The sequence below is a fragment of the Pinisolibacter sp. genome (assembly GCF_036782435.1).
Lineage (GTDB): Bacteria > Pseudomonadota > Alphaproteobacteria > Rhizobiales > Ancalomicrobiaceae > CALBKH01.
Genome location: NZ_DAIPZB010000027.1, coordinates 1 through 52016 on the forward strand (window position 1 = coordinate 1; position 52016 = coordinate 52016).

The window sequence follows — 52016 nt, forward strand, 5'->3', positions numbered from 1 at the left end:
CACATTCGGACGCCGACGGGAATCGCCGGGCGCGAATTTCAAAACGGCCTCTGAGAGGTTCTCGTGTACTTCATCGGGATCGGCGACCCGGTCGAAAACGTCGCCCGCGTCAAGATCCGTGCCCTCCAGGGAGGACACGATCTTCCCGGTCACGTCGTCATCGATCGCTGGCGGCGAAGCATGGACCTCCTGGCCGAGGTGGCGCGGATCGCCGACCAAACACTGATCTTCGACAACGGGGCTCGCGATCTCGACGCGGCCATTCGTCCGATGGCCGCCGTCGATACGAGAGGCGGAACGCTCCGCCTCGACGTGTTCCCCGGCGCCCCGACCTGGGTTTCGACCCACTTGGTGGCACCACTCACCACCGGACATATCAGGGATGGGTAGAGCTCATCCCGTTGACGCCCCCGCCCCCGCCGTGCTCTGACTGGCATGTCGACGAGGAATCCCATGTCCGCACTGAGCCTGCCCAACATCCTCACCTACGGCCGCATCCTGGCGGTTCCGGTGGTCGTCGCCTGTTTCACGCTGCCGGACATGCCGACCTTCACTTCGCGCTGGATCGCCTTCGGCTTCTATGCGGCGGCGGCCGTCACCGATTTCTTCGACGGCTACCTCGCTCGAATATGGAAACAGCAGTCGAAACTCGGGCGCATGCTCGATCCGATCGCCGACAAGCTGCTGGTGGCGTCGTGCCTTCTGGTGCTGGTCGCCGACGGCTCGATCGAGGGCGTCTCGGTGATCGCCGCGGTGATCATCCTGTGCCGCGAGATCCTGGTCTCGGGCCTGCGCGAGTTCCTCGCCGAGCTGCGCGTCTCGGTGCCGGTGACCTGGCTCGCCAAGTGGAAGACGACGGTGCAGCTCCTCGCCCTCGGCTTCTTCATCACCGGTCCCGCCGGTGTGCCGGTCTATCGCTGGACGATCGAGACCGGCTACATCCTGTTGTGGATTTCCGCCCTCCTCACCCTCTATACGGGATGGGACTATTTCCGGTCGGGCATCGGCCACGTGATGGACGAGTGAGCATGAAGATCCGCTATTTCGCCTGGGTGCGCGAGCGCATCGGCAAAGCCGAGGAGGTCGTCGACCTGCCCGCCGAGGTGGCGACCACCAGCGATCTGCTGATGTGGCTGAAGTCCCGCGGCGAAGAATACGATTGGGCGCTCGAGCGCCCCGAAGTCATCCGCGTCGCCTGCGATCAGGTCCACGCCCCGCCCGGCACCCCACTCGCCGGCGTCCAGGAAGTCGCCCTCTTCCCCCCGATGACCGGCGGGTGAGAGTGAGGAGCGGTTCCGGCCTCCGGGCCGGAACGAGAAGCTCCGGTGGACCTCTTCGAACGACGAACGCCCCGTAGCGTGAGCGCAGGGCCGGACGAGGGGCGGTTGCCGCCTTCGGCCGGAACGGGACACTCCGCGCCCCGATTCGATCCGCGAACGGTGCGCGCCATGAGTGCGAACCGTACGCCCGGATCGCATCCCGCCGATGGTCGCGCCGCATCGTTCGACGCCGGCGACCTCGCCGCCTCCCGTATCGGATCTCGAACCAAGCGGCGCGGCGGAAAGCCCTCAAAACTGGTATTTTTGACGATATCGAGGGGACGGGTCCTCCGATTTAACGCTTCGTTCAGCATCCCCGGCCAGTGATTCCGTTCAGAGACCAACGGTTCTGAATCGGATGCGCGACCTTCTGGTGACCACCGCCGTGATCCTCGCCTTCTCGCTGCCGCCACTCGCCGTGGTGCTGTGGCCGAAGGAGGATGCGGCGGTTTTCGTCGCCGCGACGCCGGATGTCGCCGCGGTCGTCGGACGCGCCGGTGGCGCCGTGCTCGCACTCTCCGATGATCGGACCTCGGCGATCACCCGCGCCGTCGACGACGCATCCGGCTTCCGGGCCCGTCTGAAGGCCGCCGGCGCCCGTGTCGTGCTCGCCGCCCCGGACGATCTCGCCTGCCTCACTTCGCCCTCCACCCCCGTCGCCTCGCTGACCAGTCGGGAACAACAACGATGAACGAACTCGGCCTCCCCGAATTGCGCGTCACCTTCGCGCGGGCATTCGCAGTGGTTCTCCCCGTCCTGGCGCTCGCGGCGGTCGCCGCCGCCCTGACGAGCGGTCACAACCTGTTGCCGACCGCGATCCTCGGTGTCGTCTTCGCCGGCGCCGGTCTCGCTGCGATCCTCGCTTTCGGCCCGACCATGATCACCCGTCAGGTGACCTCGGCCGCCCTCATGGGTCTCGTCGCGCTGCTGGTGCTCGCCACCGCCGGCACCGCGTGGCAGATCGACATGCACATGGCCTTCTTCGCCGCCCTCGCGGTGGTGGCCGGTTGGTGCTGCTGGCAGTCGATCGTCGTCGGCGCAGGTGTCGTCGCCGTGCACCATCTGGTGCTGAACTTCGCCTATCCCTATGCCGTCTTCCCCGGCGGCGCCGACTTCTCCCGCGTCGTCCTCCACGCCGTCATCCTGATCTGGCAGGCGAGCGTCCTGATGTGGCTGACCAACCGCCTCGCCTCGTCGCTCGAGGCCTCCGCCGAAGCGACCCGCACCGCCGTCGCCGCCCACGAGGAGGCGACCCTCGCCGGCGACCGCGAGCGCGCCGCCGCCGGTGATCGCGAACAGCGCCGCGTCGCCGTCGATCGTGCCATCGCCGGGTTCGAGAGCCGCATCGCCCGGGTCATCGAAGATCTCGACCGCCGCGCCGGCGAGATGGACGGCACCGCCTCGCGCCTCGTCGCCCGTTCCAGCGCCGCCGAGCAGGAGAGCCGTCAGGCCGACGGCCTGTCCCGCGATGCCGCCTCCAACGTCGAGACCGTCGCCGCCGCCGCCGAAGAGCTGTCCGCCTCGATCACCGAGATCGCCCGTCAGATCGACCAGACCACCGAGGTCGTCGCCGCCGCCAACCGCGAGGCGGAAGCCGCCGATCGCGAGGTCGGCAGCCTGTCGACCGCCGTCGACAAGATCGGCGACGTGGTCAAGCTGATCCAGGACATCGCCGAACAGACCAACCTGCTCGCCCTCAACGCCACCATCGAGGCGGCGCGCGCCGGCGAACTCGGCAAGGGCTTCGCCGTCGTCGCCGCCGAAGTGAAGGGCCTCGCCACCCAGACCGGCAAGGCGACCGAGGAGATCGCCGGCCAGATCGCCGCGGTCCAGGCCTCGACCTCCACCGCCGTCGGCGCGATCGGCAAGATCGCCGGCCGCATGCGCGAGATCGACCAGTTCACCGGTGCGGTCGGCCGCGCCATCGACCAGCAGAACGGCGCCACCCGCGACATCGCCACCAACGTCGATCTCGCCGCCTCGGGTGTCCGTCGCGTGGTCGAAACCCTCGGATCCGTGGCCCAGGCGTCGACCGACACCGTCGCGGCGTCGGGCTCGGTTTCGGCCGGCTCCACCGCGCTCGGGAGCGCCACGGCCTCGATCCGCAAGGAGATCGAAGGCTTCCTGCGCGAGGTCCGCGCCGCCTGATCGCCACCGTCGGGGATTGGAAGACGTTCTTCCGCCGCCTATGCTCGCCGCCGCGCCCTCGGGTGCGGCGGTTCCGTTTTCGGGTCCGCGACACGAAACGAGCGATCCTCTATCGACGGGGATCCCGCCCGGAGACCTGCCGCATGAGCGACGGCGCACGCCCCTCGCCCCCCCTCACCGTCCGCGTCCAGCGCGAGCCCTTCGACGTCGCCGCCGAGACCGAACGGCTGACCGCCGGCCGCACCGACGTCGGCGCCGTCGTCACCTTCACCGGGCTCTGCCGGTCGGAGGGCGGCGAACTCGCCGCGCTGGAGCTCGAGCACTATCCCGGCATGGCCGAGGCCGAGATCTCCCGCACCGCCGAGGCCGCTCTCGCCCGTTGGCCGCTGCTCGGCGTCACCGCCATCCACCGCCACGGCCGCATCGAGCCGGGTGAACCGATCGTCCTGGTGATCACCACCTCGTCGCATCGCGTCGCCGCTTTCGAGGCGGCCGAATACCTGATGGACTTCCTCAAGACCCGCGCCCCCTTCTGGAAGAAGGAGGAGAAGATCGACGGCACCACCGGCGGCTGGGTCGACGCCCGCGATCACGACGACGCGGCGGCGGCGCGCTGGCAGAAGTGAGCGCCCGGAGACCTCGCGGCATGGCCATATCGCCCGCACTCCGCGCCGTCGCCTGCGGCGCCGTCGCCCTCCTCGCCTCGGCCGGCGCCGCCGCGGCGCTCGACACCGTGGCGGTGAGCGACGGCGTCTGGGCCCTGGTCGGCGACACCGGCCAGCGCTCGCCGGAGAACCTCGGCAACAACGCCACCTTCGGGGTGATCGTCACGCCGGAGGGTGTCGTCCTGATCGACCCCGGCGGCAGCCGGGAGGGTGCGGCCGCCCTCGACGCGGCGATCGGCCGGATCACCGAAAAGCCGGTGAAGATCGTCGTCGACACCGGCGGCCAGGACCACCGTTGGCTCGGCAACGGCTATTGGAAGGCCAAGGGCGCGCGGATCGTCGCCTCCACCGCCGCCGTCGCCGACCAGCACGCCCGCGGCGGCATGCAGATCGACGCCCTGAGAGACTTCCTCGGCGACCACCTCGCCGGCACCGAACCGGTCTTCGCCGACACCACCTTCGGGACCGAGACCACGCTGCGGCTCGGCGGCGTCGATCTCGTGCTCGGCGCGGTCGCACCGGCGCACACCCCCGGCGACCTCTTCGTCTGGCTTCCCGACCGCAAGGTGGTCTTCGCCGGCGACATCGTCTTCGTCGACCGCCTGCTCGGCGTCGGCCCGCAATCGAACTCCGCCGGTTGGGTCTCCGCCTTCGAGGCGATGGCGGCGCTCGCGCCCCTCCATGTCGTGCCGGGCCACGGCCGACCGACGACGCTGGCCGGCGCGAAGGCGGCGACGCTCGACTACCTCGTCGCCCTGCGCGGGCGCATCCGCGCCCTCCTCGACCGCGGCGGCGGCCTCGCCGAGGCACCGAAGGTCGATCAATCGGCCTTCGCCGGCTTGGCGCAGTTCGACGCCCTCGCCGCCCGCAACGCCTCGCAGGTCTACACCGAGATGGAAATGGAATGACCGTGCGTCAGCAGAAGATCAACCCAGCGCCTTAGCAATTGCCAAATGGATCTTCACGCACCCTTCTTTTGTTGGCGTCCTATTCCCCCTATGATATTGTTGATATATAATATTTCCATTACTGTCTTCATATTCAAAGTAGTACAATCCGATCTTATAAAGCCAATCCATCAGCTGAATATGCGTAATGCTTGGATTTTTCTTTGAAACTATCTTTGATATAGAATTAAATTTTTTAGAAAATTCTTCATAATTTAATTTTAATGAGCCGTCGAATTGCCTCGGAACAATTGACTTTACAATTTTTTCAAATTCAAGCATAGAATTACTCGGAATAAATGCACTAATTGCCGAGCGCACTTCATCCCATGCCTTCATGCTATACTGTCTTATTACGGCTCCATACTCTCGCGAGCTGAGCGTTATTTGATTTGGATACATTGCCTTGCAATGCTTAAAATACCTTACGATATCTCTTGGTTTACACCATGTATACTTCAGAAATTCTACCGCATCAACACCGTTTAAATAGGCTGAAAATAGTTGATCTTTTGTAATTATATTTCCAGACGTATCTTGGAAGCGTAGCCTAGCAAGTTCGAAAATCGGATGCTTGCTATCTACAGGATAGGTCTCCCAATTTATCTGTTCGCCGTATGACTCCACCGTTTGAACAATATCAGCGTAGCCAATTTCTGGTTGCTCAAGAAATTCACTGCGAACGCCAATATACATTGTAATATCAACCCCCTCTCTGATAAATCTCTCATTCAGATTCAGACAAGAGACAATTGTATCCCTGACCAGCGCAGCATCAGACGATACATGATCAGAATCTCTATAAGAAAAATGCAGCTCATCTATAAATATTCTAATTTTCACAGGATCTGCCTTGCACTTTCTAACTATTTCCGCAAGCAACTGGTCGTTACTCTTCTTCACATACAGCGCCGGATCAAAAGTAACACGCCCTTTCGACAGCTTCTTAATATCTACACCAGCCGAATTTACAATACTTGCAATCGAATCATAAGCTGCCCGAATTGAATCCGCCGCATTGCCACTTAGTATTTTAGACACTAGACTCTTATTTTCATCATCAGAAACATCAGCCTCGGATATTGCCCCCTTTACTGCAGATATTATAACAGACAGCAAAATTCTCTTGATTGTATGTAGGTAATATTTTGTTGTAAAAATCTTTTCTTCATCTATAAGTGGATTCGCAATACCAAAATCGTTTACGGAGAAAAGCTCCGCCTCGCGCAGAATGGTGTTCTTGAAAATTATGAACTCCGTAGCATACCCCTGCTTTATAGACCTATTTTCAAGATAACGTAGTACAGCTGTTTTTCCGGTTCCTTTTTGTCCAATAATTATAAACTTAGTCCCACTCTCAAACTGCTCAAAATTTGGCAGATCTAAATTAAAATACGATCTAATAAATACTGGATCTTGCTTACTCTTAAGAGCTTGCATATATTCGGCGTTGGCATCGGGTTCGCCAATGTCTATCTGGCCGTATGGCAGAAGTCCCATCGGACACCTCATCTGGCGCGTCGATTGAATGCGATTCGCAAAGCTAATCTAGGATAGCAAAGCACCCTGTTCCCGTGAAGGCCCCAAACAAACTCAACGAATGAGCGCAGGATTAATTGTTTTAACTCCTCAAAATAGCATCGCTCCCTGCAGCGTATAAGAAATATATATGTAATAAAAATTATAATACTTCTTATTAATTCAGTATATAAATAATGACTTAAGTAATTACTGAATATAGACGAACGAAAAGATCTGATTTTCATTCGCCGGCGTCGCCGACGCGGCTCACCGCGGCGTCAGCTTCTCCGCACCGATCGAGGTGCCGCCGGAATAGGTCCACACCCCGAGCCAGCCGTCGCCGTCCTTGCCGTAGACGGCGACGCCGGTGGAGTTGCCCGAGCGATAGGAGACGGCGAAGAAGTCGTCGTTGCCGACGGCGGTGCCGACGAACTTCTGTTTGCCGATCAGCCAGACGACCCGATAGGTCTCGCCGGTCGCCTCGATCGACGCCGTGCCGCGATAGCTGTTGCCGTCCGGCCCCTTGCCCTCGACGGAGTAGTCGCCGACCGGATCGGCGAGCGCCGCCGATGCGAGGAACGCCACGGCCGCGAGCGAACCGAGAATGGTCGAACCGATGAACTTCATGTCGCCCCCTCCGCCAAGAATGTGCGCCGGGGCGAGCGATCACCGGTTCGGCGATCCGATCCTCACTTCGGCTGCACGGCCTTCATGTAGTCCTCGAGCAGAGTGAGCGAAATCGTGCCCGGCGTGAAGCGCCAATCGGCGATTTCGGAGACCGGGGTGACTTCCGCCGCGGTGCCGGTGAGGAAGCATTCGGTGAAGTGATGCAGTTCCTCCGGGCGGATGCGCCGCTCGATCACTTCGTAGCCGCGCTTCTTGGCCAGCTCGATCACCGTCTGCCGGGTGATGCCCGAGAGGAAGCGATCGGCCAGCGGCGTGACGATCTTGCCCTCGTGGACGAAGAACACGTTGGCGCCGGTGGCCTCGGCGACGTAGCCCTCCCAGTCGAGCATCATCGCGTCGGCGTAGCCCTTCTTCTCCGCCGCGTGCTTGGAGATGGTGCAGATCATGTAGAGGCCGGCAGCCTTCGACTTCGACGGCGCGGTGCGCGGATCGGGGCGGCGATACTCGGCGAGGTCGAGGCGGATGCCCTTCATCCGCTCTTCCGGCTTGAAGTAGCTCGGCCACTCCCAGGCGGCGATGGCGACGTGAATGGTGTTCTGCTGCGCCGAGACGCCCATCATCTCCGAGCCGCGCCAGGCGACGGGACGCACGTAGGCGTCGACGAAGTTCATCTTCTTCAGCAGTTCCTCGCAGGCCGCGTCGAGCTCATCGACCGTCCACGGGATGTCGAAGCCGAGGATGCGGGCGCTCTCGTGCAGCCGCTCGTGATGGCGGCGCTGCTCGAAGACGACGCCGCCGTAGGCGCGCTGGCCCTCGAACACGCAGGAGCCGTAGTGCAGGCCGTGGGTCAGCACGTGCACCTTGGCGTCGCGCCAGTCGACGAATTCGCCGTCGAACCAGATCACGCCGTCGCGGTCGTCGAAGGTCAGGGCCATGGGGTCGCTCCACTCGTTCGCTGATCGTCACGTCGGGGATCTCGTCGCGCGGTCCCCGTTTCGCTTCCGTCTTCCCCGAAACCGGCGCCGGACGCAAGCGGGGAAGCGTCGGACCTTCCGGACCGATCCCCTTCGCGTCGCAAGAGCCCGAGCGGCGCCGTTCCTCCCGGATCTTTGTCCCACCGACTCCCTCTCCCCCTGCGGGAGAAGATGGCCGAAGGCAGGATGAGGGGTCAGGACCTCTCCATGAAGACCTGTGCCGGTGGTTCTCGCTCGACGGCCGCTTCGCGGCACCCCCTCATCCGCCCCTTCGGGGCGCCTTCTCCCGCGAGGGGAGAAGGGGAGACCGAGGCACTCCCGAAATGACGCGCGACGTGAAGTGGTGTTCAACCCCCCGCATCGCGGATCCTTTTTGCGTTGCGGCGTGTCCCTCGGTATTCTCGCGCCACTCGACGCGTCGGAGAGCCGACGGAAAGGACGAGGGACCCGCGAGCCGTCATGGCCGACCCGACCGTACGCGACAGATCCGCGATCACCGCCCGACGCACCCCGACGACACCCGCCGCGCCCGCCGCCGGTCCGGCGGCGCCGGAGACGCCGCAGGCCGCCTTTCTCGAGATGCTCGAGCTGTTCTTCTTCGCCTATCGCGACTTCGTCTCCGATCCCGACGTGATCCTGGCGAAATACGGCTTCGGCCGCGCCCATCACCGGGTGCTGCACTTCGTCGACCGCAATCCCGGCCTGTCGGTCGCCGAACTGCTCGACATCCTCAAGATCACCAAGCAGAGCCTCGCCCGCGTCCTCAAGGACCTGGTCGAGAGCGGCCACATCGAGAGCCGGCCCGGCTCGGTCGATCGCCGCCAGCGCCTGCTCTACGCCACCCCCACCGGCCGGGCCCTCGCCCGCTCCTTGGCGCTGCCGCAGATCGGTCGCATCGCCGCCGCCTTCCAGGCGCTCGGTCCCGACGGCGCCCGCCGCGCCCGCGACTTCCTGCGCCTGATGATCGACGCCGACGAGCGGCCGCGCGTCTCCCGCTACACCAATCGACCCGAAACGAGAGGAGGCGACGCGTGACCGACATCCCCACCCCCGTCCCCTCCGACGAGGCGCCGCATCTCCTCGTCGTCGACGACGACAACCGCATCCGCACCCTGATCTCCCGCTTCCTCGCCGAGAACGGCTTCCGTGTCACCATCGCGGCGTCCGCGGCGGAGGCGCGCAAGAAACTCGCCATCATCGATTTCGATCTCCTGGTGCTCGACGTCATGATGCCGGGCGAGAGCGGCATGGACTTCGCCGCCGACCTGCGCCGCACTTCGGCGGTGCCGATCCTCATGCTCACCGCCCGCTCCGAGACCGAGAGCCGCATCCGCGGCCTCGAGATCGGCGCCGACGACTACCTCTCCAAGCCCTTCGACCCGCGCGAACTGCTGCTGCGCATCGCCAACATCCTGAAGCGCGGCGGCCCGGCGCAACCCAAGGCCAAGACCGCCGAGATCCGCTTCGGCCCCTACGTCTGGCACGTCGATCGCGACGAACTCCGCCGCGACGACGAGGTCGTGCGCCTCACCGACAGCGAACTGCGCCTCATGCGCATGTTCGCCGAACGGCCGGGCGAGACCATCCCCCGCCACGAGATCGTCCAGGGCGAGAGCGCGCTCGGCGACCGCACCGCCGATGTCCAGATCAACCGGCTGCGCCGCAAGATCGAGACCGATCCCGCCAATCCCCTTCATCTGGTCACCGTGCGCGGCCAGGGCTACCGGTTGAAGACCGATCAGGCGGTGGGATGAGCGACCCCGGCGAGCGCCCCACGCCCCCTCAACGCGCCTTGCGCGACACGCCGATCATCCGCGTGCGTCTCGCCTGGCGCCGCTTCGCCCGCGCCATCGCCGAGCGCATGCCCAAGGGCCTCTACGGCCGCTCGCTGCTGATCGTCGTCCTGCCGATGCTGATCCTGCAGTCGGTGGTCGCCTACGTCTTCATGGAGCGCCACTGGGACCTCGTCACTCGCCGTCTGTCGGAGGCGCTGACCCGCGACATCGCCACGATCATCGCCGTGGTCGAGACCTATCCGCAGGACCCCGACTGGGACATCGTCACGCGCATCGCCCGGCGCGATCTCGGCATCCAGGTGTCGCTCCTGAAGGGCGAAGAACTGCCGCCGCCCGGGCCGAAACCGTTCTTCTCGCTGCTCGACACCGCGCTTTCCGACGAGATCGTCGCCCGCATCCATCGTCCCTTCTGGATCGACACCGTCGGCAATTCCGATCTCGTCGAGATCCGCATCGACATGGGGCAGGACGTGCTGCGCGTCATGGCCCGCCGCTCGCAGGCCTACGCCTCGAACTCGCACATCTTCCTCGTCTGGATGGTGACCACCTCGCTGGTGCTGCTGACCATCGCCATCCTCTTCCTGCGCAATCAGATCCGCCCGATCCAGCGGCTCGCCGACGCCGCCGAGGGCTTCGGCAAGGGTCACGCCGTCGGCGACTTCAAGCCGACCGGCGCCCGCGAGGTCCGCCGCGCCGGCGAGGCCTTCGCCGTCATGCGCCGCCGTATCGAGCGCCAGATCGACCAGCGCACCACCATGCTCGCCGGCGTCAGCCACGACCTCAGGACCGTGCTCACCCGCTTCCGCCTGCAGCTGGCGCTGCTGCCGCCGGGCGCCGAGATCGAGGCGCTCGAGGCCGACGTCGACGAGATGCAGGCGATGCTCGAGGCCTATCTCGCCTTCGCCCGCGGCGAGGGCGACGAGGAGGCGGTGGCGACCGACGTCGCCGAGACGCTGCGCTCGATCCAGGCCGAGGCCGACCGCGCCGGCTTCGAGGTGGCGCTGACCTTCGAGGGAGATTCCGTACTGACGGTGCGCCCCAACGCCTTCAAGCGCATGGTCGGCAATCTCGTCGGCAACGCCTGCCGCCACGGCGAACACGTGATGCTCTCCGGCCGCCACGCCGAGGGCTATCTCTTCGTCACCGTCGACGACGACGGCCCCGGCGTGCCGGAAGACGAACGCGACAACGTCTTTCGCCCGTTCTATCGCCTCGACGAGGCGCGCAACCAGGACGAGGGCGGCACCGGTCTGGGATTGGCCATCGCCCGCGACATCGCCCGCGGCCACGGCGGCGACATCACCCTCGACACCGCGCCCGCGGGCGGCCTCAGAGCGGTGGTGCGGATTCCGGGGTGATCGGCGTCAACGGCGTCGGCGTTCGGCGATGCGGCCGAGGGCGAAACCGCCGGCGACGATCTCGAGCCCGCCGATGGTGAGCCGCATACGGTGGACGATGGCTCCGTCGTCGCGGCGATCGATCTCGTCACGAAGGATCTCCACCCCGGGGCCGGTCAGGTCGACGAGATCGAAACCCTCGCATCTCGCCGCGACGGGACCGCGGTAGACGAGATCGACGTCGCGATAGCCGATGCCGAGATGGCCGGTGGTCACCCGCAGGACGAGGTCGCGGCGGGTGCGCGTGAGCCGGCGGACGATGCCGTCGTGGAGGCCGATCTCGGTGGCGAGGCGAAGCGGATCGCTCGGCTCGCCGAAGGTCGCGCCGAGATGGGCGAGGAGGCGCGCCGGAGCATCCTCGTCGCGGCCGCGTTCCCAAGCCGGCGTCAGGAACCGCATCCGGATCATGCCGGCGTTTCCGCCACCGGCCGGGTCGGCATGAACACGTGGCCGTTGAAGTGGAACACCCGGGTCCCCGCCTCGTCGAAACCTTCGTTGAGCGAGTTCACCACGCCCCACCCGGGACGGCTGGCGAAGGCCCGCGTCGACATGAAGGTGGTGCGATAGCGGATCGTCCGACCGGCGAGCACCGGCTTCGACCAGCGCATGGCGTCGAAGCCCGGCGACGGCCCGGCCACCGGCAGGTCTTCACCGCGCGCCTTCGCCTCGGCCATGACGCGGTTCTGATGGTCGATCCACAGCCGCATCCAGGCGCAGGCGACGTGCCACCCCGAGGCGGCGAGCCCGCCGAACAGCGAGGCCTTGCCGGCCTCCTCGTCGAGATGGAACGGCTGCGGGTCGAAATCGCGGGCGAAGTCGACGATCTCCTCGGCCGTGAAGGTCCAGGTGCCGAGCTCGATGATCTCGCCGGGGGTGAAGGCATCGAGATATCTCATGCCGCCTCTCGCCGTCCGATCATCAGGGTCGATTCCATCGTCATCACCAATTCGTCACGCTGATTGGTCACCTCGAAATGCCCCCGCACGAAGCCGAGCCTTGCGCGGCTCGCCGAGGTGCGCAATTCGGCGACGGTGAGCGCCGCGGTGATCGTGTCGCCGGGATGGACCGGCTTCTTCCACTTCAGGCTCTCGATGCCGGGAGACCCCAGCGACGCCGAGCCGAGGAGCAGGTTGTCGCAGAACAGCCGCATCACCAGCGAGCCGGTGTGCCACCCGGACGCCGACAGCCCGTGCAGCAGCGAGGCGTCGCCCGCCCCGTCCTCGAGATGCATCGGCTGCGGGTCCCATTTCGCCGCGAAAGCGACGATCTCCTCGCGCGTCACGGTGCGCGAGCCGAGGACGATGCTCTGCCCGACGTGAAAATCCTCGAACCACCGCGGGGTCGGGCCGCGGGGCGGTGTCTCGATATCGGTCATGGTAGGCTCGGCGTCTCCAGCGTTCCGACGGGATTCGACCCCATGTTCGATCAACTCCTCGCCCTCGACGCCTTCCTCGCCCCGAGGCTCATCCGCCCCTTCTATCTGATCGGCGCGGCGCTGGCTCTGCTCTGGGGGCTGAGCGGCTTTCTCGTCGGATTGGTGCTGCTCGTCCAGATCCCCTGGGCCGGGGTCTTCACCATCACCTTCTCGTTGCTCTCGGCACTGCTGCTCTTCCTCGGCGTCCGTCTCTTCGCCGAGGGGCTGGTGGCGACGCTGCGCATGCACACCCGCTTCGTCGGCGGCAACCCGCGCGATCCGATCCCGGAGTGAAAGAAGAAATTCGGCTTTCGGGTCCCCTTCCCCGTTCGCGAGGCGCGGCGCGGTTTCTCAGATCCCCGAACCCTCCGCCTCCTCGGTCGAGGCGCCGCGACGCCGGGTGAAGCGGCAGGCGAGACCACTCAGGCGCTCGGCCCGCGCCTGCCAGTCGCCGAGCCGATCCAGGGTCTCGTCGAGCGCCGCCATGGTCTTCGGCAGCCCCTCCTCCTCGTCGGCGAGGAAGACCGGCACGAGCCGGACGAGCGCGGCGGCGAGCGCCGGGGCGCGCAGCCGGCCGAGAAGCCCGGCGGTGGAGATGCCGGCGCTCTCCAGGAGCCACGACTGCGAGCCGCAGGACAGCCGCGCCAGATGGCAAGCCAGCACCGGATCGCGCCGCGCCGAACGCTCGAGCCCGGCGATGCCCGCGCGATAGGGAACCAGGAGGTCGAACCGCCGCATCAGCGCGTCGAACAACCGTTCGCGCCGCGGCTCTTCGGCGAGCGACGGGTCATCGGTCTCCAGCACCCCGACATCGATGCGGCGGCAGAAACTCGCGAGGATCGCGAAGGGGCCGTCGTAGGCCTTGCGCAAGGTCGCCAGATCGAAGCCGGCGCGCTCGGCGATTTCGGCGAGGCGGATGTCGAGAAACGGCTTCTCGGCGGCGATCGCCAGAAGGGCATCCTCGATCTTCTGCTCGACCTTCTTCGTCGCCATGACGGCCTCCGTGGATCGCGCCGCCACCATATTCCCGACGCGCGCGAGATTCCAGCCGGGGTCCCGCGACGAAAAAGGCCGCACGAAGCGGCCTTTCTCACGCGATCCGAGGAAATCGGCTCAATCGAACAGGCTCGACACCGACTTCTCCTGCGCCGTGCGGGCGATGGCTTCGCCGAGCAGCGGCGCGACGGAGAGGACGCGGATGTTCGAAGCGGCCTTGATCGCCTCGGTCGGCTGGATCGAATCGGTGATCACCAGTTCCTTCAGCGCCGAGGCGGAGATGCGGGTCACCGCGCCGCCGGACAGTACGCCGTGGGTGCAGTAGGCCGAGACGTCCTTGGCGCCGCGGGCGAGCAGCGCTTCCGCCGCGTTGCACAGCGTGCCGCCGGAATCGATGATGTCGTCGACCAGGATGCAGGAGCGGCCCGAGACGTCGCCGATGACGTTCATCACCTCCGATTCGCCCGGCCGTTCGCGCCGCTTGTCGACGATGGCGAGCGACGCGTCGATGCGCTTGGCCAGCGCCCGGGCGCGCACCACGCCGCCGACGTCGGGCGACACCACCATGACGGTGCCCGGCGCGTAGCGCTCCTTGATGTCGCGCATCATCACCGGGGCGGCGTAGAGGTTGTCGGTCGGGATGTCGAAGAAGCCCTGGATCTGACCGGCGTGGAGATCGATGGTCAGCACCCGGTCGGCGCCGGCGCGGGTGATCAGATTGGCGACGAGCTTGGCCGAGATCGGCGTCCGCGGGCCGGGCTTACGGTCCTGACGGGCATAGCCGAAATAGGGCAGCACCGCGGTGATGCGCTTGGCCGACGACCGACGCAGCGCGTCGATCATGATCAGGAGCTCCATCAGGTGGTCGTTGGCCGGATAGGAGGTCGACTGCAGGACGAAGGTGTCCTCGCCGCGCACGTTCTCCTGGATCTCGACGAAGATCTCCTGGTCGGCGAAGCGACGCACCAGGCAGCTCGACAGCGGGATCTCGAGATACTTGGTGATGGCGTCGGCCAGGGCCCGGTTGGAATTGCCGCAGACGAGCTTCATCGTGAGCCTCTCGAAGAGGGACCGGCTCCGGGCGTCGGCCGGAGACCGGAAAAGGCGATCGGCGCCACCGGTGGGCGCCGCGGATGGCGGGCCTTTTATCAAGCCCGTTCAATTCCGTAAACCGACGATCTCGCACCCGCGGCATCGCCGGCGGAACCGCCGCGATCTCGATTCCGACCGCATGAAGTTCCGCCCTGTCCGGAACTTCATGGGCGAAGGCGAGCCCGAACGGGCGTCGGCCGGTCGGACCGTGGCGCTCACGCGATCCGGACCGGATGGCGTGAGCCCCGATTCACGTCGCGGCGCGGGTCAACCACGCCTTGATGGCGCGCGCCGCACTGACCGCCAGACGTTCCTGGACGTCGGTGTCCACCCGCCCCCAGGGATCGCCGTCGCTGTTCTTGGCGAGCTCCTGGCCGACGATGCGATGCACCCGCTTCCCCGACGCGTCGAAGATCTCGTAGGTGTAGATCACCGTCGTCGCCGTCTCGTGGCCGAGAGCGACGAAATGTCCCTGGACGCGGTAGGTCGCCGGCTCGTCGAGACGATGCACGATCTCGATGCCCATCGCTTTCGCCCGATCGCGGAAGCGATGATAGATCCCGTCCGCGGTGGTCACCGGAACGCCGGTGTAGGGCAGCATCTGCACCGAGACGTGGCCGACCGGCGGCGCGGAAGCGAGCGGCGGCACCCGGGTGCGGCCCGAGATCAACGATCCCGAACCTCCGAGCCCGCTCTCTTCCACACAGGCGGAAAGGAACCCGACGGCGAGCGCGGCGACGCCTGCTCGCATCAGGAACGACCGGCGGCCGAGGGAAACGTCGGATCGGGACATGGAGGCGCGGCCCTGCGTGTGCGTCACGGGTGTCTCGTGTCTAGCCGAGAACGGGGCGGCGGTCGAGACGTCGCCGCGTCCCACCTCACCGTGTCGCGGCGAGCGCGATCGCCGAAACGAGCCGGCCGTAGTCGGGTTCGGCGCGATGCGTGGTGCGGCGATAGGAGAAGAAGCGGTCTTCGTCGCCGTAGGTGCACAAGGCCAGGTTCTCCGCCCGGCCGACGCCGGCGCGCTCCAGCCGCATGACGATGAAGGCCGGCAGATCGAACATGGCGTGGCCCGGCCGCGGCGACGGGCGGAAGAAGCGGGCGTGGTCCGCATCCTCGCCGACGAAACGCGCGACGAATTCCGGTCCGACCTCGTAGGCCTCGGACGAAATCGTCGGCCCGAGCACCGCGACGATGTCGGAGCGCACCGCTCCCAACCCTTCCATGGCGGCGATCGTCGCCTCGATCACCCCGCCGATCGCCCCCTTCCAGCCGGCATGCGCCGCGCCGACCGCCCGGCCGCCGGCGTCGGCGAAGAGGATCGGGCCGCAGTCGGCCGTCGCCACCCCGACGGCGAGGCCGGGGCGCGCCGTGACCACCGCGTCGGCATGCGGCCCCTCGCCGTGCGGCCACGGCTCCTCGACCACCACCACGTCGGGCGAATGCACCTGATAGGGCATGGCCAGCGCGTGATCCTCGACCCCGAGGGCACGGGCGACGCGGGCGCGATTCTCGATCACCGCATCGCGCAGATCGGACGAGCCGAGGCCGACGTTGAGGCTGGCATAGAGCCCCTCCGATACGCCGCCGTCGCGGGTGAAGAAGCCGTGGGCGATGCCGGGAAGGGCGGAAAGAGCATTGGAGCGGATCACGGCGCGGCGGGTCCCGAAGCGAGAGGAAAGCCGGGGGGCACGACGCCCGGCGGGGTGACGGCGAGAACCTTGAAGAGCGAGCCCATCTCCTCCGGCCCGACGAGGCGGGAGACCTGCGAGACGATCTCGGCGCGCGCCGCCTCGTCCTTGTCGGCGCCGAGACGGCCCGCCCGTTCGGCGAGCCCCAGGGCCAGCAGGAAGTCGCCCTGCTCGATCGGTCCGTGCGCCGCGGCGCCGGCACGGGTCGCGGCGGCGGCGAGGGCGGTGAAGTCGACGTGGGCCGTCAGGTCCGCCTCGCCCGGCCGGCCGAGCGGATCGACGTAGGTGTGGGCGCGGATCGCCTGGAACGTGTCGCCGAAGGCGGGGCCGGCATAGCCGTAGTCGACGGCGACGACGAGGCCACGCTCGGCGACGACCCGCTTCGCCAGCGCCGTCATGATCTCGACGCCGACCGGCGAGATCTCGACGATCGAACCCTCTTCCGGTCGCCCGGCACGCGGCGACACGGCATCGGTCGGCAGCGTCGTCGGGCCGAGACCGAAGGCGAGCCCTCCGGTCTCGTCGAGGCCGACGACGCGCTCGTGCCAGCGGCCGTCGCGCAATTCGAACTGGCGGATCGGCAGGGCGTCGAAGAATTCGTTGGCGACCACCAGCAGCGGACCGTCCGGCAGGGTGTCGAGCCGGTCGTGCCACGTCGGTTTCAGCGACTGGTTCGCCAGCGTCGCCGCCTGCTTGGCCCGCAGACGCGGGCTCGTCTCGACCAGATGCAGCCGCGCCGCGGCGAGGAAGGCCGGAACCCGCCGGGCGACCCGCAGGAGATCCGCCATCAGTGTGCCCCGGCCGGGACCGAATTCGACGAGATTGAACGGCGCCGGCCGGCCGAGCCGCTCCCAGGTCTCCACCACGAAGGCGCCGATCATCTCGCCGAACATCTGCGAGACCTCCGGCGCGGTGACGAAATCGCCCGCCTGCCCGAAGGGTTCGCGCGCCATGTAGTAGCCGTGCTCGGGATCGCCGAGGCACAGCGCCATATAGTCGAAGACCGGCAACGGCCCGTTCAGCCGGACGAGCGCCCGAATGCGGTGCTCGAGCGGCGTCGGGCTCATGGGGCGCGGCTCCCGTCGCCGGTGTGGGCGGTGCTGCGCCGGGCCCTTGCGCTCGCCCAGACGAAGAGGGCGAGGCCGGCGGCGATCATCGGCAGCGACAGGATCTGCCCCATGGTGATGCCGCCCGCGAGGTAACCGACCTGGACGTCCGGTTCGCGGAAGAACTCGACGACGAAGCGGGCGAGGCCATAGCCCATGGCGAAGACACCAGCGAGCGCCCCCGGCTTCTTGAAGATCTCGGAGCGATGGACGAGGTGGGCGACGACGGCGAAGAGCACGACGCCTTCCAACGCCGCCTCGTAGAGCTGGCTCGGATGGCGCGGGTCCGGCCCGGCGAAGGGAAAGACCATGCCCCAGGCGACGTCGGTGGTGCGCCCCCACAGCTCGCCGTTGATGAAATTCGCCAACCGCCCGAAGAACAGGCCGATCGGCGCCGCCGCGGCGAAGAGATCGAAGAGCGTCAGGAACGAGAAGTCGCGCCGGCGCGCGAAGATCAGCATCACCACGATCGAGCCGAGGAGGCCGCCGTGGAAGGCCATGCCGCCCTTCCACAATTGGACGATCTCGGTCGGATGCTCGAGGTAGTGGCCGAGATTGTAGAAGAGCACGTAGCCGATGCGCCCGCCGAGCACGATGCCCAGCGTCGCCCACAGCACGAAGTCGTCGAGTTCCGCCGCCGTCGGCCGATCGACCGCCCCCCACAGCCGCGGGCTGTCGACGAGGCGGCGCAGATACCACCAGCCGATCAGGATACCGGCGATGTAGGCGAGCGCGTACCAGCGGATGGCGAGGGGGCCGAACTGGATCGCGATCGGATCGATCGCCGGGAACGGCAGAGCGAAGAGCGGCATGGGAGACGAGATCTCGGCGATGGAACGACGCTGCGGACGAATGTCCGGCGACAGTGGGGGGCGCGGCTTCACCCGTCAAGCGGAGCACCGTGACGGGCGCGCGAACACGACCACCCGATCGCGGCGAGGATGGGGCGGCGCCCTGCCCCTTGCGGGCGGCGGCGCCACACCCCATAACCACCATCGAGAGGGGCGGCCCGCCGCCCGGTCCCTCGAGACGGGAACGATGCCATGACCCAGACGTCCAACCGCTTCCTCGACGACATCGCCAAGCTCGTCACCGACGCCGCCGGCATGGCCCAGGGCGTCGCCAAGGAAGTCGAGACCGCCTTCAAGTCCCGTGCCGAGGGCTTCGTCGCCGACATGGACCTGGTCAAGCGCGAAGACTTCGAAGTGCTGCGCGACATGGCCGCCAAAGCGCGCGAAGAGAACGAACGCCTCGCCGCGCGCATCGCCGCGCTCGAGGAGCGCCTCGCCCGCCTCGAAGGCGGCAAGAGCGCTCTCGGCGAGACGCTGATCGCCGGCGATCCCTCCGGTCCCGCCGTCGGCTGAGCCCGCATGGACCGCATCCTCGTCTCCGCCTGCCTCGTCGGCTGGCCGGTCCGCTGGGACGGCGGCGCCAAGACCCTGCATCATCCGCTGATCGCCGAATGGGCCGCCGAGGGACGGCTCGTCCCGCTCTGCCCGGAAACCGCCGGCGGCCTCGCCGTGCCGCGGCCCGCCGCCGAGATCGAGACCGGGGCCGACGCCGCCGCGGTGCTCGCCGGGAAGGGCCGGATCGTCGATGCCGAGGGCCACGATCACGGCCCGGCCTTTCGCGAAGGCGCCCGCATCGCCACGGCGACCGCCCGGGTGCGCCGCTGTCGCTTCGCGCTTCTGACCGAGGGAAGCCCCTCCTGCGGCGTCGACCTCGTCGCCGACGGGTCGTTCTCCGGCCGACGCCGGGCCGGCGAAGGCGTCACCGCCGCGGCGCTGAGAGCCGCCGGCGTCGAAGTCTTCTCGACGAACGACATCGAAAAACTCGCCGAGCGGCTGGCCGCGGAGGCCGGCGACGCCTCGACCGCGAAGTGATTCGTCCACATTTTTCGTGACTTGCCCACCATTGCACGGTCGCGTCGGATCTCTCGCTTCCTATACTGGGGCAAGAGAGATTCGCGTCCCCGGGAGCGAGTATCGCCCCGATTGAAACTCCTTCGCGTTCCCCCTCGATCCGGCGTTCTTCGTTCGTCGTTGCGGTTCGATGGTTCCCCGGAACGGTCTTCGTCCCGATCCCGTCGGGTCGTCCGGTCCGGATCTCGTGCGGAGCAGGTTGCGCTCGTTCGGCCCGATGCGGCCGGATCGCGACGGGCTCCGCGCACCGCGTATCCCCGTGTCCGGTCTCCCTCACACGCGAGGACCCGCTCGATGAGCCTGATCGAATTGGAAGCCGAACGTCACTCCAATCCCGTCGACGTGATCGAACACGTCGCCGCGCTCGAGGACTGGGTGTTCGAGCGCTCCGGCGACGACGAGATCACCGTTTCGATCAAGGGACGCTGGTGCGACTACCACGTCTCCTTCTCCTGGATGGTGGACGTCGAGGCGCTGCACCTGGCCTGTGCCTTCGACCTCAAGGTCACCGACGCCCGCCGCGCCGAAGTGATGCGGCTGCTCACCCTCGTCAACGAACAGATGTGGCTCGGCCATTTCGATCTGTGGTCGGGCGAGGGCGTGGTGATGTATCGTCACGCCCATCTTCTGGCCGGCGGGGCGGAGCCCTCGGCGCGGCAGGTCGACGCCATGCTGACCGCCGCGATCGAGTCCTGCGACCGCTACTATCAGGCCTTCCAGTTCGTCGTCTGGGCCGGCAAGTCGGCTCAGGAGGCGCTGGAGGGCGCGATGTTCGAAACGGTGGGACGGGCATGACCATCGATCTTCGCGACGCGACGCCGCTGGTGCTGATCGGCGCCGGCAAGATGGGTGGCGCCATGCTCACCGGCTGGCTCGACCGCGGCCTGCCCGCCGACGGCGTGGTGGTGATCGAGCCGCACGCCTCCGACGAACTGAAAGCGCTCGCCGCGGCGCGCGGCATCCGCCTGGAGAGCGCCGCCCCGACCGGCCTCGTGGCGCGGATCATGGTGGTGGCGGTCAAGCCGCAGGTGCTCGACGCGGTGCTGCCGCCGCTCGCCTCGCTGGTCGGTGCCGAAACCGTGGTCGTCTCGGTGGTGGCCGGCAAGACCGTCGCCGCCTTCGAGCGCGGCCTCGGCGCGCACCGAATCGTCCGCACCATCCCCAATACGCCGTCGCAGGTCGGCCGCGGCATCACCGCGGCTCACGCCGTCGCCGCCGTGCCGGCGCCCGATCGCGACCTCGTCTCGGTGCTGCTCGCCACCCTCGGCCGGCTCGAATGGGTCGACAGCGAGGACCTGATCGACGTCGCCACCGCGGTGTCGGGCTCGGGCCCGGCCTACGTCTTCCACATGGTCGAGGCGCTCGCCGCGGCGGGCGCGGCCGCCGGCCTCGAACCGGCGCTCGCCGCCCGTCTCGCCCGCGCCACGGTCGAGGGCGCCGGCGAACTCCTGTGGCGCTCGCCCGACGAGCCCGAGACGCTGAGGAAGAACGTCACCTCGCCGGGCGGCACCACCGCCGCCGCACTCGCCGTGCTGATGGGCGAAGACGGGCTGACGAAGCTGATGACCGAAGCGGTCGCCGCCGCGGCGAAGCGGTCACGCGAACTCGCCGGCTGACACCCCGCGTTCGGACGCGCCTCTCAACCCGCCGCGAACTTCGCCGCCAGTTCGGCGTCGATCGCCCGGGCGCGCGCCGTGGCCGGACGGGCTTCTATGCGGGCGACGTAGTCGGCGACGACGGCGGCGTCGGGCGCCATGCCGAAGCGGGTGAGCCAACCGAGCGCCGGCCCCCACAACCCGTCTGCGACCGTGAAACGCTCGCCGAGGAACCACGGTCCCTCCTCGAGCCGGGCGACGATCGCCGCCATGACGTCGTCGAACGACCCGTAGCCGGCCATGCTCTTGGGCGGATCGGGCCACTTCATCGCCTTCTGCAACACCGCCGGCTCGACGCAGTTGCCGTAGAAGAACAGCCAGCGCAGCAAGGACCCGCGCAGCGGATCGCCCGGCGGCGGGGTCAGGCCGGTCTCGGGAAAGAGATCGCCGAGATAGAGGGTGACGGCGCCGAGTTCGGTGACCACCGTCTCGCCGTGGCGGATCGCCGGCACCTTGCCCATCGGGTTCAGCGCCAGATAGTCCGGCGACTTGTGATCCTCCCGCTCCAGCGACAGCGGATGGAGGTCGTAAGGAACGCCCAACTCCTCGAGCAGATGGAGCGTGCAGCTCGATCGCGTATCGGGCGCATGGAAGAAGGTGATGGTGCGATCGGTCACGGTGCGGGTCCTCGCCGGCTGTGGGCTCGCGACCACTATCGAACATAACAGGAACATGCGCAAGCACCGAGCGGCGTCTCCCCGCACACGCGGCGCAGAATTCCGCCGTGGCCGGCCGAAATCCTTGCGCTTCGTCCCCCTCGGTGCTAGAGACCCGCCCGTTCCCACACGCCGACACCCCTGGAGGCAACGTGAGGGACGGCCTTCGTCGCATCGGATGATGCCGCGGCGGTCGAGCGAGGGCCGGAGATCCGGCCCTTTTCATTCGAATTCACCTATGAGGTACACCCATGAGCCGTCAGTCCTACGAGATCGAGGCCACGGTGCGTGAACGGGTCGGCAAGGGGGCCGCTCGTGAGCTGCGTCGTGAGTCCAGCGTGCCCGCCGTCATCTACGGCGACAAGAAGCCCCCCCTGGCGATCGCCCTCTCCTTCAAGGAGGCGGACAAGCGTCTGCGCGCCGGCGGCTTCCTGACCACCGTCGCCACCGTCGTCGTCGGCGGTGAGAAGATCCGGGTGATCCCCAAGGATTACCACATGCACCCGGTCAAGGACACGCTGACCCACGTCGACTTCCTGCGCATCTCCGACGAGACCGTCGTCACCGTCTTCGTGCCGGTGCATGCGGTCAACCAGGAGAAGTCGGTCGGTCTGAAGCGCGGTGGCGCGCTGTCGATCGTCCACCACGAGGTCGAGTGCCAGTGTCGCGCCGACTCCATCCCGGAGTCGATCGACGTCGACGTCTCGGCCCTCAACATCGGTGGCTCGGTCCACATCGAGGACGTCGAGCTACCGGAAGGCGTCAAGCCGGTGATCCACGAGAAGAACTACACCGTTCTCTCGATCACCGCGCCGGTCGGCTTCACCGAGACGGCCGAGGCCGCCGCGCCGGCCACGGCCTGAGCGGTTTCCTGACCGGAGGCGTCGATGCTGCTCTTCGTGGGGCTCGGCAATCCCGGTCCGGAATACGCCCTCAATCGGCACAACATCGGATTCATGGCGGTGGACGTGATCGTCCGCCGCCATTCCTTTTCGCCCTGGCGGGGGAAGTTCCACGGTGAGGTCTCGGAAGGCACCATCGCCGGCGAGAAGGTCGTTGCGCTGAAGCCGATGACCTACATGAACGACAGCGGCCGCTCGGTCGCCGCCTGCGCCGCCTTCTACAAGATCGAGCCGAAGGATTTCGTCGTCTTCCACGACGAACTCGACCTCGACCCCGGTCGCCTCAAGGTCAAGATCGGCGGCGGCCACGCCGGCCACAATGGCCTGCGCTCGATCCAGGCCCATCTCGGCCCCGACTTCCGCCGCGTGCGGATGGGCATCGGCCATCCCGGCGTGAAGGAACGCGTCACCGGATGGGTGCTCGGCAACTTCGCCAAGGTCGACCGCGATTGGCTGATCCCCCTCCTCGACGATCTCGCCGAAGCAGCGCCGAAACTGATCGAGCGCGACGACGTCGGCTTCATGAACCTCGTCTCGGGGGCCAAGCCGCAGACCGAAGCGAAGCCCGAAAAGCCGCGCGCCGCGGCTCCGGCCGCGCCGATCGGCCCGACCGAGACCGCGAAAAATGCCATGGCCGAGACGCTGAGACGGCTCCTGGCGCAGAAGAAGCGCTGAAACCGCCTCGTTTCGAGCGAACTTCGCACCGCTTCGTCTTGTCACGGCGGCCTTCGATCTCTATCTTGACGACATCGGACTTGGCCGGACCCCGGGCTCTTTCGCCCGGACACAGTTTTCGGGCCAGCTCGACAGATCTCACCAAATTCGACCGACCCGAGCGACCGCCCTCCGCGTTCGTTCGACGACGCACGAGCTACGAAAAGGAAATCCACATGCCCGTCGGAACCGTCAAGTTCTTCAACGAAACCAAGGGTTACGGTTTCATTCAGCCGGAGGACGGCTCCAAGGACGTGTTCGTCCACATCTCCGCCGTCGAGCGCTCCGGCATGCGCACCCTGACGGAAGGCCAGAAGGTCTCCTTCGAGATCGAAATGGACCGCCGCTCGGGCAAGTCGGCGGCTGCCAACCTCGCCGCCGTCTGAGCCGAGAAAACACGATCACGAGCCGGATTCTCGGGGTCTTCCCGGTTTCCGGCTCGTCGCATTTCGGCTATATGGCCTGCAACCGCACGGAAGTCGCGAAACGGATTCGTCGAATGGCCAAGGAAGAACTCATCCAATTCGAGGGGCTGGTGCTCGAGATTCTGCCGGATGCGCGTTTCCGCGTCCGCCTCGAGAACGGTCACGAGATCATCGCCTACACCGCGGGCAAGATGAAGAAGAACCGCATCAAGACGCTCGCGGGCGACCGCGTCACCGTCGAGATGTCGCCGTACGACCTCGAGAAGGGCCGTCTCGTCTTCCGTCATCGCGAAGCCCGTCCGGATGGCGCGCCGCCGCCGCCGCGTCCGGGTGGCGGACAGTTCCGCCGTCGCTGATCGGCGTTTCGTGAGACGTTGCCGACGCCCCCGGCGGAGATCCCGCGCGGGGGCTTCGCCTTGAAAGATCGAGGATTCCATGGGTTTCAAATGCGGCATCGTCGGCCTGCCCAACGTCGGCAAGTCGACGCTCTTCAACGCCCTGACCCGCACCGCCGCCGCCCAGGCGGCCAACTACCCCTTCTGCACCATCGAGCCGAACACCGGCGAGGTGGGCGTGCCCGACCCGCGCCTCCAGAAGATCGCGGCGATCGGCAAGTCGGCGCAGATCGTGCCGACCCGCATCACCTTCGTCGACATCGCCGGTCTGGTGCGCGGCGCCTCCAAGGGTGAAGGCCTCGGCAACCAGTTCCTCGCCAACATCCGCGAGGTCGACGCCGTCGTCCACGTGCTGCGCTGCTTCGAGGACGGCGACGTCACCCACGTCGAGGGCCGCGTCGATCCGGTGGCCGACGCCGAGACGGTCGAGACCGAACTGATGCTCGCCGACCTCGACAGCCTGGAGCGCCGCGTCGTCGCCACCCGCAAGAAGGCGGCCGGCGGCGATCGCGAGTCCAAGCACGTCCTGCCGATCATGGAGCAGGCGCTGGAGCTCCTCCAGAACGGCAAGCCGGTGCGGATGATGGAGGTCTCCCACGAGGACCGGCTGCTGTTCGACGGGCTGATGCTGCTGACCTCGAAGCCGGTGCTCTACGTCTGCAACGTCGAGGAGGCCTCGGCCGCTTCCGGCAACGCCCATTCGGCGCGCGTCGAGGCGATGGCGAAGGCGCAAGGCGCCAAGTCGGTCGTCATCTCGGCGGCGATCGAGGCGGAGGTCGCCCAGCTCTCCGACGAGGAGGAGATGGAGTTCCTGGAGGGCATGGGCCTGCACGAGCCCGGCCTCGACCGGCTGATCCGCGCCGGCTACGAGCTCCTCGGCCTCATCACCTACTTCACCGTCGGCCCGAAGGAGGCGCGCGCCTGGACCATCGTCAAGGGCACCAAGGCCCCGGGCGCGGCCGGCGTCATCCACTCCGACTTCGAGCGTGGCTTCATCCGTGCCCAGACCATCGCCTACGACGACTATGTCGGGCTCGGCGGTGAAGCGGCGGCCAAGGAGGCCGGCAAGGCGCGCGACGAAGGCAAGGAATACGTCGTCCAGGACGGCGACATCATGCTCTTCAAGTTCAACGCCTGAGCGATACCAGGCCGGCCCGTTCGGCGGGCCTCGGCGTCTCGGAAGCCCGCCCCACCGGCGGGCTTCTTCGTTTTCGCGCCGTCGACCGAGACCCTTCCCGCCTCGGCCGTGGGCCTCGGCACCGCCGACCTCGCCGAGCCCCACCGGGGCTCGTCGTCCCGCTGCGCGGAACCGCCCTGCCCGACCGTGAGACGGTCGGGCCTTCGCCGTTCGAAACGCTCTGCCGGAGTTTCGTCCCGGCCCGAGTGCCGGGACCACTCCCACCCCGCCTCGGCCGTGGGCCTCGGCACCGCCGACCTCGCCGAGCCCCACCGGGGCTCGTCGTTCCGCTGCGCGGAACCGCCCTGCCCGACCGTGAGACGGTCGGGCCTTCGTCGTTCGAAACGCTCTGCCGGAGTTTCGTCCCGGCCCTCGGGCCGGGACCGATCCCACCCCGCCTCGGCCGTAGGCCTCGGCACTGCCGACCTCGCCGAGCCCCACCGGGGCTTGTCGTTCCGCTGCGCGGAACCGGTCGTCAGTCCTTCGCGCGCTCGACGTAGGAGCCGTCGGCGGTCATCACCACCACGCGGGTGCCGATGCCGACATGCGGCGGGACGGCGGTCTTGACGCCGTTCGACAGCATCGCCGGCTTGTAGGACGACGAGGCGGTCTGGCCCTTGGTCACCGGCTCGGTGTCGACGATCTCCAGCGTGACGCGCGCCGGCAGTTCGATCGACACCGGAACGTCCTGGTAGACCGCAACCTGGCACTCCATGTCTTCGACGAGATAAGCGGCCATGTCGCCCACGACGTCTTTGGAAACCACGATCTGATCGTAGGTCTCCTTGTTCATGAAATGGAAGCCTTCGTCGTCGTTGTAGAGATAGGCGTAGGCGCGCTCGTCGAGCATGGCGCGCTCGACCTGCTCGGTGGTCTTCCAGCGCTCCGACACCTTCACGCCGTCGGAGATGCGGCGCATGTCCACCTGCGTGGTGGGAGTGCCCTTGCCGGGATGGAAGCTTTCGGCCGAGAGAACGACATAGAGCTTGCCGTCCATTTCGACGACGTTGCCCTTGCGGAGATTCTGCGCATTGACTCTCATGGATCCCGGACCTCTCACGGCAATGGAAATGGGTCGCGCCGGCCCCGAGGGTCGCGCGTGGTCGGGTCTCCTCTCTCACTTCTGGCGTCATAAGGAAAGCGAAAAGTCATGAAAACCGCCACGCCCTGGTGGGATCCGGCCTCCCACGCCGACCGACGCCCGCTCCTTCTCGCCCGCAATCGGGTGAAATCGGCGATCCGCCGCTGGTTCGAAGACGACGGATTCACCGAGGTCGAGGCCACCTGCCTGCAGGTCTCCCCCGGCAACGAGACCCATCTCCACGCCCTCGGCGTCTGGGTCACCGGCGACGACGGCGAGCGGCGCCGGCGCTGGCTCCACACCTCGCCCGAATTCGCCATGAAGAAGCTGGTGGCCGCCGGCGAGACGAAGATCTACGATTTCGCCCGCGTCTGGCGAAACCGCGAGGGCGGCCCGACCCACGCCACCGAGTTCACCATGCTCGAATGGTACCGCGTCGGCGCGCCCTACGAGGTGCTGATGGCGGATTGCGCCACTCTCCTCGCCCGCACCGCCGAGACGGTCGGCGCCACGCAATTCACCCACCGCGCCCGCAGCTGCGATCCCTTCGTGCCGCCCGAGCGCCTCACCGTCGCCGACGCCTTCACCGCCCACGCCGGCATCGACCTCCTCGCCACCCTGCCCGCCGATCCGACCGCCGAACCGGACCACGACGCCCTCGCCGCCGCCGCGACGGCGCGCGGCATCCACGTCGCCGACGACGACGGCTGGTCCGACGTCTTCTCCCGCATCCTCGCCGAGAAGATCGAGCCTGTGCTCGGCGACGGCCGCGCCGTGATCCTCTGCGAGTATCCTTCGCGCGAGGCCGCCCTGGCGCGGCCCTGCGCCCACGATCCCCGCGTCGCCGAACGCTTCGAACTGTGGGCCTGCGGCGTCGAACTCGCCAACGCCTTCGGCGAACTCACCGACCCGGCCGAACAGCGCCGCCGTTTCAGTATCGAGATGGACGCCAAGGAACGCATCTACGGCGAGCGCTACCCGATCGACGAGGACTTCCTCGCCGCCTTGCGGCTGATGCCGCCGACCAGCGGCATCGCCCTCGGCTTCGATCGGCTGGTGATGCTGGCGCTCGGCGCCCCGCGCCTCTCCGACGTGATGTGGACGCCCGAAGCGTGAGCGAGAGGCGCCCCGGCGTCCGCCGCTTCGGCGCGGCGTCCGGCGGCGCGCGCCCGTTCGACTGTAATAGTATCCGCCTCCGTCTCGGGCCATTCTCCCGCGCCCGAGAGACGACGAGGACCGGATGAGCGGCGACCACCACCACGACCACGCGGTACACGACCACGCGGCACACGATCACCACCACGATGACGCCGCCCCCGGCCGCGGCCACGCCCATCACGATCACGACCACGGGCACGGCCACGATCACGGGCATTCCCACGCCCATCACGGTCATTCCCATGCGCCGGCCGACTTCGGCCGCGCCTTCCTCGTCGGCATCGTGCTCAACACCGGCTTCGTGATCGTCGAAGCCGCCTTCGGCCTCTGGGGCAACTCGATGGCGCTCCTCGCCGACGCCGGTCACAATCTCTCCGACGTGCTGGCGCTGATCGTCGCCTGGGTGGCGGCGCGCGCCTCGGCGCGTCCGCCGAGCCCGCGCTTCACCTATGGCCTCGCCGGCACCTCGATCCTCGCGGCGCTGTTCAACGCCGTCTTCCTGCTGGTCGCCGTCGGCGCCATCGCGCTGGAAGCGGTGCAGCGCCTCTTCGCCCCCGAGCCGGTCGCCGGCCTCACCATGGTGGTGGTCGCCGGCATCGGCATCGCCATCAACGGCGCCACGGCGATGCTCTTCCACCGCGGCCACGGCGACGATCTCAACATCCGTGGCGTCTACCTGCACATGCTGACCGACGCGGCGATCTCCGCCGGCGTCGTGATCGCCGGCCTCGGCGTGCTGGCGACCGGCCTCGCCTGGATCGATCCCGTCGTCTCGCTGGTCGTCGCCGCGCTCATCGTCTGGTCGACCTGGGGGCTGCTCACCGAGAGCTCGGCGCTTTCGGTCGCCGCCGTCCCCGCCGGCATCGATCCGGCGGCGGTGCGAGCCCATCTCGCGGCTCTGCCGGGGGTATCGAACCTGCACGACCTCCACGTCTGGGGCCTGTCGACCACCTCCGCCGCGCTCACCGCCCATCTGGTGATGCCCGAAGGCCACCCCGGCGACGCCTTCCTCGAGGCCGCCGCCGACGGCCTACGCAGCCGTTTCGGCATCGGCCACGTCACCCTGCAGGTGGAGACCGACGGCGACGGCTGGTGCCGGCTGGTGCCCGACGAGGTGGTGTGAGGTCGAGGTCGAGCGCCGTCTCAATGCCCCTCGAACTCGACCAGCACGCGGACCGGCACGCCCATCGCTTCGAGCTTGGCGCGGCCGCCGAGTTCCGGCAGGTCGACGATGAAACAGGCCGAGACCACTTCGGCACCGAGGTTCCTGAGGAGCTGCGCAGCGGCGCAGGCGGTGCCGCCGGTGGCGATCAGATCGTCGACCAGGATGACCTTCTCGCCGGCGAGCACCGCGTCGCGATGCACCTCCATCTCGTCGACGCCGTATTCGAGGCTGTAGGCGATCGACACCGTCTCGTGCGGCAGCTTGCCCTTCTTGCGGATCGGCACGAAGCCGCCGGAGAGCTGATGCGCCACCGCCCCGCCGAGAATGAAGCCGCGCGCCTCGATGCCCGCGATCTTCTCGATCTTGAGGCCCGCCCACGGCTGCACCAGTTCGTCGACGGCGCGGCGGAAGGCCCGCGGATTGCCGAGCAGCGTGGTGATGTCGCGGAACATGATGCCGGGCTTGGGATAGTCCGGAATGGTGCGGATCGAATCTCTGAGGTTCATCACCAGTAGTCCTTCATGATCTCGACGGCCCAATCGGGCTCGCTTATCTCTCCGCGCGGCTCGAAACCGCGCATCATCGGCTTGATGTCGATGACCGGCGTGCCGTCGATGGCGTCGAGCCCGCGCACCTTGAGGTGACGCCCCTCGAGCGAAACGATCTCCACCGTGGTCACGCCGATGCGGTTCGGCCGCGGGCTGCCGCGCTGAGCGAAGATGCCGACCTCCGGCCAGTCCGCCCGCCCGCGCGGCCGCCGCGCGCCCGTCACGATCGTCTCCGGATCGATCATGTCGAAGTGGAAGACGATCACCGCATGGGAGAATTGGTCGAGCCCGGCGAAGGCGGTCTCCGGCAGGTCGGCGGCGAGCACGACGTCGGCCTCGACGTCACCCCAATGGTCGTCGGTGTTCTCGACACGACCGCCGCGCACCCGCGCCACCACGTCCATGGTGATGTCGGTCATGAATGGGCCTTCGACACGAATGTGTTCATGAGCGTGCCTTCAGCACGTATTTGTTCATGGGCGTGCCTTCAGCACGAGCTTGTTCATGAGCGTGCCTTCAGCACGAGCTTGTTCATGAGCGTGCCTTCAGCACGCGGCCGGCCACGGCGTCGAGCTTGCCCAACAAAGCCGGGTCGCGCGCCTCGCGCGCCGTCATGATGGCGTGCTCCAGCGCCCTGTCCGAACCGATCGGACAGGCCGGATGCTCTTCGGGGAAGTCGGTGGCGAAGCGGGCGACGAGCCGGCGCGCCTTGTCGGCGTTGGCATGCGCCACCTTGATCACACTGAGGACGTCGACGTGGTCGTGATCCGGGTGCCAGCAATCGTAGTCGGTGACCATGGCGACGGTGGCGTAGGGGATCTCCGCCTCCCGGGCGAGCTTGGCCTCCGGCATGTTGGTCATGCCGATGACGTCGAAGCCGGCCGACTTGTACCAGCGGCTCTCGGCCTCGGTGGAGAACTGCGGCCCCTCCATGCACACATAGGTGCCGCCACGGCGATGCGGGATGTCCTCGGCCAGCGCCGCCGCTTCCAGCCGGTCCATGATGCCGGGGCTGGTCGGATGGCCGAAGGCGACGTGGCCGACGCAGCCCGGTCCGAAGAACGACGAGGCGCGTCGGGTGGTGCGATCGACGAACTGGTCGATCAACACGAAGGTGCCGGGCGCCAGTTCCTCTCGATAGGAGCCGACCGCCGACACCGAGACGATGTCGGTGACGCCGGCGCGCTTCATCGCGTCGATGTTGGCGCGATAGTCGATGTCGGAGGGCGGGATGCGGTGTCCACGGCCGTGGCGCGGCAGGAAGACCAGCTTCTTGCCCGCGATCTCGCCGATCAACAGCTGATCCGACGGCGTCCCCCAGGGGCTGTCGACCGTCACCCAACGCGCATTCGTCACCCCCGGCAGATCGTAGAGCCCCGATCCGCCGATCACCCCGATCACCGATGCCGTCATGGCGTCCCCCGTCGCATATCGTCCGCCGCAGTGTCGGCATTTCGCGCCGCGATGCAATCCGTGTCGTCACCAGCGCGCCCACGAAGAAGTCGAGGGCCCCCGGTCGCCCGGGAGCCCTCGTGTTCACCTCGATCGGAGCCGCCTCAGTGGGCGACGTTCGACCAGATCTTGCGCTTCGACAGATAGAGCAGACCGGCCAGCACCACCAGGAACAGGATGACCTTGAGGCCGGTGGACTTGCGCGCCTCGAGCTTCGGCTCGGCCGCCCACATCAGGAAGGCCGAGACGTCGCGAGCATACTGCTCGACGGTGCCCTTGGTGCCGTCGTCGTAGGTCACCATGCCCTCGCTCAGCGGGTTCGGCATGGCGATGCACGAGCCCGAAATGAAGGACTGGTTGTACTGCAGCGCGCCGTCGCAGGTGGTGCCGGCGGGCGCATCGACGTAGCCGGTCATCAGATTGAAGACGTAGTCCGGGCCGGCTTCCGCGTAGAGCGTGAAGGGATCGGCCATGAACGACAGGCCGCCGCGGTGGGCGGCGCGGTTCTTGCCGATCAGCGACAGGTCCGGCGGCAGGGCGCCGCCGAAGGCGGCACGCGCCGCCTCGTCGTTGGCGAACGGCGCCGGGAAGCGATCGGAGGTCCGGCCGTTGCGCTCGAACATCTCACCCGCGTCGTTCGGGCCGTCCTTCACCTTGATCTCGGCGGCGAGCGCCTTGGCCTGGTCCATGGTGAAGCCGGGGCCGCCCGCGTCCGCGAGATTGCGGTAGGCGAGGAGGTTCATCGAGTGACAGGCGGCGCAGACCTCCTTGTACACCTTGTATCCGCGCTGCAGCTGGCCCTTGTCGAAGCGGCCGAACGGGCCGGCGAAGCTCCAGGACTGCATCTCCACCTTGGGGCCGTGCGCCGTCTCCGCCGCCTGCGCCGACTGGCCGCCGAGGGCGAGCCCCGCCGTCAGAGCGAGGGCGCCGAAGGCCCGCGCGATCTTCGAACCGGAAAGGATCATGGTCATTTTTCGTGTCTCCCGATCTCTTCGGTTCAGTGGGCCGCGTTCTTGGCGAGGACGTCGGCCGTGATCGACTCCGGCACCGGCTTCGGCTTCTCGATGAGGCCGAGGACCGGCAGGATCACCAGGAAGTGGAAGAAGTACCAGGCGGTCAGGATGCGCGACGCGATGACGTAGCCACCTTCCGCCGGCTGCGAGCCGAGATAGCCGAGGCCGAGACCGGCGATCACCAGCAGCCAGAAGAACTGCTTGAAGAGCGGACGATAACGACCGGACTTCACCTTCGAGGTGTCGAGCCAGGGCAGGACGAACAGCACGGCGATGGAGCCGAACATGGCGATGACGCCGCCGAGCTTGTCCGGCACCGAGCGCAGGATCGCGTAGAACGGCAGGAAGTACCATTCGGGAACGATGTGCGCCGGCGTCACCATCGGGTTGGCCGGGATGTAGTTGTCCGGATGACCCATGTAGTTCGGCGTGTAGAACAGGAACCAAGCGAAGAACACCAGGAACACCGCCATGCCGAAGGCGTCCTTCAGCGTCGCGTAGGGGGTGAAGGCGACGGTGTCCTGCTCGGACTTCACCTCGACGCCCGCCGGGTTGTTCTGACCGACGACATGCAGCGCCCAGACGTGCAGGACGACGACGGCGGCGATGACGAACGGCAGCAGGTAGTGCAGCGAGAAGAAGCGGTTGAGCGTCGGGTTGTCGACCGAGAAACCGCCCCACAGCCAGATGACGATCGGATCGCCGATCACCGGAATGGCCGAGAACAGGTTGGTGATGACGGTGGCGCCCCAGAACGACATCTGGCCCCACGGCAGCACGTAGCCCATGAAGGCGGTGGCCATCATCAGCAGGAAGATGACGACGCCGAGGATCCACAGGATCTCGCGCGGAGCCTTGTAGGAGCCGTAATACATGCCGCGCAGGATGTGGATGTAGACGGCGATGAAGAACATCGACGCGCCGTTGGCGTGCATGTAGCGCAGGAGCCAACCCCAGTTCACGTCGCGCATGATGTGCTCGACGGAGGTGAAGGCCATCGCGGTGTTCGGCGTGTAGTGCATCACCAGGACGATGCCGGTGATCAGCTGCACCGCCAGCATCATCGACAGGATGCCGCCGAACGTCCACCAGTAGTTGAGGTTCCGCGGCGTCGGATAGGCGACGAAGCTGTCGTAGCTCAGCCGGATGATCGGCAGGCGTTCGTCGATCCAGCGCGTGAAGCCATTGGACGGCGTGTAGGTCGAATGACCGCTCATGTCTTGCTCTCCTGAGGCGCTGGGGTCAGCCGATCTTCACGACCTTGTCCGAGATGAACTCGTAGGGCGGGACGGGCAGGTTGAGAGGCGCGGGACCGGCGTGGATGCGGCCCGAGGCGTCGTAGTGCGAACCGTGGCAGGGGCAGAACCAGCCGTGGTGATCGCCGGCGTTGCCGAGCGGCACACAGCCGAGGTGGGTGCACACGCCGACGACGACGAGCAGGTTCTCGTGGCCCTTCTTGACGCGATCGGCGTCGGACTGCGGGTCCTTGAGGCCCTTCACGTCCATCGCCGCGAGCGCCTTCATCTCCTCCGGCGTGCGATTGCGGATGAACACCGGCTTACCGCGCCACTTCACCGTGATGATCTGGCCCGGCGCGACGGCGGAGACGTCGACCTCGGTGGAAGCGAGCGCCAGCGCCGAGGCATCCGGGTTCATCTGGTCGATGAACGGCCACACCGCCGAAGCGGCGCCCACGGCGGCGACGGCGCCCGTGGCGATGTAGAGGAAGTCGCGGCGCGACGGTTCTGCGGTGTCCATGGTAGCCAAGGTCGGATCCTCTCGCATGTCGTCGGATCTTGGCCTTCCGACTCTCGCGTCGCGTCCGAACACCCCCGAAGAGCCACCGGATCGACCACGCGTGCGCAGGAAGGAATTGCGCTGAGAAACAGGCCACCGGGAGCCGAAAAGCGCCCAGTGTCCGATCGGCCGCCGTTTTGACATCTGGTCGCCGAGATGTCCAGCGACGGGATGTCACTCGTCTCTGCCACCTTTGCCCAATTCTGAGCAATTTATTCGAGTTGTGGCACGGTTGCCGCTACGAACTGCGGCGAATCGGCGCTGTTCCCGGTTCCCGCCGCCGCAACACTCGAAACGAGATCGACCACCCCTCGCCCCGATTCTGCGCCACATCACCGCCACGTTCCAGTCATGACCGACCTGCGTCTCGCCCTCTACCAACCCGACATCCCCCAGAACACCGGCACGCTCCTGCGCGCCGCCGCCTGTCTCGGCCTCGCCGTCGACCTGATCGAGCCCGCCGGTTTCGCCGTCACCGACCGCAACCTCAGACGCGCCGGCATGGACTATCTCGACGCCGCCGTCCTGACCCGCCACACCGGTTGGAACGCCTTCGACGCGGCCCGTCGTGCGAGTGGTCGTCGGCTGGTGCTCTTGACCACCCGCGCCACGACGCCCTACGTCGATTTCGCCTTCGATGATCACGACGTGATCATGGTCGGCCGTGAATCCGCCGGCGTTCCCGACGAGGTCCACGAGAGCGCCGATGCCCGCCTCGTCGTGCCGATGCGGCCGGGGATGCGCTCGCTCAACGTCGCGGTCGCCGCCGTCATGGTGCTCGGCGAGGCGCTGCGCCGAACCCACGGCTTCCCGCCGTTCGACCCGCCCCCAGCCGGAGACGCTCCGTGACCCAGACCGACCTCGCCACGCTGAAGGCCGACACCGCCGCCTGGTTCGCCATCCTGCGCGACCGGATCTGCTCCGCCTTCGAGGCGCTCGAGGACGAGATCGCCACGCCCGGCATCGACGCCGCGCCCGGCCGTTTCGTCCGCACCCCCTGGCAGCGTACCGACGTCGGCGGCGGCCCCGGCGGCGGCGGGGTGATGGGGATGATGCACGGCCGGGTGTTCGAGAAGGTCGGCGTCCACGTCTCCACCGTTCACGGCGAGTTCGCCCCCGAATTCCGCAAGGAGATCCCCGGAGCAGCGGAGGACCCGCGCTTCTGGGCCTCCGGCATCTCGCTCATCGCCCATCCGTGGAATCCGAACGTACCGGCGGTCCACATGAACACCCGCCACGTGGTGACGACGAAGCGCTGGTTCGGCGGTGGCGCCGACCTGACGCCGGTGCTCGATCGCCGACGCACCCAGGAGGATGCGGACACGGTCGCCTTCCATGAAGCCATGGAGGCCGCCTGTGGCGCACACGCCGTCGCCGATTACCCGCGCTACAAGGCGTGGTGCGACGAGTACTTCCACCTGAAACACCGCGACGAGCCGCGCGGCATCGGCGGCATCTTCTACGACCGGCTGGACTCGGGCGACGTCGCCGCCGACTTCGCCTTCACCCGCGCCGTCGGCGAGGCTTTCCTCGGCATCTATCCCGATCTCGTCCGCCGCAACGGCGCGACGCCGTGGACCGACGCCGATCGCGACGAACAGCTCGTCCGCCGCGGCCGCTACGTCGAGTTCAACCTGCTCTACGATCGCGGCACCATCTTCGGATTGAGAACCGGCGGCAACGTCGCCTCGATCCTCTCGTCCATGCCGCCGGTGGTGAAGTGGCCTTGAGGCGCCGGGGTGTGTGAGACGGCCGGCTCACTCGGCCGCTTCCCGCGCCGCCAGTGAGATGCGCCGGCGCCGTGGCATCCGCTCCTGCTCCACCTCGACCACGGTGTAACCGGGTGTGGAGGCGTGGATTCGGTTGCGGCCGAGACGCTTGGCCTCATAGAGCGCGTTGTCGGCGGCGCGGACCAGTTCGTCGGTGCTGACGCCGTCGCTGACGCGCCCCGCCGAGACGCCGATCGATACGGTGACCGTTTCGGCGACGTCGCTGCGGGCATGCGGCAGGTTCATCGCGGCGATGGCGTGGCGCATGCGCTCGGCGACCTTGGTGGCGTCGAGCAGGTCGGTGCCGGGCAGGATGACCAGGAACTCTTCGCCCCCGAAGCGGCCGATGAGATCGTCCTTGCGACGCACCTGATCGCGCGCCACCGCCGCCACCATCTTCAGGCAGCGATCGCCCTCCGGATGGCCGTAGTGGTCGTTGAAGCCCTTGAAGTGATCGACGTCGACCATCATCACCGCCAGCGGTACGCCGGCGTGGAGCGACCGGTCGGCCATCTCGGCGAGATGCGCCTCGAGCCAGCGCCGATTGGCGATGCCGGTCAGCGTGTCGAGGTTCGACAGTTGGCGCAGTTCGTTGTTGGAATGGTTGAGCCGATCGGCGGTGATCTCGCCGCGCAGGTGGCGCAGGTAGGCCCGCCGCAGTTCGCGTTCGATCAGGAACACCGCGACCAGCGTCACCAGCACCACCGCCAGGAATTCGATCGCCGCGGCGATCGCCACCTCCACCGGCAGCCCACCCGCCGCCATCGCCGACCAATGGAGCGCCAGGGCGATGCCCGATGCGCCGGCGGCGTAGGCGAAATGAGGACGCTGAACCACGTTGCCGTAGAGGATCGGCAGAGCGGCGAAATAGTGGTAATGCGCCGCCGACGGCGCTTCGGAGACGAGATAGACCCACAGGATGGTGGCGACGGAGACCACCGTCAGCGCCGCGGACGAGCCCTCGCGCACCCACGGCGTCGTCCCATGGGCGGCGATCAGCGCCACGCCGAAGCCGAGCGGCACCATCACCGCCAGATGGACGAAGGCGGAGACGAAGAACACGTCGGCGACGAGGCGCGCGTCGATGCCGAGGAAGAGGCCGTAACAGACGGCGAACCAGAAGGCGGCGAGCGACAGCCGGCTCCGGCGCGCCGCTCCCTGGTCCTGCTCGTAGCGAGCTTCGAGCGCCGACGGGAAAGCCGTCGGGAACGAACGAGCGGCGAGCGCTCGGTCGACATCCTCGATGGTGACGGTCTGCGGCCCCATGGCGCGTTACCCCGATCTTGCTTCCCTCGGGGTACTCCATGGAATTTAAGGGGGGGCTGCCCCGACCCTTAGAATTCTATGTATCTGTCTTTTAGTCGTTCCGATCGGCGATCTTCTCGGCGATCAGAGCGAGAAGAGCCTCGCGCGGCAGCGAAAAATCGCTCGACACCCACGCCGTTTCGGCGGCCGCCAGGAGCCTGCCGACCATCGGGCCACCGGTCACACCGAGGCGCACCAGATCGCGTCCGCCGATCGGCAGACGCGGCACCGGCCAGCGTTCCGGCAGGTCGAGATGCGGCGCGACCACCGCCCGGCCGACCCGCCCGCGCACATGGGCGAGGAGCAGCGCGTCGCCGAAGGTCTCCGCCCCGACCGCGTGGAGAAGCCGGCGCACCGCCCGCTCGTCGAGCCCCGGATCGATCCGCCGCGACCATGCGACCGCCGCCGCCATCCGTTCGGTCGCCCGGTTGGAGAGCCTTAGCCGGGCCCCGAGCCCGACCGCATCGCCCTCCGTCCAGGCCGAGAGCGCCGCCAGGAACAGCGGCGCGTCGGCGGCGTCGCGCATCGGTCGGCCGGTCGCCGCGGACGTCGCGTGCAGGCGCACGAAGGCGGCGAGGTTCGCCGCCCGCCCCGTCACCCGCTGCAGGATGCCGCAATCGCTCATCTGCGTGATCGTCGCCGGCGCCCCCACCGCCACGACCAGCTTCAGCATCTCCTGACCCGATCGCTCCGCCGACAGCCCGTCGAGGCCGGCCCGCGCCACGATCGCCGCGTGCAACCCGCCGGGGTCGAGCCCGCCGCGCCCGTAGGCCGCATGGAAGCGGAAGAAGCGCAGGATGCGCAGATAGTCCTCGGCGATGCGCGCCGCCGGATCGCCGATGAAACGCACCCGCCGCGCCATGCAGTCGGCGACGCCGCCGACGAAGTCGTGCACAACGCCGTCGAGCGAGGCGTAGAGGGCGTTCATGGTGAAGTCGCGCCGATGCGCATCCGCCGCCCAGTCGCGGCCGAAGGCGACCGTCGCATGGCGGCCGTGGGTCTCGACGTCCTCGCGGAGCGTCGTCACCTCGTAGGGGTGGCCGTCGACCACCACGGTCACCGTGCCGTGATCGATCCCGGTCGGAACCGGCTTCAACCCCGCCGCCGCCGCCCGCGCCATCACCTTCTCGGGCAGCGCCGTGGTGGCGACGTCGACATCCGCGACCCGCAGGCCGAGGAGAGCGTTGCGCACCGCACCGCCGACCACCCAACAGGTGTCGCCGTCGCGTTCGATCGCCGCGAAGAGGCGAGCGAGCGACGGCGCCCGGAGCCAGTCGCAACTCGCCAGCGTCGGCATCGGCGTGGCGGTGGGGGTCACTGGATGTGTCCCGGGACGAGACGACCGTTCTCGAACTTGTCGGGCACGTAGGTGCCGGCGACGTTGCCGTCGTGGAAGGCGGCGAGCGCGATCAGCGAGGCGATCACCAGGACGAGCCCGCCGATCGCCAGTTCGACCATCGGCGCTTCGTCGCGGAAGAGCCCGAACGACACCGCTCGCCGCCGCGCCATCAGGAAGAGCGCGAAGACGACGAAGGGCGACAGGAACAGCGCCACTTCGATGGCGATCAGACGGATCATGGCCTTCTCCGCACCGGTGACCGGGTCACGCCCCCGCCTCCACCGTTCGTTCGGTGCGGCCGTAGGTCCGCTCCCAGATCTGCCGGATGATCCCGGCGGTGACACCCCAGATATAGCGCTCGCCATAGGGCATTTCATAGAAATATCCTGTGCGCCCGTTCCACACCCGGCTGCCGACGCGATGGTTGGCGCCGGTCATCAGGAAGGCGAGCGGCACCTCGAAGACGTCGGCCACTTCGTGCGGATTGGGCGCGTAGGAAAGTCCCGGCCGGACCAGCGCGATCACCGGCACGATCCGATACCCCGAGCCGGAGGCGTAGGGCGGCAGGCAACCGACCGGCAGGACATGCGCCCGATCGAGCCCGATCTCCTCCTCCGCTTCGCGTAGCGCCGTCTCGATCGCGCTGCCGTCCTCGGCGTCGATCTTGCCGCCGGGAAAGGCGACCTGACCGGCGTGGCTCGACAGGTGCTCGGTGCGCTGGGTGAGGATCACCCGCGTCTCGTGCGGCTCGTCGACGAGGCCGATCAACACCGCCGCGTCCTTGAGGCGGCGGCCGACCATCTGCGCCGCGAAGCTCGGATTGAGGGTCAGGTCCGAGCCCCCGGCATCGAAGGGCACGGCGAGCGGATCGACGACGAAATGCGGCCTGACCCGTTCGACGAAGGCCTCCGCCCGAAACGACTCCACGCCCACCGCCTCCGCCGATCTCATTCGATCGCCTCGATCTCGTCCGCCGGAACGATCGGAAAGAACCGTCCCGAGCTCCTGACCCCGAACCACTCGCGCCCGTCGAGCGTCTCGCTCTCGCCGAGCGCCACCAGGTCGTAGAGGACCGGCCTTGCCAGACGCGCCTCGAGCCGGCCTCTGACCCTCACATAGGGTTTCAATCCGCCGTTCACAGCGTCGATCTCGAATCGCAGCGGATGATCGTCGTCGACGACGACACGATCGCCGACGTTGGTCCTCAGCCCCAGCACCTGCTCGCGTCCGGCTCCCTCGACCTGCAGTTCCACCGCGACGAAGGCGACGTCGTCGACGGTGATGCCGCATTTTTCCACCGGCGTGACGAGGTAGGTCCTGCCGTCCTCGTCGCGGCGCAGAACCGAGGCGAAGAGGCGCACCATCGCCTCGCGACCGATCGGCGTGCCGCAGTAGTACCAGGTGCCGTCGGCGGCGATGCGCATGTCGATGTCGCCGCAGAACGGCGGGTTCCAGCGCTCCACCGGCGCCGGACCACGGCCCTCGCCGGCGCCGCCGAGCTTGGCCATCAGGCTCGCCAGACCCTCGCCCGGCGTGTCGCGCTTCGTCGCTTCGCTCACGTTCCTCGCCTCGCTTCCGCCCGATCTCGGCCGTTCACTCCACCGCGATGCCGACGGTTTCGGGATGCGCGTTCCCGCGTATCCTGTCAAACTCGATCCCGGCGTGGAAGCCGCGCCGAGGAAACACCTGCGCGGAAGCCGCGCCCCCTCCCCGGGCCTCGCGCCCGACAGACGAAGACGACGGTATGAACGAGACGACAGGGACGGCGGCGGGCGACGTGGTCGAGCGCGTAGAGCGGGCGATCGAACGACTGGCGGTGGTGCGCGCCGCGATCGGCGAAGTGATCTACGGCCAGGAGAGCGTGGTCGAGAGGACCCTCGTCACCCTGCTCTCCGGCGGCCACGGCCTGCTCGTCGGCGTCCCCGGCCTCGCCAAGACGCGGCTGGTCGAGACCCTCGGCATCGTCCTCGGCCTCGACGCCCGCCGCGTCCAGTTCACCCCCGACCTGATGCCCTCCGACATCCTCGGCTCCGAGGTGCTCGATCAGGCCGCCGACGGCACCCGCTCCTTCCGCTTCATTCAGGGGCCGATCTTCGCCCAGTTGCTGATGGCCGACGAGATCAACCGGGCGAGCCCGCGCACCCAGTCGGCCCTCCTCCAGGCGATGCAGGAGATCCACGTCACCGTCGCCGGCCGCCGCCACGACCTGCCGCGGCCCTTCCACGTGCTCGCCACCCAGAACCCGCTGGAGCAGGAAGGCACCTATCCGCTGCCCGAGGCCCAGCTCGACCGCTTCCTGATGCAGATCGACGTGGACTATCCCTCGATCGAGGCGGAGCGGCAGATCCTCACCGCCACCACCGGCCCGACCGCGCCGGTGGCGCGTCCCGTCCTCGGCGGCGTCGACCTCGTCGACCTCCAGGCCCTGGTCCGCCTGATGCCGGTCGGCGAACGCATCGTCGACGCCATCCTGGCGCTGATCCGCTCGACCCGCCCGCTCGCCCCCGGCGAGGCCGGCGGCCACGACGATCCCGCCCGCCACGTCGCCTGGGGGCCGGGGCCGCGCGCCGGTCAGGCGCTGATGCTGACGGTGCGCGCCCGCGCCCTGCTCCAGGGTCGCCTCGCCCCCGACCTCGACGACGTCGCGGCGCTGGCCGAACCGGTGCTGCAACACCGCATGGCGCTGACCTTCGCCGCCCGCGCCGACGGGATCACGGTGCACGACGTCGTCGCCCACGCCGCCTCCCGAATCGGCTGAGCCCCGCTCACGAGGGACCACCCTTGGTCACGCCCGCCGCATCCCTCGTCGCCCGTCTCGCCACCGGCCTCCGTGCCGCGGCGGCGAGCGACGATGTGGCCGTCGTCGACCGGACGCGCCTCGTCGCCGCGCGCTCTCTCGCCGCCGCCATGCCCGACCTGCTGGTCGAGGCCCGCCGCGTCGCCGCCACCGTCGCCGCCGGCTGGCACGGCCGCCGCCGCGCCGGCTCCGGCGAGACCTTCTGGCAATATCGCCCGCTCACCCCGGGCGAACCGGCGACCGCCATCGACTGGCGCCGCTCCGCCCGCGACGACCTGCTCTACGTGCGCGAGCGCGAATGGGAGGCGGCCCACACCGTGTGGCTCGCCCCCGACCTGTCGCCGTCGATGGACTGGCGCTCCGAGCTCGCCGCCGTCTCCAAACGCGACCGCGCCGTGGTGCTCACCCTGGCGCTCGCCGATCTCCTGGCGCGCGCCGGCGAGCGGGTCGGCATGCCCGGCGTGATGCGGCCGATCACCCATCGCCGCGCCGCCGAGCGCCTCGCCGCCGCCCTCCTCGCCCACCCCGAGCGCCTCGCCCTGCCCGACCCGGGAACCGTCGGCCGCTTCGCCGAACTGGTGCTCGTCGGCGATTTCCTCGACGACTTCGAAACGGTGGAAGCCCGCCTCGGCGCCCTCGCCGCCGGCGGCGCCCGGCTCCACCTCGCCCGCATCGTCGATCCGGCGGAAGCCACCCTGCCGTTCCTCGGCCATCTCGAATTTCGCGACCCGGAGAGCGGCGCCCTCGTCCGCGTGCCGCGCACCGAAGCGCTGACCGAGGCCTGGGCCGCCCGCTGGGCCGCCCACGGCGCGGCGCTCGCCGATCTCGCCCGCCGCGGCGGCTGGACCCTCGTCACCCACGCGACCGACCGCGCCGCCGTCGAGGCCGCGCTGGCACTCCACGCCTCGCTCGGCGGCGAACATCACTTCTCGCCCCTCGCCGAACTCTCGGGGGGCATGCGGTGAACGGTCTCTTCCCCCTCGCCTTCGGCGCGCCGGCGGCGCTTCTCGCCCTCTTCGCCCTGCCGGCGATCTGGTGGCTCCTGCGCCTCACCCCGCCGAAGCCGCGGTCGATCGACTTCCCGCCGACGGTGATGCTGCGCGATCTCGTGCCCGCCGACGAGACCCCGGCCCACACCCCGTGGTGGCTGCTGCTCCTGCGCTTCGCCCTCGCCGTGACGGTGATCCTCGCCCTCGCCGCGCCGGTGTGGCGTCCGACCGTCGACGACGACGGCCGCTCGGGTCCCTTGTGGCTGATCGTCGACGACGGCTGGCCCGCCGCCGCCGACTGGGAGGCGACCCGCGCCGCGATCGAGGCGCGCATCGACCGCGCCGCCCGCCGCAGCCGCACCGTCGTGCTCGTCGCCTCCGCCGACGGCGCCGACCAGACCTTCGATCCGACCGCTCCGGAGGAGGCGAAGCGCCGTCTCGCCACCCTGGCGCCGCGCCCGCGCGCCGACACCCGATCGGATCTCCTCGCCGGCCTGACCCGCTCGGCCGCGGCCCACCCGCCCGGCTCGATCGTCTGGTTCACCCACGGCGTCGATCTCGCCGTCCCGGCCGATGGCCGCGCCTTCGCCGAGGCCCTGGCGAAACTCGCGGACGAAGCCCCGCTCACCATCGCCCCGCCGGCCCGCCTCGCCATCCGCACCGTCGACGCCGTCGACAACGGCCTCGACGCGATGTCGGCGAAACTCGCCCGCGTCACTTCGGAAGCGCCGGCGACCGGCGACCTGCGCGCCCTCGACCCCAAGGGCCGGGTGCTGGCGAACGTGCCCTTCGCCTTCGAGGCCGACCGCGCCACGACCGAAGTCCGCTTCGACCTGCCGACCGCGGTGCGCAACGACGTCGCCCGGGTCGAGATCGCCGGCGAGAGCCATGCCGGCGCGGTGATGCTCCTCGACGAACGCTGGCGCCGCCGCGTCGTCGGCCTCGTCTCAGGCGCCGGATTCGATCGCGCCCAGCCGCTGCTCGGCCCCGGCCACTATCTCGACAAGGCGCTCGCCCCCTTCGCCGATCTGCGCCGCCCCAAGGCGACCGAGACCGGCGCCGCCATCCTCGAGGCGATCGAGGCGAACGTCTCGGTGCTGCTCGTCGCCGACGTCGGCAACATCGTCGGCGAGGCCGGCGTGCGACTGCGGAAATGGATCGAAGGCGGCGGCATCCTCGTCCGCTTCGCCGGTCCTCGACTGACGGGCGGGCGCGACGACGATCCGCTGCTGCCGGTCGAGATCCGCGGCGGCGAACGCACCCTCGGCGGCGCCTTCACCTGGGGCGCCCCGCGCGGCCTCGGCCCCTATCCGGCGACCGGCCCCTTCGCCGGCATGACCCCGGCGGAGGACGTCCGCGTCTCCCGCCAGATCCTCGCCGAACCGGGCCCGGACCTCGCCGATCGCACCTGGGCGGTGCTCGACGACGGAACCCCGCTGGTCACCGCCGCCCGCCGCGGCGCCGGCCGCGTCGTGCTCTTCCACGTCGGCGCCGAGACCTCGTGGTCGAACCTGCCCATCTCCGGCACCTTCGTCGAGATGCTCCGCCGCATCACCGCGCTCTCCGCCGCGACCCGCGCCGAGGGCGCCGGCGGCGTGACCGGCGCCACCACCCTGCCGCCCTGGCGGCTCCTCGACGGCTTCGGGCGGCTGGGCGCCCCCGGTCCCGAAGCCCGGCCGATCGCCGCCGCGGCCCCGCCGGATCATCCCAGCCGCGAGCATCCGCCGGGCCTGTGGGGCAACGGCGACGCCTTCCTGGCGCTGCCGACCCGCCGCGCCGGCGATCCGCTCGCCGCGATCGACCTCGCTCGCCTCGACCGTGTGACGGTCACGCCCCGTCTGCCGGTCGAGCGCCGCGACCTGCGCCCCGTCCTGCTGATCGCGGCGCTGATCCTGGCGCTCGTCGACGCGCTGATCCTGATCGCCCCCCTCCTGCGTCGCCGCCGCGTCGCCACCGCCGCGGCCGGCGCGATCGTCCTCGCGCTGGCGATCGGCGACACCCGCCCGGCCGCAGCCGAGAGCGCCGGCGACGCCTTCGCCCTTTCCGCCACCCACGAGACCCATCTCGCCCACGTGCTGACCGGCGACGCCACGATCGACGACGTCGCCCGCCGCGGTCTCCTCGGGCTCGGCCGCGTGCTGTCCAACCGCACCGCCGTCGATCTCGGCGACCCCGTCGGCGTCGATCCGGCCCGCGACGAGCTCGCCTTCTTCCCCTTCCTCTATTTCCCGATCACCGCCGACGCCTCGATCTCGCCGGTGGCGCTCGGCCGTCTCGACGCCTTCATGAAGAACGGCGGCACGGTGATCTTCGACACCCGCGACGCCGCCGACGCTGACACCCGCGCCGGCACCGGGCGCCCCACCGGGGCGGGCGCCGCGCTCAGGCGCATCCTCGCCGGCCTCGACCTGCCCGAACTCGAACCGGTGCCCGGCGACCACGTGCTCGGCCGCACCTTCTACCTCTTGCGCGATTTCCCCGGCCGCTTCGACGGCCGCCTGTGGGTCGAGGCGACGCCGACCGCCGATCCCGACCGCCCCGACGATAGACCGGCCCGCCCCGGCGACGGCGTCTCGCCGCTGATCGTCACCGGCAACGACCTCGCCGGCGCATGGGCCGTCACCGACGACGGCGACGACCTGCTGCCCATGGCCTCCGCCGACCCGCGCGGCCGCGAGATGGCGCTGCGCGTCGGCGTCAATCTCGTGATGTACACCCTGACCGGCAACTACAAAGCCGATCAGGTCCACGTCCCCGCCCTCCTGCAACGGCTCGGCCGGTGACGGAGGCGCGATGACCTGGACCCTCGACTTCGCCCCCCTCCTGCCGCCGGCGGCGCTCGTCGCGCTGATCCTCGTCGCCGCCGTGGTCGCCGGCCTCGGCCTGTGGGTCGGCCGCCGCGGCGCCCGGCTGCGCGCCGCCGCGCTCGTCCTTCTCGCCCTGGCCACGACCGGCCCCGAGATCCGCCGGGAGCTGCGCAAGCCTCTTCCCGGCGTCGTGGTCCTCGTCACCGACCGCTCGGCGAGCCAGTCGCTGGTCGACCGCGACGCCGAGACCGAGGCCGCCCGCGAGGCGCTCTCCCGGCGCATCGCGGCGCTGCCGGGCATCGAGTTGCGCGAGGCCACCGTCGACGACCGCGCCGGCGTCGACGCCGACGGCACCCGCCTCTTCGACGCTCTCGGCCGGGCGCTCGCCGACGTGCCGCCGGATCGCGTCTCGGGCGTCGTCATGATCACCGACGGGCAGGTCCACGACGTCCCGGCGAACCCGGCCGCCCTCGGCTTCACCGCCCCGCTGCACGTCTTCCTGACCGGCCGCGCCGACGAGATCGACCGCCGCATCGAGATCGTCCGCGCCCCCCGCTTCGGCATCGTCGGCAAGCCCCAGACGATCGCCTTCCGCGTCGTCGACGCCGGCGTCGCCGCCACCGGTTCGCCGGTCGCGGTGACGGTGAAACGCGACGGCGAGGTCGTCGGCACGGTCCGGGCGACGCCGGGCCGCGAGGAGACGATCGAGGTCGACGTGCCCCACGCCGGCGACGTCGTCGTCGAACTCGAGGCGGCCCCGCTCGCCGGCGAACTCACCCCCCTCGACAATCGCACCGCGGCGACCATCGAGGGCATCCGCGAGCACCTGCGCGTCCTCCTCGTCTCGGGCGAACCGCACCCGGGCGAGCGGACGTGGCGCAACCTGCTCAAGTCCGACGCCTCGGTCGACCTCGTCCACTTCACCATCCTGCGCCCGCCGGAGAAGCAGGACGGCACGCCGCTCACCGAGCTGGCGCTGATCGCCTTCCCCACCCGCGAGCTCTTCCAGGAGAAGATCCGCGACTTCGACCTGATCGTCTTCGACCGCTACCGCCGCAAGGCGATCCTGTCGTCGATCTATCTCGACAACATCGCCCGCTGGGTGCGCGACGGCGGCGCCGTGCTGGTCGCCTCCGGCCCCGATCTCGGCGGCTCGGCGAGCCTCTACGACACCCCCCTCGCCGACATCCTGCCGGGCCGGCCCGACGGCGGCATCGTCGAAGAACCCTTCCGCCCGCGCGTCTCCGCCCTCGGCGCCCGCCATCCGGTCACCCGCGACCTGCCCGGCGCCGCGGCCGACCCGCCCGACTGGTCGCGCTGGTTCCGCCTGTCGGGCCTCGCGATCGACGACGATGCGGCGACCGTCCTCACCGGCGCCGGCGATCGTCCGCTTCTGGTGCTCGCCCACAAGGGCAAGGGCCGCGTCGGCCTGCTGACCTCCGATCAGGTGTGGCTGTGGGCCCGCGGCTTCGAAGGCGGCGGCCCCCACGGACCGCTGCTGCGCCGCCTCGCCCACTGGCTGATGAAGGAGCCGGACCTCGAGGAGGAGCGCCTGCGCCTCGTCCGTCAGGGCCGCGACCTCGTCGTCGAACGCCAGACGCTCGCCGACACCGCGGAAGCCGTCGAGGTCGAGAGCCCGACCGGTGCGAAGCGGCGGCTCGATCTCGCCCGCGCCCGCCCCGGCGTGTGGCGGGCCGCCCTGCCGGCGACCGAGCCCGGCCTGTGGCGCGCCACCGACGGCACCCGCACCGCCCTCCTCGCCGTCGGCCCGGCCGATCCGCGCGAATTCGCCGACGTGCTGTCGACCGACCACCTCCTCGCCCCGCTCGCCGCCGCGACCGGCGGATCGATCACCCGCCTCGCCGGCGCCGAACTGCCGCAACCGCTCGTCCGCGATGGCGGCCGGACCATGGCCGGCCCCGGCTGGATCGGCCTCTCCGCCTCCCGCGCCTCGGTGCTGGAGGGCCTCGATCGCCTGCCGTTGTTCGAAGGCCTCCTCGCCCTCTCCCTCCTCCTCGGCCTCTTCGCCGCCGCCTGGTGGCGAGAAGGGCGGTAGAGCGGGTGTCCGAAGACGAGCCCCCTGGGTGGCGCCTCGAAGGCGATTGTCGTCACATATGGAAGCTCCATATATGATCGGCGATATCGATCTCGGAGCCCCCACCCCGGAGCCCCCCATGAACCTGCGCGACCTGCAATATGTCCTCGCCGTCGCCGATCTCGGCCATTTCGGCCGCGCCGCCGAGGCCTGCCACGTGTCGCAGCCGACGCTGTCGGGCCAGATCCTCAAGCTCGAGGACGAACTCGGCGTGCGCATCTTCGAGCGCGTCGGCCGTTCGATCCGTCCGACCCCGGTCGGCGAACAGATCCTCCACCACGCCCGCCGTGCCGTCTCCGCCGCCGACGACATCACCGCGCTCGCCCGGGCGAGCCGCGACCCGCTCGCCGGCCCGCTGCGCCTCGGCGTCATCCCGACGCTCGCCCCCTATCTGATGCCCTTCGTCCTGCCGATCGCCGCGGAAGCGCTGCCGGCGGCACCGCTGATGCTCTACGAGGACCTGACCGCCCATCTCCTCCAGGCGCTGACCGAGGGGCGGCTCGAAGCGGCGATCATCGCCTCCGACCCCGGCGATCCGCGCCTCGCCTCGCATCTCCTCTTCGACGAGCCGTTCTTCGTGGTGCTGCCGCCCGGCCATCCCCTCGCCGCCAAGGCCACCATCCACGCCGACGATCTCGACCCGAAGTCGCTGCTGCTGCTCGCCGACGGCCACTGCCTGCGCGATCAGGCGCTGGAGTTCTGCGGCCACCCCAATCGCGGCGAGACCGCCGGCGCCGACATCCGCGCCACGTCGCTCGAAACGCTGTTGCACCTGACCGCCGCCGACTACGGCATCACGTTGATCCCGCGCCTCGCCGTCGGTCACGACCTCGGCCTGATCGGCCGGCTGGAGGCGCGACCGCTCGAGGGCGACCACCACTTCCGCCGCGTCCGCCTCGTCCACCGGGTCAACACCCCGCGCCAGAAGGCCTTGGCGCTGCTCGCCGACATGATCCGCGACGGCGTGCCGGAAGGGGTGGCGCGGCTGGACGGTTGACCCGGCGTGGAAGGGAGGACGCCCCGTGCCGCTGCCGATGGAATATCAACACGCCTCCGACGACTTCGAGCGCTTCCTCGCCGACGCCCGTGAACGCGCCGATCTCGTCACCCGCAATCAGATCTGGACCATGGTCGACGCGGTGCTGCGCGTCTTCCGCCGCCGCCTGACGGCGAGCGAGGGCCTGCGCTTCGCCGAGGTGCTGCCGCCGGTCCTGCGCGCCATGTTCGTCACCGACTGGGACGTCGACGCGGAACCCGTGCCCTTCGCCGACCGAGCGGCGATGACGGAGGAGGTCCAGGCGGTGCGCGGCAACCACAACTTCGCCCCCGATACCGCCATCGCCTGCGTCGCAGGCGCGCTCCGCGCGGCGGTCGATCCGCAGGCCTTCGAACGGGTGCTGGAGACGCTCCCGGCGGGCGCGCGGGATTTCTGGGCGGCGTGAGGCTCAGATCCCGACCGCGTCCAACCCCGCCCGGTCCATCGCCGCGACGTCGGTGAGGATCGTCTTCGCGTCGCCCACGGCGATCAGCTTGCCGTGGTTGAACAGGGCCGCGTCGTCGGCGAAGCGGTGAGCCATGTCGACGTCGTGGGTGGTGAAGACCAGCGTCGTGCCACGTGCCTCGAGCTCGGCGAGGGTGGCGAGCAGGCGCTTGGCCGAGCGCGCGTCGAGCCCCGCCGTCGGCTCGTCGATCAGCAGCACCTCGGGCCGCATGGCGACCGCCCCGGCGATCGCCGCGCGCTTCTTCTGGCCGAAAGACAGCATGTGGGTCGGTCGATCCGCCAGATCGGCGATGCCCAGCGCCGCAAGCGCCTCCTCGACCCGGGCCCGAACCTCCGCCTCGGCGAGGTCGAGATTCATCGGTCCGAACGACACGTCCTCGAACACCGACGGGGCGAAGAGCTGGTCGTCGGCGTCCTGCAACACGAGGCCGACCCGCCGCCGCCAGGCGACGAGGCCGGTGCGATCGTAGGTCGCCGGCGCCCCGTCGAGGAGGATGCGCCCCCCGGTCGGCTTCAGAGTGCCGTTCAGGTGAAGGAGCAGCGTCGTCTTGCCCGCCCCGTTGGGGCCGAGGATGGCCAGCCGCCGCCCCTTTTCCACCGTCAGATCGAGCCGGTCGAGCGCCGGCACGCCGCCGGGATAGACATGGGTCAGCCCCTCGGCTCGGATCGGGCTCATCGCGTCGCGACCCCGAGAAGGACGAGGGCGGCGAGCGTCGCCACCACACCGGCGAGGCCGGCGACGGTCGCCGGCCGGCGTGGCGTCAGCACCCGCAAGGCACCGCCGTCCCAACCGCGCGCCATCAGCCCCGCCTCCATGCGATGCGCCCGGTCGAGGGCGCGCGGCAGGAGATTGGCGGCGAGAGCGCCGGACGAGCGGATGCGTCGGCGCCAACCGACATGGCCGAGCCGCGCCTCCTGCGCCGCATGCATGGCGGCGAAGGTGTCGGAAAGAACGAAGAGGAAGCGATAGACGAGGAGCGCCAGCTCGACGAGTTCCGTCGGCAACCGCAGACGCGCCAGCCCGGCGACGAGGTCGCTCGCCGGCGTGGTGAAGGCGAGGAGCAGCAGCGCCGCCGCCGCCGCGCCGGCGCGCAGGGTCAGCCCCGCCGCGTCGGCGAAGCCGTTCGGCGCCAGCCCGACGCCGTCGGCCCCGATCGTCACCAGGAGCGTCGCCGCGCCGGTGACGACGAAGCCGAGCGGCGCGGCCATGACGAGTGCCCAGGTCCGCGGCGCCACACCCGCGCCGACGATCGCCGCCGTCGCCGCGACGGCCAGCACCGCCGCGGCGGTCGGCCACGGCGGGAAGGCGAGCGCGACGACGAGCAGCCCGAGGGCGAGGACGACCTTCTCGGCGAGCGATCGTCCGCGCCACCGGTTGGTATGGGCGATTCTATCGACGGTCGTCATCGCGCCGGCGGCTCCCGTGACGACGGCCGAGGACATAACCGAGGATGCCGGCGCCGATCGCCGCCTGCAGGGCGAAGAGCGTGCTCTCGACCTCCTTCGACGGCGGCTCCCAGAACGGCGTGGTCCAGCGGGTGTAGCCGGGTCGAGCCGCTTCGATCGCCTGCGAGGCGACGTCGTCGGTACCGGTGAAGGCACCCTCGAGGCCGGGCCACACCAGCGGCAGGACGATGATCGCCACGGCGACGACGAGAAGGGCGACGGTGCGCCCACGGGTGAGGGTCAGATCCATGATCAGCGCCCTCCCGACAGCGGCGCGAAGCCGTGACCGGCATCGCCGCCGCGACCGACCAGCGCCGCCGCCACGACGACCGTGAGCAGGCCCTCGGCGATCGCCAAGGGCACCTGGGTCACCGCGAAGATGCCGGCGAACTTGACGAAGGATCCGGCGATGCCGGAGGTCGGATCGGGGAAGGCCAGCGCCAGTTGCAGCGACGTGACGACATAGGTCGAAAGATCGGCGAGCGCCGCGCCGAGGAACACCGCCACCGCGATCGGCAGACCGGCTCCGGTCGCCATTCGCCACGCCGCCCAGCCGACCCACGGGCCGGCGATCGCCATCGAGAAGACGTTGGCGCCGAGCGTCGTCAGCCCGCCATGGGCGAGCAGCAGCCCCTGGAACAGGAGCACGATCAGCCCGACCGGCGCCATCACCGCCGGGCCGAAGGTCATGGCGCCGAGGCCGGTGCCGGTCGGATGCGAGCAGGAGCCGGTGACGCTCGGCAGCTTCAGCGCCGACAGGATGAAGGTGAAGGCGCTCGCCGCGGCGAGCGTCAGTCGCGCCTCGGGGCGCTCCTTCAAGGTCCGACGGAGCGCGATCGTTCCGCCGACGACGAAGGGGGTCGCGGCGATCGTCCAACCGATCGCGTGACCCATCGGAAGGAATCCTTCCATGATGTGCATGCGTGTCCACCTCGTGTTCGACGCGCCGTGACCTGAGGCCATCGGCTCGCTCTCGGGACACCCCGCCCGAAAGACGCGCACGGCGCCGGGACCGACGGCAGGTCTCCTGGCTCGCGGGTCTTCGGGTCTCGGTCGAGCCTTCCCGGTCTGACGCTGCATCCTCCGGTGGGGGAGGATGCGACCAGTGGCCGATCGCCGCGTTCGTCACTTTCGAGACGTGGCGATCCGAACCGATACCTCTCCGCTCACAGTTGCGGGGGCAGCCACGGCCGACGCACCCGCTTCGGCCTCTCGTCGAGCGCCGTCGCGAATCTCGTATCCCGTGTTCCCTTTTCACCACGATCACGACGCGATCGTGGCACCATCGGTTCGGACACGGTAAGCACCCGGGGCAGACGGCGCAAGCGCAACCTCCGTCGCGCCCCCTCCCCGAGCCGGCGCACCTCGTCCGAACCATGCCCTCGAATTCCACAACGCGTTGACAGCGCCCCCGCACCGAACTCAGGATGTGCTCTCTTCGGTCGCGCCGGCCACCGTCGCGCAGCCCACGACAACGAGAGCCCATCGATGAACCTTTCGAAGACCCTGGCGTTCGGCGCGATTCTCGCCGTCACCCTGACCGCCGCCCACGCCCAGACGGTCGGCGACCTCACCGTCGACCATCCCTGGAGCCGCGCCACCCCGCCGGCCGCCCCGGTCGGCGCCGGCTATCTGGTCGTCACCAACAAGGGCAAGACAGCCGATCGTCTGGTCTCCGCGGCCTCCGACATCTCCACCAAGGTGGAGCTCCACGAGATGGCGATCACCGACGGCATCATGCGCATGCGCGCCCTCGATCAGGGCATCGCCGTTCCCGCCGGCGGCAAGGTCGAGTTCAAGCCGGGCGGCTACCACATCATGTTCATCGGCCTGAAGCAGCCGATCGCCAAGGATTCGCGCTTCAAGGGCACGCTCACCTTCGAGAAGGCCGGCACCGTCGAGGTCGAATACGTGGTCGAAGGCATGGGCAAGGCCCCCGCCGGCCATTCCGGCCACTGAGGTTCCGCCGACCTCGCCCGCCATCGACCGGCGTGAGGCGGATGTGCCCGGGACGAGCCTCCCGACATTCCGGGCGTCATCTCCGGACTTGATCCGGGGACCCATGATTCGAACAACTCATGGGTGCCCGGGGGTGCCCGGGTCGAGCTCGGGCATGACGGAGGGGAGGTTCGGGTTCTTCTGCGGGGACCGGAGGGGTGCCCGCCTCAGCCGCGCGGCCGCGTCAGGATCGGGAAATAGACGATGGCGAAGCCGG

Annotated in this window: 60 protein-coding genes and 1 riboswitch; of the genes, 30 read left to right on the forward strand and 30 right to left on the reverse strand. The window is 68.9% G+C overall.

The window, feature by feature from the left end; translation table 11 throughout:
• Positions 1 to 219, reverse strand: a 219-nt coding sequence (locus V7Q42_RS12730; protein ID WP_333824459.1) for a hypothetical protein, incomplete at its 3' end; no start/stop codon positions are given.
• A gap of 234 nt (positions 220 to 453) precedes the next feature.
• On the opposite strand from V7Q42_RS12730, the gene pgsA reads away from it, so the two are divergent.
• The 6 genes from pgsA to V7Q42_RS12760 all read left to right on the forward strand — a co-directional run bounded on the left by pgsA (position 454) and on the right by V7Q42_RS12760 (position 5040).
• A complete protein-coding gene (gene pgsA / locus V7Q42_RS12735) occupies positions 454 to 1026 on the forward strand; it encodes a CDP-diacylglycerol--glycerol-3-phosphate 3-phosphatidyltransferase (protein ID WP_333824460.1) in 573 nt (190 codons plus the stop codon).
• A 2-nt stretch (positions 1027 to 1028) separates the two neighbouring features.
• Positions 1029 to 1280: a molybdopterin converting factor subunit 1 gene (moaD, locus tag V7Q42_RS12740; protein ID WP_333824461.1), complete on the forward strand. Its 252-nt coding sequence runs from the start codon at positions 1029 to 1031 to the stop codon at positions 1278 to 1280.
• 397 nt (positions 1281 to 1677) lie between these two features.
• Positions 1678 to 2010, forward strand: a complete 333-nt coding sequence (locus V7Q42_RS12745) for a hypothetical protein (RefSeq protein ID WP_333824463.1) — start codon at positions 1678 to 1680, stop codon at positions 2008 to 2010.
• On the forward strand, positions 2007 to 3467 hold the full coding sequence (locus tag V7Q42_RS12750) for a methyl-accepting chemotaxis protein (protein WP_333824464.1): 1461 nt from the start codon (positions 2007 to 2009) through the stop codon (positions 3465 to 3467). Before V7Q42_RS12745 ends, V7Q42_RS12750 begins: the two co-directional genes overlap by 4 nt.
• 143 nt (positions 3468 to 3610) lie before the next feature.
• Entirely contained in the window at positions 3611 to 4093 is a 483-nt protein-coding gene (locus V7Q42_RS12755; RefSeq protein WP_333824465.1) for a molybdenum cofactor biosynthesis protein MoaE, read from the forward strand.
• 20 nt (positions 4094 to 4113) lie between these two features.
• Positions 4114 to 5040 carry an MBL fold metallo-hydrolase gene (locus V7Q42_RS12760; RefSeq protein WP_333824466.1) on the forward strand — a complete coding sequence of 309 codons (927 nt, stop codon included), beginning with the start codon at positions 4114 to 4116 and terminating at the stop codon, positions 5038 to 5040.
• A gap of 18 nt (positions 5041 to 5058) precedes the next feature.
• On the opposite strand, the gene V7Q42_RS12765 is transcribed toward V7Q42_RS12760, so the two are convergent.
• The 3 genes from V7Q42_RS12765 to V7Q42_RS12775 all read right to left on the reverse strand — a co-directional run bounded on the left by V7Q42_RS12765 (position 5059) and on the right by V7Q42_RS12775 (position 8162).
• The gene (locus V7Q42_RS12765) at positions 5059 to 6579 is read right to left on the reverse strand and encodes a P-loop ATPase, Sll1717 family (protein WP_333824467.1); all 1521 of its coding nucleotides are present in this window, start codon (positions 6577 to 6579) and stop codon (positions 5059 to 5061) included.
• Positions 6580 to 6867: 288 nt separating this feature from the next.
• Positions 6868 to 7227: a hypothetical protein gene (locus V7Q42_RS12770; RefSeq protein WP_333824468.1), complete on the reverse strand. Its 360-nt coding sequence runs from the start codon at positions 7225 to 7227 to the stop codon at positions 6868 to 6870.
• Positions 7228 to 7289: 62 nt separating this feature from the next.
• Positions 7290 to 8162, reverse strand: coding sequence for a branched-chain amino acid aminotransferase (locus V7Q42_RS12775; RefSeq protein WP_333824469.1), 873 nt, complete (start codon positions 8160 to 8162; stop codon positions 7290 to 7292).
• A gap of 498 nt (positions 8163 to 8660) precedes the next feature.
• Here V7Q42_RS12775 and V7Q42_RS12780 point away from each other — a divergent pair, with 498 nt between their 5' ends.
• The 3 genes from V7Q42_RS12780 (at position 8661) to V7Q42_RS12790 (ending at position 11355) form a co-directional block, all read left to right on the forward strand.
• The gene (locus V7Q42_RS12780; protein WP_442958195.1) at positions 8661 to 9236 is read left to right on the forward strand and encodes a MarR family winged helix-turn-helix transcriptional regulator; all 576 of its coding nucleotides are present in this window, start codon (positions 8661 to 8663) and stop codon (positions 9234 to 9236) included.
• Entirely contained in the window at positions 9233 to 9955 is a 723-nt protein-coding gene (locus tag V7Q42_RS12785) for a response regulator transcription factor (RefSeq protein WP_333824470.1), read from the forward strand. The genes V7Q42_RS12780 and V7Q42_RS12785 overlap by 4 nt, the downstream gene beginning before the upstream one ends.
• Before the next feature lie 62 nt (positions 9956 to 10017).
• Complete coding sequence (locus tag V7Q42_RS12790) at positions 10018 to 11355, forward strand: ATP-binding protein (RefSeq protein WP_333824539.1); 1338 nt, start codon at positions 10018 to 10020, stop codon at positions 11353 to 11355.
• Between the two features lie 6 nt (positions 11356 to 11361).
• Here V7Q42_RS12790 and V7Q42_RS12795 read toward each other — a convergent pair whose 3' ends face one another.
• The 3 genes from V7Q42_RS12795 to V7Q42_RS12805 are packed head-to-tail and all read right to left on the reverse strand — an operon-like array spanning position 11362 to position 12769.
• Complete coding sequence (locus V7Q42_RS12795; protein WP_333824471.1) at positions 11362 to 11802, reverse strand: hypothetical protein; 441 nt, start codon at positions 11800 to 11802, stop codon at positions 11362 to 11364.
• Positions 11799 to 12290 (reverse strand): MaoC family dehydratase, encoded by a 492-nt coding sequence (locus V7Q42_RS12800; RefSeq protein WP_333824472.1) that lies wholly within the window; start codon positions 12288 to 12290, stop codon positions 11799 to 11801. Before V7Q42_RS12800 ends, V7Q42_RS12795 begins: the two co-directional genes overlap by 4 nt.
• Positions 12287 to 12769 carry a MaoC family dehydratase gene (locus V7Q42_RS12805; RefSeq protein ID WP_333824473.1) on the reverse strand — a complete coding sequence of 161 codons (483 nt, stop codon included), beginning with the start codon at positions 12767 to 12769 and terminating at the stop codon, positions 12287 to 12289. Before V7Q42_RS12805 ends, V7Q42_RS12800 begins: the two co-directional genes overlap by 4 nt.
• Positions 12770 to 12811: 42 nt before the next feature.
• Between V7Q42_RS12805 and V7Q42_RS12810 the strand changes: the two genes are divergently transcribed.
• The gene (locus V7Q42_RS12810; protein WP_333824474.1) at positions 12812 to 13102 is read left to right on the forward strand and encodes a DUF4282 domain-containing protein; all 291 of its coding nucleotides are present in this window, start codon (positions 12812 to 12814) and stop codon (positions 13100 to 13102) included.
• Between the two features lie 57 nt (positions 13103 to 13159).
• On the opposite strand, the gene V7Q42_RS12815 is transcribed toward V7Q42_RS12810, so the two are convergent.
• From V7Q42_RS12815 to lgt, 6 genes are all read right to left on the reverse strand, one after another.
• The gene (locus tag V7Q42_RS12815) at positions 13160 to 13801 is read right to left on the reverse strand and encodes a TetR/AcrR family transcriptional regulator (protein ID WP_333824475.1); all 642 of its coding nucleotides are present in this window, start codon (positions 13799 to 13801) and stop codon (positions 13160 to 13162) included.
• A 120-nt stretch (positions 13802 to 13921) separates the two neighbouring features.
• Entirely contained in the window at positions 13922 to 14854 is a 933-nt protein-coding gene (locus V7Q42_RS12820; RefSeq protein WP_333824476.1) for a ribose-phosphate pyrophosphokinase, read from the reverse strand.
• A 292-nt stretch (positions 14855 to 15146) separates the two neighbouring features.
• The gene (locus tag V7Q42_RS12825) at positions 15147 to 15716 is read right to left on the reverse strand and encodes a hypothetical protein (RefSeq protein ID WP_333824477.1); all 570 of its coding nucleotides are present in this window, start codon (positions 15714 to 15716) and stop codon (positions 15147 to 15149) included.
• A 58-nt stretch (positions 15717 to 15774) separates the two neighbouring features.
• Positions 15775 to 16548: a peptidoglycan editing factor PgeF gene (gene pgeF, locus V7Q42_RS12830; RefSeq protein WP_333824478.1), complete on the reverse strand. Its 774-nt coding sequence runs from the start codon at positions 16546 to 16548 to the stop codon at positions 15775 to 15777.
• Entirely contained in the window at positions 16545 to 17654 is a 1110-nt protein-coding gene (locus V7Q42_RS12835; protein WP_333824480.1) for a class I SAM-dependent methyltransferase, read from the reverse strand. Before V7Q42_RS12835 ends, pgeF begins: the two co-directional genes overlap by 4 nt.
• On the reverse strand, positions 17651 to 18505 hold the full coding sequence (lgt, locus tag V7Q42_RS12840) for a prolipoprotein diacylglyceryl transferase (RefSeq protein ID WP_333824481.1): 855 nt from the start codon (positions 18503 to 18505) through the stop codon (positions 17651 to 17653). Before lgt ends, V7Q42_RS12835 begins: the two co-directional genes overlap by 4 nt.
• A gap of 231 nt (positions 18506 to 18736) precedes the next feature.
• Between lgt and V7Q42_RS12845 the strand changes: the two genes are divergently transcribed.
• From V7Q42_RS12845 to proC, 4 genes are all read left to right on the forward strand, one after another.
• Positions 18737 to 19057: an accessory factor UbiK family protein gene (locus V7Q42_RS12845; protein WP_333824483.1), complete on the forward strand. Its 321-nt coding sequence runs from the start codon at positions 18737 to 18739 to the stop codon at positions 19055 to 19057.
• Positions 19058 to 19063: 6 nt separating this feature from the next.
• Complete coding sequence (locus V7Q42_RS12850; RefSeq protein WP_333824484.1) at positions 19064 to 19576, forward strand: DUF523 domain-containing protein; 513 nt, start codon at positions 19064 to 19066, stop codon at positions 19574 to 19576.
• Between the two features lie 333 nt (positions 19577 to 19909).
• Positions 19910 to 20410 carry a YbjN domain-containing protein gene (locus V7Q42_RS12855; RefSeq protein WP_333824485.1) on the forward strand — a complete coding sequence of 167 codons (501 nt, stop codon included), beginning with the start codon at positions 19910 to 19912 and terminating at the stop codon, positions 20408 to 20410.
• Positions 20407 to 21231: a pyrroline-5-carboxylate reductase gene (gene proC / locus V7Q42_RS12860; protein ID WP_442958196.1), complete on the forward strand. Its 825-nt coding sequence runs from the start codon at positions 20407 to 20409 to the stop codon at positions 21229 to 21231. Before V7Q42_RS12855 ends, proC begins: the two co-directional genes overlap by 4 nt.
• A 23-nt stretch (positions 21232 to 21254) precedes the next feature.
• Here the strand turns inward: proC and V7Q42_RS12865 are convergent, their stop codons facing one another.
• Positions 21255 to 21887, reverse strand: coding sequence for a glutathione S-transferase family protein (locus V7Q42_RS12865; protein WP_333824486.1), 633 nt, complete (start codon positions 21885 to 21887; stop codon positions 21255 to 21257).
• Positions 21888 to 22177: 290 nt separating this feature from the next.
• On the opposite strand from V7Q42_RS12865, the gene V7Q42_RS12870 reads away from it, so the two are divergent.
• From V7Q42_RS12870 to ychF, 5 genes are all read left to right on the forward strand, one after another.
• Entirely contained in the window at positions 22178 to 22789 is a 612-nt protein-coding gene (locus tag V7Q42_RS12870) for a 50S ribosomal protein L25/general stress protein Ctc (RefSeq protein ID WP_333824488.1), read from the forward strand.
• A 24-nt stretch (positions 22790 to 22813) separates the two neighbouring features.
• A complete protein-coding gene (gene pth, locus V7Q42_RS12875) occupies positions 22814 to 23503 on the forward strand; it encodes an aminoacyl-tRNA hydrolase (RefSeq protein ID WP_333824489.1) in 690 nt (229 codons plus the stop codon).
• A gap of 215 nt (positions 23504 to 23718) precedes the next feature.
• Positions 23719 to 23928 (forward strand): cold-shock protein, encoded by a 210-nt coding sequence (locus tag V7Q42_RS12880; protein WP_333824490.1) that lies wholly within the window; start codon positions 23719 to 23721, stop codon positions 23926 to 23928.
• Between the two features lie 113 nt (positions 23929 to 24041).
• Positions 24042 to 24323, forward strand: coding sequence for a translation initiation factor IF-1 (infA, locus tag V7Q42_RS12885; protein ID WP_333824491.1), 282 nt, complete (start codon positions 24042 to 24044; stop codon positions 24321 to 24323).
• Between the two features lie 79 nt (positions 24324 to 24402).
• On the forward strand, positions 24403 to 25500 hold the full coding sequence (gene ychF, locus V7Q42_RS12890) for a redox-regulated ATPase YchF (RefSeq protein ID WP_333824492.1): 1098 nt from the start codon (positions 24403 to 24405) through the stop codon (positions 25498 to 25500).
• 514 nt (positions 25501 to 26014) lie between these two features.
• Here ychF and efp read toward each other — a convergent pair.
• Entirely contained in the window at positions 26015 to 26581 is a 567-nt protein-coding gene (gene efp, locus V7Q42_RS12895) for an elongation factor P (protein ID WP_333824493.1), read from the reverse strand.
• A 108-nt stretch (positions 26582 to 26689) separates the two neighbouring features.
• On the opposite strand from efp, the gene epmA reads away from it, so the two are divergent.
• Together epmA and V7Q42_RS12905 are read left to right on the forward strand one after the other, a co-directional pair.
• Positions 26690 to 27736: an EF-P lysine aminoacylase EpmA gene (epmA, locus tag V7Q42_RS12900; RefSeq protein WP_333824495.1), complete on the forward strand. Its 1047-nt coding sequence runs from the start codon at positions 26690 to 26692 to the stop codon at positions 27734 to 27736.
• Between the two features lie 124 nt (positions 27737 to 27860).
• Positions 27861 to 28901 (forward strand): cation diffusion facilitator family transporter, encoded by a 1041-nt coding sequence (locus V7Q42_RS12905; protein ID WP_333824496.1) that lies wholly within the window; start codon positions 27861 to 27863, stop codon positions 28899 to 28901.
• Positions 28902 to 28921: 20 nt separating this feature from the next.
• Here the strand turns inward: V7Q42_RS12905 and V7Q42_RS12910 are convergent, their stop codons facing one another.
• From V7Q42_RS12910 to petA, 6 genes are all read right to left on the reverse strand, one after another.
• Positions 28922 to 29449 carry an adenine phosphoribosyltransferase gene (locus V7Q42_RS12910; RefSeq protein WP_333824497.1) on the reverse strand — a complete coding sequence of 176 codons (528 nt, stop codon included), beginning with the start codon at positions 29447 to 29449 and terminating at the stop codon, positions 28922 to 28924.
• Complete coding sequence (locus V7Q42_RS12915; RefSeq protein ID WP_333824498.1) at positions 29449 to 29910, reverse strand: SAM-dependent methyltransferase; 462 nt, start codon at positions 29908 to 29910, stop codon at positions 29449 to 29451. The genes V7Q42_RS12910 and V7Q42_RS12915 overlap by 1 nt, the downstream gene beginning before the upstream one ends.
• Positions 29911 to 30022: 112 nt before the next feature.
• A complete protein-coding gene (locus tag V7Q42_RS12920) occupies positions 30023 to 30904 on the reverse strand; it encodes an S-methyl-5'-thioadenosine phosphorylase (protein ID WP_333824499.1) in 882 nt (293 codons plus the stop codon).
• A 143-nt stretch (positions 30905 to 31047) separates the two neighbouring features.
• Positions 31048 to 31914: a cytochrome c1 gene (locus V7Q42_RS12925; RefSeq protein ID WP_333824500.1), complete on the reverse strand. Its 867-nt coding sequence runs from the start codon at positions 31912 to 31914 to the stop codon at positions 31048 to 31050.
• A 26-nt stretch (positions 31915 to 31940) separates the two neighbouring features.
• Positions 31941 to 33173 (reverse strand): cytochrome b, encoded by a 1233-nt coding sequence (locus V7Q42_RS12930; RefSeq protein WP_333824502.1) that lies wholly within the window; start codon positions 33171 to 33173, stop codon positions 31941 to 31943.
• Positions 33174 to 33198: 25 nt separating this feature from the next.
• The gene (gene petA / locus V7Q42_RS12935) at positions 33199 to 33723 is read right to left on the reverse strand and encodes a ubiquinol-cytochrome c reductase iron-sulfur subunit (protein ID WP_333824503.1); all 525 of its coding nucleotides are present in this window, start codon (positions 33721 to 33723) and stop codon (positions 33199 to 33201) included.
• Positions 33724 to 34104: 381 nt separating this feature from the next.
• Here petA and V7Q42_RS12940 point away from each other — a divergent pair, with 381 nt between their 5' ends.
• Positions 34105 to 34602, forward strand: a complete 498-nt coding sequence (locus tag V7Q42_RS12940; RefSeq protein WP_333824504.1) for a tRNA (cytidine(34)-2'-O)-methyltransferase — start codon at positions 34105 to 34107, stop codon at positions 34600 to 34602.
• Positions 34599 to 35483 carry an oxygen-dependent coproporphyrinogen oxidase gene (gene hemF, locus V7Q42_RS12945; RefSeq protein ID WP_333824506.1) on the forward strand — a complete coding sequence of 295 codons (885 nt, stop codon included), beginning with the start codon at positions 34599 to 34601 and terminating at the stop codon, positions 35481 to 35483. The genes V7Q42_RS12940 and hemF overlap by 4 nt, the downstream gene beginning before the upstream one ends.
• 27 nt (positions 35484 to 35510) lie before the next feature.
• Here the strand turns inward: hemF and V7Q42_RS12950 are convergent, their stop codons facing one another.
• From V7Q42_RS12950 to V7Q42_RS12970, 5 genes are all read right to left on the reverse strand, one after another.
• Positions 35511 to 36788 carry a GGDEF domain-containing protein gene (locus V7Q42_RS12950; protein WP_333824507.1) on the reverse strand — a complete coding sequence of 426 codons (1278 nt, stop codon included), beginning with the start codon at positions 36786 to 36788 and terminating at the stop codon, positions 35511 to 35513.
• A 91-nt stretch (positions 36789 to 36879) separates the two neighbouring features.
• On the reverse strand, positions 36880 to 38124 hold the full coding sequence (locus V7Q42_RS12955) for a CCA tRNA nucleotidyltransferase (protein ID WP_442958200.1): 1245 nt from the start codon (positions 38122 to 38124) through the stop codon (positions 36880 to 36882).
• Positions 38125 to 38141: 17 nt separating this feature from the next.
• The gene (locus tag V7Q42_RS12960; RefSeq protein WP_333824509.1) at positions 38142 to 38405 is read right to left on the reverse strand and encodes a DUF6111 family protein; all 264 of its coding nucleotides are present in this window, start codon (positions 38403 to 38405) and stop codon (positions 38142 to 38144) included.
• A gap of 25 nt (positions 38406 to 38430) precedes the next feature.
• On the reverse strand, positions 38431 to 39117 hold the full coding sequence (locus tag V7Q42_RS12965) for a CoA pyrophosphatase (protein ID WP_442958197.1): 687 nt from the start codon (positions 39115 to 39117) through the stop codon (positions 38431 to 38433).
• Positions 39114 to 39725, reverse strand: coding sequence for a DUF1285 domain-containing protein (locus tag V7Q42_RS12970; RefSeq protein WP_442958198.1), 612 nt, complete (start codon positions 39723 to 39725; stop codon positions 39114 to 39116). Before V7Q42_RS12970 ends, V7Q42_RS12965 begins: the two co-directional genes overlap by 4 nt.
• 185 nt (positions 39726 to 39910) lie before the next feature.
• On the opposite strand from V7Q42_RS12970, the gene V7Q42_RS12975 reads away from it, so the two are divergent.
• The 6 genes from V7Q42_RS12975 to V7Q42_RS13000 all read left to right on the forward strand — a co-directional run bounded on the left by V7Q42_RS12975 (position 39911) and on the right by V7Q42_RS13000 (position 48296).
• Positions 39911 to 40924 (forward strand): AAA family ATPase, encoded by a 1014-nt coding sequence (locus V7Q42_RS12975; protein WP_333824512.1) that lies wholly within the window; start codon positions 39911 to 39913, stop codon positions 40922 to 40924.
• Positions 40925 to 40947: 23 nt separating this feature from the next.
• Entirely contained in the window at positions 40948 to 41928 is a 981-nt protein-coding gene (locus V7Q42_RS12980; protein ID WP_333824513.1) for a DUF58 domain-containing protein, read from the forward strand.
• Positions 41925 to 44735, forward strand: coding sequence for a DUF4159 domain-containing protein (locus V7Q42_RS12985; protein ID WP_333824514.1), 2811 nt, complete (start codon positions 41925 to 41927; stop codon positions 44733 to 44735). Before V7Q42_RS12980 ends, V7Q42_RS12985 begins: the two co-directional genes overlap by 4 nt.
• A gap of 10 nt (positions 44736 to 44745) precedes the next feature.
• The gene (locus V7Q42_RS12990; RefSeq protein WP_333824515.1) at positions 44746 to 46815 is read left to right on the forward strand and encodes a hypothetical protein; all 2070 of its coding nucleotides are present in this window, start codon (positions 44746 to 44748) and stop codon (positions 46813 to 46815) included.
• Between the two features lie 118 nt (positions 46816 to 46933).
• The gene (locus V7Q42_RS12995; RefSeq protein WP_333824516.1) at positions 46934 to 47851 is read left to right on the forward strand and encodes a LysR substrate-binding domain-containing protein; all 918 of its coding nucleotides are present in this window, start codon (positions 46934 to 46936) and stop codon (positions 47849 to 47851) included.
• 37 nt (positions 47852 to 47888) lie between these two features.
• Positions 47889 to 48296 (forward strand): DUF2267 domain-containing protein, encoded by a 408-nt coding sequence (locus tag V7Q42_RS13000; RefSeq protein WP_333824542.1) that lies wholly within the window; start codon positions 47889 to 47891, stop codon positions 48294 to 48296.
• Positions 48297 to 48299: 3 nt separating this feature from the next.
• On the opposite strand, the gene V7Q42_RS13005 is transcribed toward V7Q42_RS13000, so the two are convergent.
• Genes V7Q42_RS13005 through V7Q42_RS13020 form a run of 4 tightly spaced genes read right to left on the reverse strand, consistent with a single transcriptional unit; the run spans position 48300 to position 50764 of the window.
• Positions 48300 to 49031 carry an energy-coupling factor ABC transporter ATP-binding protein gene (locus V7Q42_RS13005; protein ID WP_333824517.1) on the reverse strand — a complete coding sequence of 244 codons (732 nt, stop codon included), beginning with the start codon at positions 49029 to 49031 and terminating at the stop codon, positions 48300 to 48302.
• A complete protein-coding gene (gene cbiQ / locus V7Q42_RS13010) occupies positions 49028 to 49762 on the reverse strand; it encodes a cobalt ECF transporter T component CbiQ (RefSeq protein ID WP_333824518.1) in 735 nt (244 codons plus the stop codon). The genes V7Q42_RS13005 and cbiQ overlap by 4 nt, the downstream gene beginning before the upstream one ends.
• Positions 49746 to 50051 carry an energy-coupling factor ABC transporter substrate-binding protein gene (locus tag V7Q42_RS13015; protein WP_442958199.1) on the reverse strand — a complete coding sequence of 102 codons (306 nt, stop codon included), beginning with the start codon at positions 50049 to 50051 and terminating at the stop codon, positions 49746 to 49748. The genes cbiQ and V7Q42_RS13015 overlap by 17 nt, the downstream gene beginning before the upstream one ends.
• A gap of 2 nt (positions 50052 to 50053) precedes the next feature.
• Complete coding sequence (locus V7Q42_RS13020; protein ID WP_333824519.1) at positions 50054 to 50764, reverse strand: energy-coupling factor ABC transporter permease; 711 nt, start codon at positions 50762 to 50764, stop codon at positions 50054 to 50056.
• Between the two features lie 37 nt (positions 50765 to 50801).
• Positions 50802 to 51103, reverse strand: a riboswitch (cobalamin riboswitch).
• A gap of 186 nt (positions 51104 to 51289) precedes the next feature.
• Between V7Q42_RS13020 and V7Q42_RS13025 the strand changes: the two genes are divergently transcribed.
• Positions 51290 to 51760, forward strand: a complete 471-nt coding sequence (locus V7Q42_RS13025; RefSeq protein ID WP_333824520.1) for a copper chaperone PCu(A)C — start codon at positions 51290 to 51292, stop codon at positions 51758 to 51760.
• Positions 51761 to 52016 lie beyond the last annotated feature (256 nt).

What these genes read in the sequence shown, in the direction of transcription:
- ychF (WP_333824492.1), top strand. Translation starts at nt 24,403, where the DNA reads ATGGGTTTCAAATGCGGCATCGTCGGCCTGCCCAACGTCGGCAAGTCG.
- V7Q42_RS12995 (WP_333824516.1), top strand. Translation starts at nt 46,934, where the DNA reads ATGAACCTGCGCGACCTGCAATATGTCCTCGCCGTCGCCGATCTCGGC.
- V7Q42_RS12975 (WP_333824512.1), top strand. Translation starts at nt 39,911, where the DNA reads ATGAACGAGACGACAGGGACGGCGGCGGGCGACGTGGTCGAGCGCGTA.
- V7Q42_RS12805 (WP_333824473.1), bottom strand. Translation starts at nt 12,769, where the DNA reads ATGACCGATATCGAGACACCGCCCCGCGGCCCGACCCCGCGGTGGTTC.
- V7Q42_RS12905 (WP_333824496.1), top strand. Translation starts at nt 27,861, where the DNA reads ATGAGCGGCGACCACCACCACGACCACGCGGTACACGACCACGCGGCA.
- V7Q42_RS12850 (WP_333824484.1), top strand. Translation starts at nt 19,064, where the DNA reads ATGGACCGCATCCTCGTCTCCGCCTGCCTCGTCGGCTGGCCGGTCCGC.
- V7Q42_RS12955 (WP_442958200.1), bottom strand. Translation starts at nt 38,124, where the DNA reads ATGCCGACGCTGGCGAGTTGCGACTGGCTCCGGGCGCCGTCGCTCGCT.
- V7Q42_RS12835 (WP_333824480.1), bottom strand. Translation starts at nt 17,654, where the DNA reads ATGAGCCCGACGCCGCTCGAGCACCGCATTCGGGCGCTCGTCCGGCTG.
- V7Q42_RS12750 (WP_333824464.1), top strand. Translation starts at nt 2,007, where the DNA reads ATGAACGAACTCGGCCTCCCCGAATTGCGCGTCACCTTCGCGCGGGCA.
- V7Q42_RS12780 (WP_442958195.1), top strand. Translation starts at nt 8,661, where the DNA reads ATGGCCGACCCGACCGTACGCGACAGATCCGCGATCACCGCCCGACGC.
- V7Q42_RS12880 (WP_333824490.1), top strand. Translation starts at nt 23,719, where the DNA reads ATGCCCGTCGGAACCGTCAAGTTCTTCAACGAAACCAAGGGTTACGGT.
- epmA (WP_333824495.1), top strand. Translation starts at nt 26,690, where the DNA reads ATGAAAACCGCCACGCCCTGGTGGGATCCGGCCTCCCACGCCGACCGA.
- cbiQ (WP_333824518.1), bottom strand. Translation starts at nt 49,762, where the DNA reads ATGACGACCGTCGATAGAATCGCCCATACCAACCGGTGGCGCGGACGA.
- V7Q42_RS12965 (WP_442958197.1), bottom strand. Translation starts at nt 39,117, where the DNA reads ATGAGATCGGCGGAGGCGGTGGGCGTGGAGTCGTTTCGGGCGGAGGCC.
- V7Q42_RS12845 (WP_333824483.1), top strand. Translation starts at nt 18,737, where the DNA reads ATGACCCAGACGTCCAACCGCTTCCTCGACGACATCGCCAAGCTCGTC.
- proC (WP_442958196.1), top strand. Translation starts at nt 20,407, where the DNA reads ATGACCATCGATCTTCGCGACGCGACGCCGCTGGTGCTGATCGGCGCC.
- V7Q42_RS12755 (WP_333824465.1), top strand. Translation starts at nt 3,611, where the DNA reads ATGAGCGACGGCGCACGCCCCTCGCCCCCCCTCACCGTCCGCGTCCAG.
- V7Q42_RS12820 (WP_333824476.1), bottom strand. Translation starts at nt 14,854, where the DNA reads ATGAAGCTCGTCTGCGGCAATTCCAACCGGGCCCTGGCCGACGCCATC.
- V7Q42_RS12745 (WP_333824463.1), top strand. Translation starts at nt 1,678, where the DNA reads ATGCGCGACCTTCTGGTGACCACCGCCGTGATCCTCGCCTTCTCGCTG.
- V7Q42_RS12815 (WP_333824475.1), bottom strand. Translation starts at nt 13,801, where the DNA reads ATGGCGACGAAGAAGGTCGAGCAGAAGATCGAGGATGCCCTTCTGGCG.
- V7Q42_RS12795 (WP_333824471.1), bottom strand. Translation starts at nt 11,802, where the DNA reads ATGATCCGGATGCGGTTCCTGACGCCGGCTTGGGAACGCGGCCGCGAC.
- pth (WP_333824489.1), top strand. Translation starts at nt 22,814, where the DNA reads ATGCTGCTCTTCGTGGGGCTCGGCAATCCCGGTCCGGAATACGCCCTC.
- V7Q42_RS12870 (WP_333824488.1), top strand. Translation starts at nt 22,178, where the DNA reads ATGAGCCGTCAGTCCTACGAGATCGAGGCCACGGTGCGTGAACGGGTC.
- V7Q42_RS12770 (WP_333824468.1), bottom strand. Translation starts at nt 7,227, where the DNA reads ATGAAGTTCATCGGTTCGACCATTCTCGGTTCGCTCGCGGCCGTGGCG.
- V7Q42_RS12930 (WP_333824502.1), bottom strand. Translation starts at nt 33,173, where the DNA reads ATGAGCGGTCATTCGACCTACACGCCGTCCAATGGCTTCACGCGCTGG.
- V7Q42_RS13005 (WP_333824517.1), bottom strand. Translation starts at nt 49,031, where the DNA reads ATGAGCCCGATCCGAGCCGAGGGGCTGACCCATGTCTATCCCGGCGGC.
- V7Q42_RS12800 (WP_333824472.1), bottom strand. Translation starts at nt 12,290, where the DNA reads ATGAGATATCTCGATGCCTTCACCCCCGGCGAGATCATCGAGCTCGGC.
- V7Q42_RS12810 (WP_333824474.1), top strand. Translation starts at nt 12,812, where the DNA reads ATGTTCGATCAACTCCTCGCCCTCGACGCCTTCCTCGCCCCGAGGCTC.
- V7Q42_RS12760 (WP_333824466.1), top strand. Translation starts at nt 4,114, where the DNA reads ATGGCCATATCGCCCGCACTCCGCGCCGTCGCCTGCGGCGCCGTCGCC.
- pgsA (WP_333824460.1), top strand. Translation starts at nt 454, where the DNA reads ATGTCCGCACTGAGCCTGCCCAACATCCTCACCTACGGCCGCATCCTG.
- V7Q42_RS12920 (WP_333824499.1), bottom strand. Translation starts at nt 30,904, where the DNA reads ATGACGGCATCGGTGATCGGGGTGATCGGCGGATCGGGGCTCTACGAT.
- V7Q42_RS13020 (WP_333824519.1), bottom strand. Translation starts at nt 50,764, where the DNA reads ATGGCCTCAGGTCACGGCGCGTCGAACACGAGGTGGACACGCATGCAC.
- V7Q42_RS12910 (WP_333824497.1), bottom strand. Translation starts at nt 29,449, where the DNA reads ATGAACCTCAGAGATTCGATCCGCACCATTCCGGACTATCCCAAGCCC.
- V7Q42_RS12950 (WP_333824507.1), bottom strand. Translation starts at nt 36,788, where the DNA reads ATGGGGCCGCAGACCGTCACCATCGAGGATGTCGACCGAGCGCTCGCC.
- V7Q42_RS12960 (WP_333824509.1), bottom strand. Translation starts at nt 38,405, where the DNA reads ATGATCCGTCTGATCGCCATCGAAGTGGCGCTGTTCCTGTCGCCCTTC.
- V7Q42_RS12765 (WP_333824467.1), bottom strand. Translation starts at nt 6,579, where the DNA reads ATGGGACTTCTGCCATACGGCCAGATAGACATTGGCGAACCCGATGCC.
- infA (WP_333824491.1), top strand. Translation starts at nt 24,042, where the DNA reads ATGGCCAAGGAAGAACTCATCCAATTCGAGGGGCTGGTGCTCGAGATT.
- lgt (WP_333824481.1), bottom strand. Translation starts at nt 18,505, where the DNA reads ATGCCGCTCTTCGCTCTGCCGTTCCCGGCGATCGATCCGATCGCGATC.
- V7Q42_RS13015 (WP_442958199.1), bottom strand. Translation starts at nt 50,051, where the DNA reads ATGGATCTGACCCTCACCCGTGGGCGCACCGTCGCCCTTCTCGTCGTC.
- V7Q42_RS13025 (WP_333824520.1), top strand. Translation starts at nt 51,290, where the DNA reads ATGAACCTTTCGAAGACCCTGGCGTTCGGCGCGATTCTCGCCGTCACC.
- V7Q42_RS12775 (WP_333824469.1), bottom strand. Translation starts at nt 8,162, where the DNA reads ATGGCCCTGACCTTCGACGACCGCGACGGCGTGATCTGGTTCGACGGC.
- V7Q42_RS12855 (WP_333824485.1), top strand. Translation starts at nt 19,910, where the DNA reads ATGAGCCTGATCGAATTGGAAGCCGAACGTCACTCCAATCCCGTCGAC.
- V7Q42_RS12915 (WP_333824498.1), bottom strand. Translation starts at nt 29,910, where the DNA reads ATGACCGACATCACCATGGACGTGGTGGCGCGGGTGCGCGGCGGTCGT.
- V7Q42_RS12925 (WP_333824500.1), bottom strand. Translation starts at nt 31,914, where the DNA reads ATGACCATGATCCTTTCCGGTTCGAAGATCGCGCGGGCCTTCGGCGCC.
- V7Q42_RS13000 (WP_333824542.1), top strand. Translation starts at nt 47,889, where the DNA reads ATGGAATATCAACACGCCTCCGACGACTTCGAGCGCTTCCTCGCCGAC.
- V7Q42_RS12940 (WP_333824504.1), top strand. Translation starts at nt 34,105, where the DNA reads ATGACCGACCTGCGTCTCGCCCTCTACCAACCCGACATCCCCCAGAAC.
- efp (WP_333824493.1), bottom strand. Translation starts at nt 26,581, where the DNA reads ATGAGAGTCAATGCGCAGAATCTCCGCAAGGGCAACGTCGTCGAAATG.
- moaD (WP_333824461.1), top strand. Translation starts at nt 1,029, where the DNA reads ATGAAGATCCGCTATTTCGCCTGGGTGCGCGAGCGCATCGGCAAAGCC.
- V7Q42_RS12990 (WP_333824515.1), top strand. Translation starts at nt 44,746, where the DNA reads ATGACCTGGACCCTCGACTTCGCCCCCCTCCTGCCGCCGGCGGCGCTC.